This window comes from Aeromonas salmonicida, from assembly GCF_028355655.1.
GTDB lineage: Bacteria > Pseudomonadota > Gammaproteobacteria > Enterobacterales > Aeromonadaceae > Aeromonas > Aeromonas salmonicida.
On record NZ_CP110645.1, the window covers coordinates 4,654,778 to 4,710,819 of the forward strand.

Sequence of the window (56,042 nt, forward strand, 5' to 3'; positions counted from 1 at the left end):
GCCCCCTGGCAGCCGGCGCCGCAAGGCTGGCAACTTGGCACAGGAGCCTGACCACAGATGCAGATCGCTCATCAATCCATAGGCCCAGCGCAGGCGCCCTATGTGATCGCCGAACTCTCGGCCAACCACAACGGCAACCTGGAACGCGCGCTGGCCATCATGACCGCCGCCAAGGCAGCCGGAGCCAGTGCGGTCAAACTGCAGACCTACAGACCCGACACTATTACCCTCAGAAGCGATCGGTCCGAGTTCCAGATCCACGGCGGCCTGTGGGATGGTCACAGCCTGTATGACCTCTATGAGTGGGCGCACACGCCGTGGGAATGGCATCAGGCCCTGTTTGCCAAGGGGCGCGAGCTGGGGCTGACGGTGTTCAGTAGTCCGTTCGATTTCAGCGCGGTGGATCTGCTGGAATCCCTCGACTGCCCGGCCTACAAGATTGCCTCCTTCGAGCTGGTGGACCTGCCCCTGATCCGCTACGCCGCCCAGACCGGCAAGCCGCTCATCATGTCCACCGGCATGGCCAACGAGGCCGAGATCGCCGCAGCCGTCGAGATGGCGCTCAAGCATGGCAGCGGCCAGCTGGCGCTGCTGCACTGCGTCAGCGGCTATCCGGCGCCCGCGGCCGAATACAACCTGCGCACCATCCCCATGCTGCGCCAGCGCTTTGGCGTCGAGGTCGGGCTCTCGGATCACACTCTGGGATCGGCGACCGCCATCGCCGCCACCGCGCTCGGGGCGACCCTCATCGAGAAACACTTCACCCTGGCCCGCGCCGACGGCGGTCCGGATTGCGCCTTCTCCATGGAGCCTTCCGAACTCACCGAGCTCATTGCCTCGGTCAACACCGCCCATGCGGCACTCGGGGTGGCCGACTACCAGCTCACCCAGAGCGAGCAAGGCAACCGCGCCTTTCGCCGCTCCCTCTATCTGGTCAAAGATATTGCGGCCGGAGAGGCGCTCACCGCAGATCACATCAAATCGGTGCGCCCTGCCCTCGGCCTGCCTCCCGCCGATTACGATCGACTCATCGGCAAGCGGGTCAGTCGCGACATGGCAGCCAATCAGCCGCTGAGCTGGGAGTGGATAGACAAAGATGAGTGATGAACTGTTCACCCAGCACGGCAGGCTTATCCGCCAGCGCTGGCCCGCCCTCTGGCCCCGTCTGCTGGCGCAGGACGTGGAGAGCATCCAGGCCGAGCTGACCGAAGGGCTGGGCTCGACCCTCAGCATCGACGGCATACAGCTCACCAGTCGTCATGACAGGGTGAAAGAGGCCGAGCTGCAGGCGGCCAGCCTGCCCGAGGTGGCCGTACTGCACCTCTACGGCACAGGGCTCGGCGATCTGCCGCGCGCCCTGCTGGGCCGCACCGGCCTAAAGCGGCTGGAAGTGAAGATCATGAATGGCGCCCTGTTTGCCCTGGTGCTGCGGCTGCTGGATCAGCAGGATTGGCTGGCTGACCCCAGGGTAGAACTGATGATGGCGGGGGACGAGAGCGAGATCCGTCTGCCCTTCTTCGCCCTGCCGCCCGAGTTGCAACTGGTGGAAGACGCCGCCGCCCGTATCCGGGACCGGCTGGTGAGCGAGATAGACCTGCCGTTTGCCAGCGCCAGGTTCGATGCCGAACACCCAGATGTCACCCGCCGGCTTGCCGAAAACCGCGAGCTGCTGACAAGCGATGGCAACGTGACCAGCCTGTTTGGGCTGGCACGAGGCAAACATGCCCTGATCGTCGCCAGCGGCCCGACCCTGCAAACCAATCTGGCCATCTTGCAGGCCCAGCTGCAGACCCGGCGTCAGGACTATCTGCTGATCAGCGTCGACACAGCGCTCGCTTTTTTGCTGCGCCACGGCATCCGGCCAGACATAGTGGTCACCATAGATGATGCCATCCACGGCAGCCGGTTGCCCGCCGACCAATCGGCCCAGATTACCCTGGTTTACTACCCCACTGTGCCGACGGCCGCGCTGCTGGCCTGGCAGGGGCCGCGCAAGGCAGCCTACTCCCGCAGTCCCATGTACCAGGCGCTGAGGCAGGAGATCCCCAAGGGAACCCTGCACTCGGGCGGCAGCGTGATCCATCCCGCCGTCGACCTCGCCGTGCAGATGGGCTGCCAGCAGGTCATTCTGCTGGGAACGGATTTTGCCTTCCCCGGCGAGCTAACCCACTCCGGATGGGCGGATGGCGCACTCGGCCCCACTGCCAGCCAGGCACTCAGCTGGACCCTCGACGGGCACGGTCGCCGGGTCAAGACCAACCCGAACTTCTCCGCCTATCGCACCGAACTTGAGCGATACATAGCGCGCCATCCCGAGGTGCATTTCTGGAACAGCAGCCGGGAAGGGGCCGAGATAGCGGGCTGCAGCTACCACCCGGAGTACCTGTCATGAGTGATAGCCTGACAACCCGCATCAGGGCGCTGGCACACCAGTTCCGGCTGGGGCAGTCGGTCGCGGCGAGCCAGACTCTGCCAGTTTTGCTACAAGAGGCTCTCACAGAACGAGGCTCCTTGCCTCCCGAGCTGATAGCCGCCCTGCTCCGCAGCCAGGAGCGGCAAGACTGGCTCGGGCTGGCCGATTACCTCGAATATGAGCTGGTGCATACCCTGACAACCCCTTCCGCCCCCACCACAGCAGGAGATGTTTCATGATCAAGGCTATTTCCAATGCCTCCGACGAGGAGCTGTCTCGTCGCCAGACGTTCAGCGAGCTATTGCGCGCCAGCCCGCTGCCCCCGGCCGAGCTGCAGAACAATCTGGGCCTCTACCTCAAGCGCCAGTCGCTCTCCCGCATTCTGTTCATGCATGAGCTCTACCAGAAGATCATTCCGGTACACGGCGTCATCATGGATTTCGGTACCCGCTGGGGTCAGAACCTGGCGCTCTTCTCCTCGTTTCGCGGCATGTATGAGCCCTACAACTACAATCGCAAGCTGGTGGGATTTGATACCTTCAGCGGCTTCCCCTCCCACGCACCGCAGGATGGATCGGATGCGGCCATCCAGCCGGGCGCCTACGGCGTCACACCCGACTATGAGCAACATCTGGCACAACTGCTCGCCGCCCATGAAGCAGAAAGCCCGCTGGGCCATATCGTCAAGCACGAACTGGTGAAGGGGGATGTGACCGAGACGCTGCCCGCCTATCTGGCCCGTCAGCCGGAGACCATGATAGCGCTGGCCTATTTTGACTTTGATCTCTACGAACCGACCCGTCGCTGCCTCGAGCTCATCAAGCCGCACCTCACCAGGGGAGCCGTGCTGGCATTCGATGAGCTGAACTGGCCCGCCTTTCCGGGGGAAACCCTGGCCCTCAAGGAGGTGCTGGGGCTGGATCGCTACGCCATCCGCCGCACCCCGCACAACCCGGGGCCGGCCTATCTGGTGATCGAGTAATCCGGTACAGGGCTGAGACGACGCAACAGCCCTGCCTCCAGCAGCATGCTGGCCAGTGGCGCCACCCGCCAGAAAGGCACCTTGATGGTCTCGGCGATCTCGAACAGGGTCAGCTGGCCATCGCTGTAGGCCAGCAGATTCATCATCTCCCTCACCTGCCAACCGGAATAGCGAGTCGACAGATCCGGATAGAGACCCCGCTTGCCGAGCTGGGGCTCTCCCAGCACTGTCACCTCGCAACGCTCATCCAGTTCCAGACACTCGATGGCCCGACGCAGCGCCAGGAAACCGCCCGCCAGACCGGCAGGGGTTACCAGCGAGAGATCATCCAGCGAAGTGTGGTATTCGGCATAGCAGCCATATTTGCTGCGCATCAGAGTAGTGACCGGCAGATCGATGCCGGGGGCGCACAGCTGGCGCTCGTTGGAGCCTCGCTCCAGGAAGCTGTAAGCCTTGTAACCCGGCGCCAGGTGGCCCAGCACATGACGGCCGATGCGATCGGCCAGCGTGTTGCCCTGGCGTGAGGGCAGGAAGGAGTAGCTGCGCTCATCTCCCAGGCAGGTCAGGTTGAAACCGGCCAGGGTGTGCCGCTTGAGGTGGTCCAGATGGCGGGAGAGATAGACGATGGCCCCCAGGGTTTCGGGCACCAGCATCAATCGATAGCTGTAACGGCGCTTTGGCAAGGAGGCGAGCCAGGCCATCAGGAAGACACCAACACAGGGGCCTGACAGCTCGTTGTTGGCCATGGAGGGGTGACAGGTGTAGCTGGACAGCAGTACCTCCTGCTCGCTCTCTCCCGGCAGCACCCACTCGCCATAGGTGAGCGAGCCTGGCGCCAAGCTGGCGTCGATCACCACCTCATAATCCCCCTCCGGCAGCGCCTCGCGCACCTTGTGCGGCAGGCAGAAGCCCCAGCGACGCTTGTAGTAGGAGGTGACATAAGGGATGGCATCCGGCATGTCGGGCAAGGAGTGCAGATGAGGCTGCAGTTCGGCCAGGGAAAGGGTGCAGCGCACCGGCTCCGAGTAGCCCACCAGATGCAGGTTGTGATCCTTGAAATCCACCACCTTGCGACCGTCCGGCCCCACTATGTAGGCCTGCTGTACGTTCCACTCATCGGGCACTGTCCAGTCGAAACATTCGGTGCCGCTGGCCACCTCCCGGATCTGCAGATCAGGCAGGCAGTGCTGGCGGATCAGGGCCAGAGTCTGGCGCACGCCATCACCGGTCAGACTGCGGTTGAGGGGGAACAGCAGGGTCAGCAAGCGATGCAACTGCTCGCCGATCTGCCCCTGATCGTCCCAGTCCACAGGGAGGTAGCCAGTATTGTGCGGAGAGGTCATGCGGGCTCCTCGATCAATTCGACTATATGGCCAAGGGGGCTCAGGAAAAACTGGACGAGGGCACCGCCAAAGGCGATGGCCGGCTGGCTGGGACCAAGGGGAAGGTGACGCTGATCCCGCAGTCTGGCGGCACTCTCAGCGAGGCAGGGCACCCGATAGGCCAGATGATTGATGACGTTGCGCCGGGTCTTGAGCACCTGGGTCACAGGACTATCTTCTGTCGCCGGCGCCACCAGCTCATAGCAAAGTCCGCCCTCATCGTGCACGAACTGCACCCATACCTTCTGCAACGGATCTTCCACCGCCACCGAGAAGCGAGTCAGCCCCAACACCTCCCGGCAATAGGCCTCACCGCTGGCGAGATCCGGCACTACCAGACCTACATGGTCAAACTGCATGGGATTCCCCTCCTGCACGGATCAGGGCAAATGGCGCCGTCACCACCAGTTCACTGGCGGCCAGGATGAAATCGCGACAGGACACGGCCCAGACCGGTACCCGCTGGCACAGGGTCTGATGCCAGGCGCACCTCTCCTGCAACAGGGCCACCAGCCGAGAGAGGTCGATTTCGCTGGCCAGCGCCAGATCCCGCACATAGTAGTCGGCTTGCCAGTCGCGCAAGGCGCCGGCGACACACACCTGCCCCTCGAATAATTTGTGATAGCGATAGGGCACGGCCAGCCGTTGTTCCACATAGTGGGTAAAGGTGATCCGGTCCGGGTGACAGCCCAATCCCAGCAACCAGCCATCCTGCTCCGCCAGCCAGCCAAACGGGCTCTCCTGACCGAAGCAGTCGTGACACTCACGGGCCACCAGCTCGGCCCCGTGGGGGCCGCTGATGGCCACGCTGAAGATGGGATCCAGAGTACGCACAACGCCTTCACGCTGCCGGAACACCTCCGTCATCAGCCCCACCTTGCTCGGAGTGAGGGCCGGATCGAAGCACTCGCCCGCCATTGGGCTGTAGGTGAAGGTCGGCACCAGCAGATCCCCCGCCAGCCACTGCTCCAGGTGCATCCAGAAGGTGGCTATCCCCTGGGCATTGCCCATACCGGAAAACTGGGCCACGACCATGGCATCCGAGTGCACCATGAGGGCGCTCCCCTTGGGGATCCCCAGTTCGCTCAGCGCCTGTTCGATGGCCTGTTTCACTCGGCAACCCCTTTGCGCAGCAGAGCCTGTCTGATATCGGCCAGGCTCTTCAGCTCGGCCAGCTCCTGCGGTTCGAACCGCACGGCAAAGTGCTGCTCGATGAGCAGCAGCAGATTGAAGTGTCCCAGAGAGTCCCACTCGGGAAAGCTGCCGAGACCGAGGGCGGCCTGCTCGTTGATGCTGGCCTGGGGAAATTGCTGGCGAACCAGCGCGATGAGGTCATTCATTGGCATAAAACTCCAGAAACGGGAGAGAAAGAGAGGGGAGATCCAGGCAGAGGAACATCTCGTCCGCCAGCGGCGTCAATCCCGCTGGAGTGGTTATCGGCCGGGTCGGCAGGGTCGCCAGAAAATCCCGCGCCGGCTGGTTGCGATCCGTGGGCACCAGACTTATCACCAGTTGGTCAACGCCTTTTGCCATCAGCCGGGCAGCCACTTGTGCCAGCAGCCAGTGTTCGAAGCCTCGCCCCAGCACCCGACAGCTGATGGCCAGGGTATCGAGCAGCACGGCTTCCTCATTGAGGGTGCGTAGCACCAACAGGGCCGTCATGCCGTGATCGGCAAACTTGTCCTGCAACGAGGCCAGCCAGACCTCGCCCTGCGTACTGGCAAGCTGTGCCAGTTCACCCGCCTGATAACGCCGGGCGGAGAGATTGAACTGGTTGGTCTTCTGGCTCAGCTGCTCGGCCCGCAGCTGGTTGCTTTGGGAGAGCGGCTGCCAGCTCGCCCGCAGCCCCAACTGTTGCAAGAAGGCCTGTTCGTCGCCCAGTTGCTGGCGCACTGCATTCGCCTCTGCCTGTGCCTGATAGGAGCCTTGGCGCAAGCCGTCATCCCGGCTCTGGTGGCGGCTTTGCAGCTCGGCGAGCGTCATCAGCGCATCGGGCCAACCCCAGATCTCGGCGGGGGGCGTGATGACGGTGACCTCGGGGCAATTGGCACGCACCTCGGCACGCTCCAGCTCGCTGTCATCCCAGAACACCAGGCTGTCCAGCCCCACATTGAGCCGCGCAGCCAAACGCCGCAGGCCGGCGGACTTGGACTCCCAGCCAATCTCGGCCGCGGCTATGTGCCGGCGCTCAAGCACCATGCCCTGGTGCTGATCGAACAGCCGCCACACATCGTCGGCCAGATTCTTGGAGCAGAGCGCCAATATGACGCCCTGCCCATGCCAGTAAATGGCCGCCTGCTGGAAGGCCTGATAGAGGCGACCCACCCCATCCTGCCCCAGCAGGACGCCACCCACGCCATCTTCGCCGACCACGCCACCCCAGAGGGTATTGTCGCAATCGAGCACCAGCACCTTGTGAGCCGGCCTGTGCAGCCGCTGCAGCAAGGGGGCAATCCACTGCGCCAGACTGGCCAACCCGGCCATGGAGAAGGGGCAGGACATCAGATAGTGATTGCGGCTGTCGAAACAGTGGTGGTGACCCTGCTGTTGCAACCAGAGTGGCAAATGCAGATCATCCAGGCCGGGATGCTGCTGCCGCAAATGGACAAGCTGACGCTCACATTCATGGGCCAGACAGGCAAGCGCTGAGGGCGCCGCGCCAAATACGGAGACAGGGGAACGACTGCAGACCCCGACCAGCAGATGATCCTGCGGCCGACGCTGCAAACGCTGTTGCAGGGGCTGACAGAGTGATGCGACGAAGGCGGCCACAGCCAGCTGTTGCGCCTCTTGTGCCAAACCGCTCCACGCTACCAGCGTCTGTGCCGGCACCAGATCTTCCCACAGCCAGATGATGATGTGAGTCTGGGGGGCAACCGCTTCAGATGGATTCATCAGGGTTTGCAGCCACTGCCCATGGGGCGCGACCTGCACCTTGCCGTGGGCAGCCAGCGACCGCCAGGCCAGATTGCCCGGCATCAAGAATGAACTGCCACTGAGATGAATCGTCGTCATGACTTCCCCCGCTCCGCTATCGGCGCCATCCAGATTGCAATGGCATGGCTGGATCGTCTTTGATCTTCCCAAAAAATAAAAGCCTTTTCAGCCACTTGGTCAGTAATTGATGCTGACGTAGGGCACTTCTTCCACCTGCCACAACTGCTTGAGGAAGACGGTCAGCACGAAGAAGAAGTTGGCCAGCAGGTTGGCGAAGCGATAGAGGATGGGATCGAAGCGGACGCCGCTCTCTTCGAGGCGCACCAGCAGGCGAACCACCTTCTTGCTGCCGCAGCGGCATAGGTGCAGGGTGGGGATGGGCTGCGGGCCACGAGGCAAGACAAAACCAGTGACCCGACCGCGGCTCGCCTCGTTGTAGTGGTCATACCGCGTTTTCAACCACGCCAGATCCTCTTCAAAAATACCGAGCTTGCCCCGTACCGAACCGTTGAGGTTGTAGATGAGTCGCTGCAGGGCCCCCAGGTCGGCCCCCACCTCCCAGGTTCCCTCTGCCAGTGGCAACTGGGCGAGTACGGCCCCCACCTGACAGCAGAGCTCGTCGGTGGCTATCTCGTAATCACACTGGAGCTGGGTTTCGAAGATGAAGGGGTAGCAGAGCTCGCGCTTGTCTCTGGGCTTCTTGGGATTCGGGTTCATGGGCTGACCGGATTGGGAAAAGAGCCAGTTTGCCAGCCCCCGGAGGAGCTGGCAAACGGCAGCTTATGGCTTGAACCGGGCGATGGCGGCTCAGACGCTCTTGCTGGCGGGCTCGGTCGCAGGCTGGAACTGGCCTATCATTCGCAGCGCCTCCAGCATCCGCTGGTTGAAGCTGGTAAAGCTGTTCACCTGAGCCGGTTCGGTCTGGCCACGGGCCGCCAGCACCGCAGGGGTCAGTGCCTGTTGTTGCGATTCCGGCAGCAGGGTATCCGCCTGTTGCTGTACCTGATTCAGCTTGGGCAGGTAATCCGCCAGCGGCTTGAGGAGATCCTGCAGGGAGCTGGCCCCCTGGTAGGTCTGGCTCAGCTTGACGCTCTGCTTGAGCTTGAGGGAGTAGGAGGCCAGCTGGCTGTCATCCAGCTTCAGCTCGCCCGCCTTCTTCAACAGGTCCTCGAAATTGCCGGAGAAGAAGTTTCCCGCCAGATCGTCGATTCCCTTGATCAGCTTGCCGATGGAATCCATCTCGTCGCTGCTGAGATCCCCCTCCAGCGAGAAACTGAAACTCTGGCTCGACTTGAGGCTGAACTGACTGCCGCTCTCGCTGTTCTCGGATTTGACCTGCCAGCTGTCGTTGAAGCGCAGTACCACCTTGTCCCCATCCTTGGTCTGGATCTCCAGGTATCCCTGCTGACGGCTGGCCATCTCGGCCGCTCCCATCTCGGTGGTGGAGACCTTGCCAAAGAACTCTTTCTCGAACTCCTCAAGCCCGTCCTGGATCAGCTTGTAGCTCTGATCGATGCCGGTCTTGATGTCTTCGTTCTCGGTGGCCCAGTCACCCAGCTGCTCCCTGGCGGCACCAAATCCCATGTCCACGCCCTTGCGGGCCTGCTCCATCATTTCGGTCAGGTCATCATCGGACTTGCCGTCCGCACGGGCGGCGCCAAGCCGTCCTGTGATGAACTGCAACACATTGTCGGCCACCGACTGGAAGTCGAACAGGGTCTCGGGGGTGACCACCTCCGGCTCTTTTGCCTTGGGCGCCTGATAGCGCTGACCATTGATCTCCAGCGCAAACTGCAACGCCTGCTGTACCAGTACCTGCGCCCACTTGGGCGGTTGGTGCAAGGAGACTTCTTCCCCGCTGCTGGCCTGCTTCTCTTGTGCCTGTTGGGGTGCCTTGGGCGAAACGCCCACTCCCTTGGGTTGGGCTGAGCCCACGCCGTCGATTTGCATAATGTGTCCTCCCACCATGCCTGTAGATCAGGTATCGGCCTGACTGAACACTTCTTGACCACAAAATACTGGACAATCTGCGGCTGGCTTTTAAAATCGGGCCCCTTTGGGTGGCCTGCTGCCTTCCCCCCGATTTCGACCCGGCCCTGCCGGTGTGCATGTGAGGTATATCATGACCCAAATCCAGCAAGCTGGCGCCGACTCCCAGGCCCTGCGGACCCCCGCCGACTATCAGGCCCAGCTCGACGAAAAGCGCGAGCGACTCACCCAGCTGTTTGCCGGCTTCAATCCTCCCGCGCTGGAGGTGCATGCCTCACCCGCCGAGCATTACCGGATGCGCGCCGAATTTCGCATCTGGCACGAAGGGGATGACCTCTTCCATTGCATGTATGCCCAGGCCACCAAGGAGATCATCCGGGTCGATCACTTCCCCACCGCCAGTCTTCTGATCAACCAGCTGATGCCGGTGCTGCTGGCAGGGCTGCGCCCGCACTTTGTGCTGCGTCGTAAGCTGTTCCAGATCGATTACCTCTCGACCCAATCCGGCCAGATCATCGTGAGCCTGCTCTACCATCGCAAACTCGAAGCCGAATGGCAGCAGGCCGCCGAGACGCTGCAAGCCGATCTGCGGGCTCAGGGGTTCGACCTGCGGCTGATTGGCCGTGCCCACAAGCAGAAGATCTGTCTGGGCGATGACTTCGTCATCGAGCAACTCAACGTGGCCGGCCGCCAGCTCACCTACAAGCAGGTGGAGAACAGCTTCACCCAGCCCAACGCGGCCATCAATGAGCAGATGCTGGGCTGGGCGCTGGATGTGACCAGGGGGAGCGAAGGGGACTTGCTGGAGCTTTACTGCGGCAACGGCAACTTCTCCATTGCGCTGGCCCAGAACTTCCGCAAGGTGCTGGCCACCGAGATTGCCAAGCCGAGCGTCGACTCCGCCCAGTTCAACATCGCCGCCAACGGCGTCGACAATCTGATCATACTGCGCATGTCGGCCGAAGAGTTCACCATGGCGATGCGCGGCGAGCGGGAGTTCAACCGCCTCAAGGGAGTCGATCTCAAGAGTTACCAGTGCAACACCATCTTCGTCGATCCGCCCCGCGCCGGTCTCGACGATGCCACTGTCAAACTGGTGCAGGAGTACGACAACATCCTCTACATCTCCTGCAACCCTGAGACACTGCAGGCCAACATGGCGGTGCTGGGCGAGACCCACGAAGTCGCCCGCTTCGCCCTGTTTGACCAGTTCCCCTGGACCCATCACATGGAAGCCGGGGTCTACCTGAAGCGCAAGACAGGCTGATTCGACGGGTCTCCACGACCAGCCTGACAACAGGGCCCAAGGGCCCTGTTTGATTAGTTATCCCGGTGCATGCCACGCGGGGAGCCGGTATGCTGGCAGGCGCGCATCCGCGCCACTGCCAGGGTGTCACGCCACAATGCAACGCATTCTTTTTGTTGAAGATGATCCCGAAATAGGCCAGCTCATCAGCAGCTGGCTTGCCCGCCACGACATCGACGTGCTGCTGGAGCCCAGAGGTGACATGGCACTTGCCAGAGTCGAAGCCGAGCAACCAGACCTGGTGCTGCTCGACATCATGCTGCCTGGGCAGGATGGTCTCTCCCTGTGCCGGGATCTGCGGCCACGCTTCAAGGGCCCCATCGTCATGCTCACCTCCCTCGACAGCGACATGAACCAGATCCTGAGTCTGGAGCTGGGAGCCAACGACTACATCCTCAAGACAACGCCGCCCCCTGTGCTGCTGGCCCGGCTGCGGGTCCAGTTCCGCCAGCAGGGACAGGCAACGCAAGCAGCCGTGGCCAATACGCCGCCCCAGCGCCTGCAGTTCGGCCGCTTGAGGATCGACGGGCCGGGCCGGGACGTTCGGCTCGATGGCGACAGCATCCCCCTCTCCACCGCCGACTTCGACCTCTTGTGGGAGCTGGCCTGCCATGCGGGCCAGATCCTGGGACGGGAGGCGCTGTTTCGCAGCCTGCGTGGCCGCGACTACGACGGCCAGGATCGCAGCATGGATGTGGCCATCTCCCGCCTGCGCCGCAAGCTGGGGGATGACAGCAACAATCCGACCCGCATCAAGACGGTGCGCCAGAAGGGTTATCTGCTGGTACCCCACGCCTGGGAATAATAGGGTCATCCGCCACTGACCACGGGAGAGCACACCCAATGCGCCGTCTGTTTATCCAGTTCTACCTGCTGCTGATCGGCTGTTTCACCCTGGCCATACTGCTGGTCGGCCTTGTCTATCAGGTCAGCGCCGAGCGGGCGGGCGACCGCTATCTGGAGCGGATGATGCAAGGCTCCCTCGGCCTGCTCACCGGCGAACTGGCGCGATTGCCGCCAGAGCGCTGGCCCGTGCGCATGGCGGAGCAGAGTCGCCAGCTCACCCTGCCGCTGCAGATCGGCACCCTCGCCAACCAGCCGCTGGCCAAGGAGGATCAGGCCTTTCTCGAGGCGGGCAACATAGTCATCGTCGAGGGGGATGACACCTTCCTGCAGCGCATCCCGGGCACCGATCAGGTGCTGATCGTCGGCCCAGTGCCCTATCTCTCCTATCTGCACGAGCTGCACTGGGTCGATGTGGGGCTGCTGCTGGCCATAGGTCTCTCCCTCGGTCTGCCGATCCTGCTCTGGCTGCGCCCGCACTGGCGTGGTCTGCAACGGCTCGAACAAACCGCCCGCCGGGTTGGTGACGGGGATCTCTCCAGCCGCACCGGCCTGCCGCCCGGCAGCAGCCTGGGCCGGGTGGGACGCACCTTCGATCAGATGACGGAGCAGCTGCAAGCCATGCTGGCCAGTCGCAAACAGCTGACCGATGCCATCGCCCACGAGCTGCGCACCCCGCTGGTCAGGCTGCGCTACCGGCTCGCCATGCTGGACCCGCAACCATCGGCAGCAGAACAACAGGGGCTGGAGCGCGATCTGGGGGCACTGGACGCCCTCATCGAGGAGATGCTCACCTACGCCAGGCTGGATCGTCCCGAGCTGCCGTTGCAATGCGGCGAGCTGGAGCTGGCCAGCTGGGCCGGCAGCCGCCTACCGGACTGGCAGGCGCTGCGGCCAGAAAAACGACTCGACTTGGTGTGTCCCACCCATCCCCTGCCCTGGCGCGGCGATCCCCGCCTGCTGGATCGGGCGCTGGAGAACCTCATCGGCAACGCCCTGCGCCACGCCACCAGCCGGGTGACCCTCGCCATGAGCCAGCAGCAGGATCACTATCTGCTGGAGGTGACCGATGACGGCCCCGGCATAGATCCGGCGCTGGCGCCCCAGATCTTCGAGCCCTTCGTGCGGCTGGATCAGAGCCGGGATCGCCGTACCGGCGGCGCCGGTCTCGGCCTCGCCATAGTGCGCAGCATAGCCCGCCACCACGGCGGTGAGGTGCAGTTGCTGCCCAGTGCAGTCGGCGCCCGCTTCTGCCTCAGGCTGCCTGTACATTTGGATACAAACCGTCACCAGTCGCTCACTGAACCGCCAGCGGAACAGCCCTAGGATGAAGTCATGGAGAAAAGCTCCATGTCATCAACCCGAATGAGGAACTGGAATATGAACAAGCTGATCCCCCTGAGCCTGGCCGCTGTCTTCGCCCTGACCTCCGGCTTCACCATGGCAGCCACCCCCACCAAGGCAGCCGCCCCTCAGGCGACCCAGACCAAGGTGGTGAAAAAGCATCACAAGGCCACTCATGCCAAGGCACCGGCCGCCAAGGTCGCTCCCAAGACCAAATAGCGACGCATCAAGCTTCCCGTAACAAAAAGGGGCCCCATGATGGGGCCCCTTCTGTCGTGGTCGGCATGGTGCCGCAGACTTATTCCAGCATGTAGTCTGCCGACAGAGCGACGCGCGCCACGCCTGAGGTTACCGCCGCCAGTGCCACGGCACGGGCCACCCGTGGCAGCAGACGGGCATCCATCGGCTTGGGAATGACGTAATCCTTGCCGAAGGCCAGCGCGCTCACCCCTGCGGCGGTCAGCACCTCGGCCGGTACGGGCTCCTTCACCAGACCGCGGATCGCCTCGACCGCGGCTATCTTCATGACATCGTTGATGCGGCTGGCGCGGGCGTCCAGCGCGCCGCGGAAGATGAAGGGGAAGCAGAGCACATTGTTGATCTGGTTCGGATAATCGGAGCGGCCCGTACCCATGATGAGGTCATCACGCACCGAGTGGGCCAGGGACGGCTTGATCTCGGGATCCGGGTTGGAGCAGGCAAAGATGACCGGATTGGGGGCCATCAGGGCCACCGCTTCGGCGGGCAGTACATCCGGACCGGACACACCGACAAACACATCCGCCCCTTCAATCACATCCATCAGGGTGCGTAGCGGCGTATCGTTGGCAAAACGCTGCTTGTAGCGGTTCAGGTCGGTACGATCCGTGTGGATCACTCCCTGGCGGTCGAGCATGAAGATGTTGTGTGGCGCGGCGCCGCACTTGATCAGCAGATCCATGCAGGCAGTGGCCGCAGCCCCCGCCCCCATGCAGACGATGCGACTCTGTTCGATGCGCTTGCCCTGCACTTCCAGCGCATTGAGCAGACCGGCGGCGGTAACGATGGCGGTGCCGTGCTGGTCATCATGGAACACGGGAATATCGCAGCGCGCGATCAGCGCCTCTTCGATCTCGAAGCACTCCGGCGCCTTGATGTCTTCCAGATTGATGCCACCGAAGGTGTCGGCGATGGCCGCCACAGTGTCGATGAACTGCTGGCTGGTCTCGTGCTTCACCTCTATGTCGATGGCATCTATGCCGGCAAAGCGCTGGAACAAAAGGGCCTTGCCCTCCATCACCGGCTTGGAAGCCAGCGGGCCCAGGTTGCCCAGCCCCAGTATGGCGGTACCGTTGGAGATGACGGCCACCAGGTTGCCCTTGCCGGTGTAGCGGTAGGCATCATCGGGATTGGCGGCGATCTCGCGCACCGGCTCGGCCACACCCGGGCTGTAGGCCAGCGCCAGATCGTGGGCTGTCTCGGCGGGCTTGGTGAGGGCGATGGCAATTTTGCCCGGCACGGGCTGAGCGTGGTAATCGAGTGCTTCTTGACGCAGATCGGACATGGGGGACCCCGATACGGAAGTGAATGATGTGGTGCATTGGCTCGCGACAGGCGAGGGCTGGGGATCATAAAGAAAACCGCCGGCCTTTCACAGAGGAAAGTATCGCCGGCGGCCAATGACAATTCAGTAATTAGCATGTCATGCTAACCATGAATACCTATTTAGTTATAGATGTGGTTTCATCCCATCACAGGGATGCCTGCTTTGGCTTCTGCCTGTCTGGCGATGGCCTCCGTCATCCCCTGAAAGATGAAGAGATGAAACGGCAGCATGGCAAGCCAGTAGGCCAGCCCCCAGGCCCCTTGGGGATGCCAGTGGGCGGTAACCCTGATCCGGATCAGACCGGACTCCTCCGGCAGGATATTGAACGCCAGTCGCCCCACCCCGGGCGCCTTCATGTTGAACAGCAGATCCAGCCTGCGCCCTTCGTCCACCCCCAGGATCTGCCAGGAGTCCAGCATGTCCCCCTTCACGAAGCGATCCGGGTTGGTGCGACCACGAGTACGGGCCGGGCCGCCGATCAGGTGATCCATCCACTCGCGCACCACCCACAGTTCGTTCATGTAGAAGTAGCGCTGCTCCCCCCCCAACTGCTGCAACACCTGCCACACCACCTCAGGCGAGGCGAGACAGATGGCCTCCCCGCTGGCGGTGCGGTCATAGAAGCCGTACTCGGGATGGCGCCAGCGCAAGCCCAGCGGCGTCTCCTCCCCCTGCTGCTCGGCCCCGAGCTTCTGCTCCAGCGCCAGACTCTCCGCCAGCGCCTCGTCAAAACTGAGCAGCGTCTGGGGCAGCAAGGCCCGCAGCGGGCCATCATCGGCAGGGATATCGTGCTTGAGGCCACCCACCAGCGCCTTGGCCACCGGCTGCGGCACAGACGTGACGAATTGCAGCCACCAGGCAGAAAGCTTGGGGCTCAGGAAGGGGATGGGAATAATGGGGCAGCGCTTGCCGATATGGGCGGCAAACTTCTGCAACTGCTGCTGGTAGCTGAGCAGCTCGGGGCCAACGGCATTGAGCACCTGGCCATCCACTCCCTCAACTTCCACCAGCCCCCCCAGATAGTGCAACAGATTGGAGAGGGCGATTGGGGGCGTGCGAGAGCGCACCCACTTGGGGGTCACCATCATGGGCAGGTTGAACACCAGATCCCGCATCACCTCGAAGGCAGCCGAGCCCGGCCCTATGATGATGCCGGAGCGCAGCTCCACCGTCGGCACACCCGAGTCACGAAACAGTTCACCACAATAGCGGCGGGAGTTGAGATGGCGACTGTTGCACTGCTCGGGCTGAATGGCACCCAGATAGATGATGCGGCGCACCCCGGCGGCGCGGGCGGCAGCGGCAAAGTTCTTCACTCCCTGCTGCTCCAGCCGGTGAAAATCGGCGCCAGCCCCCATGGCGTGGACCAGATAGAAGACGGTGTCTATGTTCGCCAGCGCAGGCAGCAGTGTGATGGGCTTGAGGCTGTCGGCAAAGCGAAACTCCACGCCCTGCGGCAGGCGGCAGGGGCGACGAGCGCCAGCGATCACCCGATAACCCAGCCCTTGCAGGTGAGGGACCAGATAGGAACCGATATAACCCGCGGCTCCCATCACCAGACAATTTCGCATTGGCACTCCTCCCGTATTGTTCATGCTCACCATGAAGGTGCTGTCATCGACAGACATGCATCTCCTTTGATTGAGCCAACACCATAGGGCAAACCGGTTCAATACAAAACGTCGACCAATGAAAAAGGCGCCCGATGGGCGCCTTTTTCAGAATTCTTCAGAAGTAAGATTACTTCTTGGCAGTCAAGCCACCGAAACGCTTGTTGAACTTGTCTACACGGCCGCCGCTAGAAACTTCTTTCTGCTTGCCGGTATAGAACGGGTGGCATGCGGAGCACACGTCCAGGTTCAGATCTTTACCCATGGTAGAGAAAGTGTTGATGACGTTACCGCAAGAGCACTTGGCGGTGATGGCTACGTACTCGGGATGGATACCAGCTTTCATGGACAACCTCAATTATCAGGCCGTGTCGCTATCCGATCTTCTGTCGGACACCACACGATTGTTGAACACAGTTTCAAAGGCTGCGAATAATATAGGAAATGCCTGAGATCAGGCAAGTGGCTTCGCAGAAAAAATAGGCAATCCCTGGTGAATTCTTCCCAAACGCTGGATCTGGTTCGTGTCGCTGTCCCGGTACCGTTACGCCGTCACTTCGACTATCTCTCTCCCTTGCCCCTGCCTGAGCCCGGCTGTCGGGTCGAGATCCCCTTCGGCTCCCAGACGCTGGTCGGGCTGGTGGTCGACCATCCGGCCGAGAGCCAGGTGCCTCGAGCCAAGTTGAAACCCTTGAAAAGGGTGCTCGACAGCACGCCAGTGCTGGGGCCGGACATACTGGCGCTGATGAACTGGAGCGCAAACTACTACCAGCATCCGCTGGGAGAGGTACTGCCCCACGCTCTGCCAGTGCTGGTACGCAAGGGGGAGCCAGCCGCCTATCGTGAGCTGGAGTTCTGGTTTGCCACGCAAGCCGGGATGGATATGGACCTCAATGAGCTAAAGCGGGCTGCCAAGCAGCAACAGGCCCTCGCTTTACTGCGCAAGGGGCCGCAAACCCCGTCCGCCCTCAAGCAGGAGGAGATCCAGAGTGCGGCGCTCACGGCGCTGGAGAAGAAGGGCCTGCTGGAGAAACGCAGCCTGGAGCCGAGTCATGATGGTGACTGGGCGACGCACTTTGACGCGGGGGAGGGGCTGCGCCTCAACGGCGAGCAGGCGCTGGCGGTATCCGCCGTCACCAGCCAGAGCGACCAGTTCGGCGCCTTCCTGCTGGACGGCATCACAGGGTCAGGCAAGACAGAGGTTTACCTCAGCATTCTCGAACCCCTGCTCAAAGCGGGCAAGCAGGCGCTGGTGATGGTGCCGGAGATTGGCTTGACCCCCCAGACCATCAACCGCTTCCGCCGCCGCTTCAAGGTGCCTGTGGTGGCGATGAACTCCGCCATGAATGACAGGGAGCGGCTCGATGCCTGGCTCGCCTGCCGCGATGGCGGCGCCGCCATCCTGATAGGGACCCGTTCCGCCGTCTTCACCCCGTTCAAGAACCTCGGCATCATCATCATCGACGAGGAACACGACGGCTCCTTCAAGCAGCAGGACGGCTTTCGCTACCACGCCCGGGATCTCGCCGTGATGCGGGCCCATCGCGCCGGCATTCCCATCCTGCTCGGCTCGGCCACCCCGTCGCTGGAAACGCTGCACAACGCCAGAACCGGCAAGTATCACCACCTCAGCCTGACGCGCCGCGCCGGCAACGCCCAGACCGCCCGTCAGGTGATCCTGGACATCAAGAGCGTTCGGCTGCAGGCCGGGCTCTCCCCCCAACTGGAGCAGCTGATGGCGGAGCACCTGGCGGCGGGCAATCAGGTGATGCTGTTTCTCAACCGGCGCGGTTATGCCCCGTCGCTGATCTGCCACCAATGTGGCTGGAGCGCCGCCTGCGAGCGCTGTGACGCCTGGTACACCTGGCATCAGGCAGGGCGTCGCCTGCACTGCCACCACTGCGACAGCGTGCGCCCCCTGCCCCACAGCTGCCCCGAGTGCGGCAGCAAGGAGCTGATAGGCTCAGGGGTGGGCACAGAGCAGCTGGAGCAGCTGCTCACCACGGTTTTCCCCCAATACCCCGTAGTGCGCATCGACAGAGACAACACCCGCCGTAAAGGGGAGCTGGAGACCCATCTCGGCGACATCAAGGCGGGCAAGTACAAGATCCTGATCGGCACCCAGATGCTGGCCAAGGGCCACCACTTCCCGGATGTGACGCTAGTGGGCCTGCTGGATGTGGATGGCGCCCTGTTTTCCGCCGATTTTCGCGCCGCCGAGAAGCTGGCCCAGCTCTACACCCAGGTGGCGGGTCGCGCAGGTCGTGCCAGCAAGCCCGGTCTGGTGGTGTTGCAGAGCCACCACCCGGAACATGCCCTGTTGCAGGATCTGACCCAGAACGGCTACGGCCACTTCGCCGACACGGCGCTGAAAGAGCGTCACCTGCTGGGGTTGCCACCGTTCAGCTATCAGGGGCTGTTTCGGGCCGAGGCCAATGGCCGTGACGAGGTACAGCTGTTTCTCGCTCGCCTCGCAGATACGCTGCGCAGCGCCCGTTACCCCCACGTGCAGGTGCTGGGGCCCATCAGCGGCTTCATGGAACGCAAGGCGGGCAAGTTCCGGATGCAGTTGCTGGTGCAGGGGCCGAACCGGGCCCCGCTGGCACAACTGATGGATTGGGCGGTCAAGGAGCTGGACGGCTGGCCCGAGACCAAGAAGGTACGCTGGAGTCTGGATATAGACCCCACCGAGCTGAACTGAACCAGTTCGTATATTGCTCAAGCGCTGGCGGCGACTCGCCAGAAGTGGTGACTCGCGATCCCGCGATTCGCCAGCCTGGGTCCAGGTTCAGACCCGCAGATCGATCTGCTGCACCCAGCCCCCCTTGCCCTGCTCGGTGAGGTAGAAGCCGGATTGGCGCAGGACCCCCTGATTGCCGCTCTCCCCCAAGTGGTTGAAGGGCGTATCGAGGGGGCGCAGCAGTATGGCACCTATTCCCAGCTCCACCAGGGCGATGGGGGCATGGTCCGGGTGCCAGAACTGCAGGGCAGAGAAGTGGCTGTCTCGTTCATCCAGTACGCCGTTGCCATCTTCATCCAGCGCGGCCAGCTCACCAAAACCGTTGCCGGAACGAGCACCGAACAGCTCGCCACCATCGTCTATGGCGCCGTTGCCATTGCGATCCAGCGCCACGAAACCGCTGCCTTCGCTCAAACCCGGCAGGCTGTCATCCTTGCCATCCTGATCGATATCGAAGTTGACCCTTGCCTCGGTCAGATCGGCTATCTTGCCATCCAGACTGAGCACCAGCGGGTCTTTCAGGGCATTGAGGGTGGTGCGGCGCTGACTCACTTCAAGCTGCCGCCAGTCGAGTACAAAGCCGAGATCGAGCTGCAGGGTCTGGCCGTCACTGGTCTGCACGCTGGCCGATGCCACTACATTGAGCTGCTCCTGTTCCAGCAGAGTGTCGGTCACCTCCACAGCCTGATCCGGCTCCGCTGCCTGAGGGGCGGCCTCTCCCTGGGCCACGCCCTCCATCTCCCCTTCAGATGACTTGATGGGTTTGGGCAGCTCTATCTCGTGGCCGAGCATGGCCTCTATCATCAGCTTGATCAGCCGCAGCCGGTTATCCAGGCCGTCATTTGGATTGGTCTCCTCGGCTTCCGGCTTGACCAGAGAGGGTACCCCCTCAGTCCCCATGGCACCTTGCTGACCCGCCCCCCCTTGCGTCGAGATCGTTCTGGCTGAGCGCATCAGCTCCGCCACCACGCGTTCTACAACAGGATCCGCAGCCGGACCTGCCGCAGGGGTGGCCTCAGCGGCTGTCATATTCCCGGGCACAACCGGGGCGACAGGCCCGAGGTTGCGTACCTTGCGAGCCTGCAGCTGCTGATACTGGTGTTGCACCTCCCCCTGGAGGTCATAGTGATCGATGCGCATCTGATCGCCCTCGGCGCTATACATCTGGTCAGTTATCGACCAGCTGCAACTCGGGGCTTAACACCGATTGGCTATATCAGGTCACGGTTGCATCATCATCGGCACATAACAAGGCCAGGGCCAGCGATCTGGCCTGCACCAGTGCCAGCGGCTGCTGATAGCTGTGGGCCATCACAACGGCGCCCTCCAGCAAGAGACAAAGTCCGGTGGCTTGCGGGATGCTGCACCCGAGCTGCACCCTGACCCAGTTCAACAGCGCCTGTTTGTGCGCCACCACCAGCTTGCGTACCGGATGACGCGGATCGGCAAATTCGGCGCTGGCATTGATGAAGTTGCAACCGTAGAAATCACTGCGACCAAACCACTCCCCGAATCCGTCGAGCAGAGCCTGCAATCGACTCACCCTCCCCTCCAGACCTGCCAGCTTCCCCTCGAGCAGGGCGAAGAACTCCTGCTCGCGGGAGAGCAGTACAGCCTCGATCAAGGCATCCTTGGTCGGAAAATGGCGGTAGAGGGTTCGCTTGGTACTACCCGCCTCCGCCCAGATGCGATCTATGCCGGTTGCATGAAAACCATGGCGATTGAACAGGCGATAGGCGGTTGCCATCAGCTGTTGGCGCTTTTCACTCACGATTTATCCCTTGAAGTACACCGATCTGTCTACCTAATGTGCCTAATCACGTCAGACAAACCAAGAGAGAAACGTGATGAAAAAATGGTATGGCCCGTTCTGGGCAGGGCTGGGGGCCGCCTTGGCAATCGGGATACTGGGCTGGTTGAACGTCAGCTGGCACACGGCCCTGATCATGGCGCCTTTCGGGGCAAGCTGCGTGCTGCTGTTTTCACTGCCGGCGAGCCCGCTGGCTCGGCCGTCCAAGGTGCTCGGAGGCCACCTGCTGACCGCCAGCGTCGGACTGCTGGTGCAGTGGTTCCCCTTGCCACTGGAGTTGCAGCTGGCATTGGGAGTGGGTCTGGCCATCGCCTTGATGCAGGGCCTGGATCTCATCCATCCCCCCGCTGGCGCCAACCCCTTGCTGGTGTTGATGACGGGGCAGGAGTGGCCCTTCCTGTGGCAGACAGTGCTGCCGGGCGCCTTGCTGCTAATCCTGCTGGGCCAAGGTTTTCAACGGCTGAAGCTGTGGCCGCTCAGAACCACATAAAGCAAGGAGGGAGGCAGTGCCTCCCTCCTTGTTATCTCGCTATCCCGTCCATGCCCTTACTGGACTGGCTGAGAGACCCCTTCCAGGTGGATCTCGACCCGGCGATCCGGGGCCAGACAGGCGATCAGCGCAGGCCGGGAGCCAGTGGTGCAGTTGTTGCCGGTCACAGGGGAGGATTTGCCACGTCCCTCGACCCGCACCTTGTCAGCAAACAGTCCCTTGGCGATCAGATAGTCGGCCACTGTGCGGGCACGTTGCTCCGACAATGCCTGGTTGTAAGCATCGGAGCCGATACGGTCGGTATGCCCCACCACAGTCGCGGCACCGTCCTTGGGATTGGCGGCCACTATCTGGCTGAACAGGGTATCGAGCGCCTGACTGGCAGCGGGCTTGAGGGTGGCCTTGTTGAACTCGAACAGCACATCCGAACTCAGGCTGAACGTCTTGGGGGCCACCACAACGGCAGGCGCGGGTTCCACGGCGGGGGCCGGAGCCGGGGCCACCACCTCGTTCCCGTGCTGGCCGAAGCGATAGAGCATGCCCACCGAGAGCAGGCCGTTATCCATCTCTATGCCGGAACGATCGAGGGAGGCATCTCCCAGCGGAGTTGTGTACTGATATTCGAGACGGGCGGCCCAGTCACGGTCGATAGCGTATTCGGCGCCCAGGGCCCCGACAAAAACTGCACCATGCTTGTCGCCGGTTTCCTTGATGAAATCGGTCGCCGTCCGGGCTGACAGCTCGCTGTCTGTCCAGGCGTAGCCACCACCAATCCGGCCATAGAGATCCAGCGCATCATTGACCGGAAACCCTATTTTCATGGTGGCCTGGATCATCTGGCTCTTGGCTTCTCCCTCCACCCTGACCCCGCTCAGCTCACCGGACGAGGTGTACTTGCCGAGCCAGTCATAGCCGAACTCGAAACCCAGGTTGGGGTTGAGCTGATAACCGGCAAACGCACCCAGTCCGAGAGCATCCTTGCTGGTGCCGGTATTTTGCAGCGCCCCCAGGGTATCCGAAACCACTTGCTTCTGGTCGACGTCGAAGTACTTGGACCAACCGGCCTTGCCCCCGGCATACCAGGTATTGTCCTGGGCGGCAGCCTGCACGGCCCCCGTCGCAAGCAGGCCGCTGACCAGAGCGGCAAGTATCGATTTATTCATGGTGAAAGCCTCTGCAATAAGTCGTTGTGGGCGCGCAATGCGCTCTCTTCCCTGATGGGGCCAAGCTGGCCCCGTCACTCAGGTTATCCCATCTCTTGTCAGCCTCAAATGACCAGGGACTCAAGAGTGTGAAGCTGGCGACATTCCAGACGGGAAAACGACCCTGTGCATGAGGATTTTCATAGTGCGTTGAAAGCGCTGCATAAACTCGGATCTTCCGGTGGCCAATATGTCTCTGTCGCCACCATAGACCCAAGAAACAGGCCCAAAAAGAAGAGGGAGGCATAACGCCTCCCTCCTGCTTTTCGCTCTGTATCAGCTGGCCAGAAACAGCCGGTAGGCGGGGTCGTCACTGACCTCTTTCCAGCCGTAGCCAATCTCGCGCAGGTAGTCGTGGAAGGCGGCCACGTCCTCATCCGGCAGCTCGAAGGCGCAGAGCACACGGCCGTAGTCGGCGCCGTGGTTGCGGTAGTGGAACAGGCTGATGTTCCAGCGACAGCCCAGGGTCTCCAGAAAGCGCATCAGGGCGCCCGGTTGCTCCGGAAACTTGAAGCTGTAGAGACGTTCACCGAGGGGCCGGGCCGGGCGGCCGCCAATCATGTAGCGCACGTGGTTCTTGGCCAGCTCGCTCTCTGTCATGTTGACCACTGGATAGCCGTTGCCGCCGAGTTGATCGATGATCTGGCCCAGCTCCTCGTCGCCACCGGTCAGGCGCACCGAGACAAACAGCGACGCCTGGGCCGCATCCGAATAGCGGTAGTTGAACTCGGTCACCATGCGCGGACCAAGCTGGCGACAAAAGTCGAGGAAGGCCCCCTTGCGCTCGGGTATGGTCACCGCCAGCATGCCCTCGCGCTTCTCGCCGATCTCGCAACGCTCCGACACGTAACGCAGGCTGTGGAAGTTGACGTTGGCCCCCGACAGAATGGCCGCCATCCGTCCGCCCTTGACCTGCTCGCGCTCGCTGTAGGCCTTGAGCCCCGCCAGCGACAGAGCGCCGGAAGGTTCGGCAATGGCACGACAGTCATCGAAGATGTCTTTCAGCGCGGCGCAGATCTGGTCGTTGGAGACAGTCACCACCTCGTCCAGATACTGGTTGCAGAGGCGAAACGTCTCTGTGCCGATGCGCTTGACCGCCACACCGTCGGCAAACAGCGAGACCCGATCCAGATTGACAGGTTCGCCTGCCTCCATGGCAGCCTTGAGGCAGGCGGAGCCTTCCGCCTCCACCCCGATCACCTTGACGTCCGGCAGCAGCTGCTTGATATAAACCGCCACCCCGGCGGCCAGGCCGCCACCGCCCACAGGCACGAAGACGTGGGTGAGATGGGTATCCTGCTCCAGCAGCTCCTTGCCTATGGTGCCCTGGCCCGCGATCACCTCGACGTCGTCAAACGGCGGTATCAGGGTGTAGCCCTCCAGTTCGGAGAGGCGGCGGCTTTCGGCATAGGCCTCATCGAAACTGTTGCCAAACAGCATGACATTGCCGCCCTGGCGGCGTACCGCATCGATCTTGATGTCCGGCGTGGTCTTGGGCATCACTATGATGGCCTTGATGCCGAGCTTGGCCGCCGACAGGGCGACCCCCTGGGCATGGTTGCCGGCAGAGGCGGCGATGACGCCGTGATCCTTCTGCTCCTGGGTCAGGGTGGCAATCTTGTGGTAGGCACCGCGCAGCTTGAAGGAGTGCACGGGTTGCAAGTCTTCACGCTTGAGCGCCACATGGTTGCCAAGCCGTTCGGACAATTTTTTAAGGGTCTGCAAGGGTGTCACCCGCGCCGCCTCATAGACGGGGGAGAGCAACACCTTGCGTAGATAATCAGCCGCAGAGACCATGAGTTATTCCTCCGTCTCGCATTGATGGGCACATACTGCGCCCGGCTCATCACGGAGCAAACGATAAAGGCTCATCATCACTCCTCCAGCTTGCTGCGATCACGCACAGCACCCTTGTCTGCGCTGGTGGCGAGCATGGCGTAGGCGCGCAGGGCAAAGGAGACCTGACGCTGACGATCCAGCGGCTTCCAGCCACGGGCTTCCACGGCAACACGGCGGGCAGCCAGCACGCTGTCGGCCACCTCCAGCACCATGCTACGAGCCGGAATATTGATGTTGATGATGTCGCCATCTTCCACCAAACCGATAGTGCCGCCAGAGGCCGCCTCAGGCGAGACGTGACCGATGGAGAGACCCGAAGTACCGCCGGAGAAGCGGCCATCGGTGATCAGGGCGCACTGCTTGCCCAATCCCATGGACTTGAGATAGGTGGTGGGATAGAGCATCTCCTGCATGCCCGGACCTCCTTTTGGCCCTTCGTAGCGGATCACTACCACTTCACCGGCCTTGACTGTGCCATCCAGAATGCCGGCAACCGCCGTGTCCTGGCTCTCGAATACCCGTGCCGGGCCACGGAAGCAGAGGTTCTCGTCATCCACACCGGCCGTTTTTACGATGGCGCCATCAAGAGCCAGGTTGCCGGAGAGCACGGCCAGGCCCCCCTCCAGGCTGTAGGCATGCTCCAGCGAGCGGATGCACCCCTCGGCACGATCCACATCCAGTTCGGGCCAGCGGCAATCCTGACTGAACGCCTTGGTAGTGCGGATCCCGGCTGGCCCGGCGCGGTAGAAGTCCACTACCTCCTGGCTCGGCTGGCGGCTGACGTCGTATTCGTTGAGCAGCTCGGCCAGGGAGCCGCCCAGTACGGTACGGGTGTCACCGTGCACCAGACCCGCCTTCTCCAGCTGACCCAAAATGGCGACCACGCCACCGGCACGGTGCACATCTTCCATATGGTACTTCTGGGTAGAGGGGGCCACCTTGCACAGCTGGGGCACCTTGCGAGACATGCGGTCGATATCGGCCATGGTGAAGTCCACCCCGGCCTCCTGGGCCGCCGCCAGCAGGTGCAGCACTGTATTGGTGGAACCGCCCATGGCGATATCCAGCGCCATGGCATTCTCGAACGCCGCCTTGGTGGCGATGTTGCGTGGCAGGGCGCTCTCGTCATCCTGCTGGTAGTAACGCTTGGCAAGGGTGACGATGCGCTGGCCTGCCAGCTTGAACAGCTGCTCGCGATCTGCATGGGTCGCCAGCATGGAGCCGTTGCCCGGCTGGGAAAGCCCCAGCGCCTCGGTCAGGCAGTTCATTGAGTTGGCAGTAAACATGCCGGAACAGGAGCCGCAGGTAGGGCAGGCGCTGCGCTCCACCTGCTCGCTCTGGGCATCGGAGACCTTGGGGTCGGCGCCCTGGATCATGGCATCCACCAGATCCAGTTTGATGATCTGATCGGACAGCTTGGTCTTGCCCGCTTCCATGGGGCCGCCGGAGACGAAGATCACGGGTATGTTGATGCGCAGGGCGGCCATCAGCATCCCCGGAGTGATCTTGTCACAGTTGGAGATGCAGACCATGGCATCGGCGCAGTGGGCGTTGACCATGTACTCCACAGAGTCGGCGATAAGCTCGCGAGACGGCAGCGAATAGAGCATGCCGCCGTGGCCCATGGCGATGCCGTCATCCACGGCTATGGTATTGAACTCTTTGGCCACACCGCCGGCGGCTTCGATCTCGCGAGCCACCAGCTGGCCCAGATCCTTGAGGTGGACGTGACCCGGCACGAACTGGGTGAAGGAGTTGACCACGGCTATGATGGGCTTGCCGAAATCCTCGTCTGTCATGCCAGTGGCGCGCCAGAGGGCGCGGGCCCCGGCCATGTTACGTCCGTGGGTGGTGGTGGCGGATCTCAACTTCGGCATTGTCTCTACTCCCTGAATGCCCATGGGGCGCATTATTTCTTGAATGTGTGACTCGCGGATCGGGAATCGATCCTGGTCAGGGCACAACACGGATGCCCTGACCGGAAGCGACTCGGGGAGGCATGGCACCTCCCCGTTCTCGGTCAGCCGTTACTTGTCATCGACCGGGGTCAGCCAGTTCCATTTGTCCTTTGTCTGGCCGTTGAACAACCCGAAGAAGGCGTTCTGCAACTGCTCAGTCACTGGGCCACGGCAACCGGCACCTACCTTCATCCGGTCCACCGAACGCACAGGCGTCACTTCGGCGGCAGTGCCCGTCATAAAGATCTCGTCCGCAACGTATAGCGCCTCACGGGGCAGCGCCTGCTCGCGCACCTCATAACCCAGATCCCGGGCCAGGGTCATGATGGTGTCGCGGGTAATGCCGGGCAGGATGGCGGCGGTGGCAGGCGGGGTGAAGAGCACGCCGTTTTTCACCAGAAACAGGTTCTCACCCGCGCCTTCGCTCAGGTAGCCGTTCACATCCAGCGCCAGTCCTTCAGCGTAGCCGTTGCGCTTGGCTTCCCGGCTGATGAGTTGAGAGGAGAGGTAGTTGCCACCGGCTTTGGCGCCGGTCGGAATCGTGTTGGGGGCCAGCCGGTTCCAGGAGGTGACGCACACATCCACCCCGTTTTTCAGACCCTCTTCCCCCAGGTAGGCACCCCACGGCAGGGCAGCCACCATGAGCTCGGCCTTGGCATCCAGCGGTGGATGCAGTCCCAGCCCCACATTGCCGATAAAGGCCAGCGGACGCAGATAACCGCTCTTGAGGCCGTTCTCGCGCACCACGGCGCGGCAGGCTTCATTCACCTCGGCCTCGCTGTAGGACACCTCCATCCAGTAGATTTTGGCGGAGTCGAACAGACGGCGGGTGTGCTCCTGCAGACGGAAGATGCAGGTCCCCTTGGGGGTGTCGTAGGCGCGCACACCCTCGAACACAGAGGAGCCATAGTGCAGGGCGTGGCTCATGACGTGCACCTGGGCATCTTGCCAGGGAACCATGTGGCCGTTGAACCAGATATATTGCGGCTGGGGTTGGGAAGGCTGTGACATTGCTGTTGCTCCTTAAGCTCTGATCCGGGGTTGCTGTTCCAGTGCATCGACCCGGGAGACGTCCACCAGCTTGACCAGCTGGCTCCATAAATGCTGGATGGGACGCACCGACTCGACAGTAACCGTGATCCGCAGCTGTTGGCAATCCTGCTCCGCCCCCATCTCCATGCTGAGGGCACAGAGAGCGAAGCCGCGGTGGCGCACCACCCTCAATACCCGCTCCATCACTTCGGGTCTGGGCTGGGCGTGAATGTGCAAAGTGTGTTGTGCAAATGCTGGCTGCGCAAAGGTGTGCGGGTTCATGGGCGTTGCTCCATCATCTTGTGGTTGGCGACTCCCGGCGGAACCAGGGGCCAGACGTTTTCTTCCTCTGAAATGGCCACATGCAGCAGATAGGCGCCTTCGCTCCCCAGCAGGCGGTCGAGGGCTGCTGCGATCTGATCCTTGCATGTGATGGTCTCACCCGGGATGCCAAAGGCGGCGGCCAGAGCGACGAAATCGGGGTTGTCGGAGAGGATGGTCTCGCTGTAACGACCATCGAAGAACAGCTCCTGCCACTGGCGCACCATGCCGAGACGCTGGTTGTCTAGCAGCACCATCTTCACCTTGAGCTGGGCGCGGCGTATGGTGCCCAGCTCCTGCACGTTCATCATGAAGGAGCCATCACCACTCACCAGCACCACCTCGTCATCGGGGCGCGACATCTTGGCGCCGATGGCGGCGGGCAAGCCAAACCCCATGGTACCGAGACCGGCACTGGAAAGATGATTGCGCGGACTGGTGAAACGCATGTGCTGGGCCACCCACATCTGGTGCTGACCCACGTCGCAGGCCACCACACTGTTTTCCGGCAGACGGGCCGAGAGTTGTTTGAGCAGGGCCGGTGCATAGATGGGCTGGCCGGGGTGGTCGTAGCGAAACGCATACTCGCGGGCCATGGCAGCGCAGTGCTCACGCCAGGGATCGATCGCCAGTGCCATGCCCAGGGCGGGCAACACCCGCTTGAGATCCGTGGTGATGCCCACTTCGGCGGCGCGGCGCTTGCCGAACTCGGCGGCATCCACATCCAGATGGATCACCTTGGCTTCGGGGGCAAACTCTTCCAGCTTGCCGGTCACCCTGTCATCGAACCGGGCACCCACTACCACCAGCAGATCGCACTGCTGCACCGCATAGTTGGCAGCCTTGGTGCCGTGCATGCCGAGCATGCCGAGGTAGACGGGGCTGTCAGGATCCAGCGCGCCAATCCCCTTGAGGGTAGTGACCGCCGGCATGCCGGTGACGGCAACAAACTCGCGCAGCTGGGTTTCGGCATTGGCCATGCCCACTCCGCCACCGACGTAGAGCACCGGGCGCTCGGCAGCCGCGATCAGGGTGCGGGCCAGCGTCAGCTCGGCCGGATTGAGGACCTCAGGCTCCTCCACCGCAAACAGCAGATTCTGCGCTGGCACGGCGGCCAGCTGCACATCCTTGGGAAAATCGATGAGCACAGGACCGGGACGACCTTCGGTGGCGATGGCGAAGGCCTCTTCCAGCACGCGCCCCAGATCCGCCACATCGGTCACCATGAAGGAGTGCTTGGTACAGGAGAGGGACATGCCGAGCACATCGACCTCCTGAAACGCATCTGTACCTATGGCGGAACAGGGCACCTGACCGCTGATGGCCACCAGAGGCACGGAGTCGAGCAGCGCCTCCGCCAGCCCGGTCACCAGGTTGGTGGCGCCGGGGCCCGAGGTGGCGATGCAGACCCCCACCTGGCCGGAGGCTCGTGCGTAACCCACCGCAGCCATGGCGGCCCCCTGCTCGTGGCGGCAGAGCTGATGGGCAAGGCCACCGTCATACAGGGCGTCGTAGACCGGCATGATGGCTCCGCCCGGGTAACCAAACACCTGGGTCACACCCTGTTTCTTGAGAGCCTGTACCAAAAACTGCGCGCCGTTCATGTGGAAAATCCTGTCCTGTAGTCGAAAAAAAACCCCCGAGCTGTGAGGCTCGGGGGTCGCTTGTTTCGTTCTGTCCGGTGGTGGGTCTATCCCTTGTTCCGTGCAGCTAAACGAGCCCCGAGCGGTGAGATAATAATCACCACTAGGACCACAATAATGCTGACGAAACGGGAGGCCATGTTCATAGTTACAACCGGAAATCCTGTGAAATTGGGGCGGTTTGCACCGCGAATGGCTATTAGAACTAGCACGGTGATTTTTATTGGGCAAGCCTTTTTTACCTGACAAGACTCTGATTTTGACTAAGCAGCAGCCTGACGGCTGGAACAAAAAACTAATAAAAAACGGTTAACCAGCACATACATCAAACCAAGGACGGGATTTATGTCATTAGCTGTGGTTTATAGCCGTGCCAGCCTGGGGATAGCGGCGCCGCAAGTCACGGTGGAAGTTCACCTCTCCAACGGTCTGCCCGCCTTCAACATGGTGGGATTGCCGGAAACCTCGGTGAAGGAATCCCGGGATCGGGTGCGCAGTGCCCTGCTAAACGGCAATTTCGAGTTCCCGAGCAAACACATCACGGTCAATCTGGCCCCCGCCGACCTGCCAAAGGAGGGAGGCCGTTTCGATCTGGCCATCGCCATCGGCATTCTCGCCGCTTCCAAGCAGATACCTGCAAAATACCTGCTCGATCACGAATTTTTAGGGGAGTTGGCCCTGACCGGCGAGATCCGTCCCGTGCTCGGGGTGCTGCCCGCCGTGCTCGCCTGCCGCGATGCGGGGCGCACCCTGCTGGTACCGAGAGAAAATGGCCCGGAAGCCTCCCTCATTCAGGACGCCGAGGTGCGTACCGCCCACCAACTGCTGGCCGTCACCGCCTGGCTGGCAGGCCAATATGAGCTGCCTCTGCCGGAGCCCCAGACCACGGACTCCCTGCCCGATGTGCCGGATCTGCAGGATGTGATCGGCCAGTCACAGGCCAAGCGGGCATTGGAGATCGCTGCCGCCGGCAGCCACAACCTGCTGTTCATAGGACCGCCCGGTACCGGCAAGAGCATGCTGGCTAGCCGTTTGCCCGGCATCTTGCCACCCCTGAGCGAGCAGGAGGCGCAGCAGACCGCCGCCATCCACTCCATCGGCGGCCTGACCCCGCGCGCCGGTCACTGGCACCACAGGCCCTATCGCACGCCCCATCACAGTGCCTCCGCCGTGGCCCTGGTGGGCGGTGGCAGCCATCCCAGACCCGGCGAAATATCCTTGGCCCACAACGGGGTACTCTTTCTCGACGAGCTGCCGGAGTTCGAGCGCAAGGTGCTCGACTCTCTGCGCGAACCGCTGGAGACGGGCCACATCACCATCAGCCGCGCCGCCCGTCAGGTGGATTTTCCCGCCCGCTTCCAGCTGGTGGGCGCCATGAACCCCAGCCCCTGCGGCCACTATGGTGACGGCCAGACCCGCTCCAGCCCGGATCAGATACTTCGCTATCTTGGCAAGCTCTCCGGCCCCTTCCTCGATCGCTTCGACCTGACGGTGGAGGTGCCGCTGCTGCCCAAGGGGAGTCTCACCGGCAAGGCGGAGCGGGGGGAATCGAGCCAGCAGATCCGCGATCGGGTACTGGCGGCGCGGGAGCGAATGCTGAGCCGCAATGGCAAGCTCAACAATCTGCTGGATAGTCGTGAAATCGAAGATATTTGCCGATTATCGCCGCAAGATGCCGAGTTTTTGGAGAATGCCATCCAGAAGCTGGGCCTCAGCATCCGGGCCTGGCACCGCATACTGCGGGTGTCACGCACCATAGCCGATCTGGCGGGGCGACCTGCGATAGAGAAGGATCATCTGATCGAGGCTCTCGGCTACAGGGCCATGGACAGGCTGCTGTCGCGGCTGCGCAGCGGCTGAATGGCTGGGATAGAGAGATAGTGAGTCCCACATGCGTGATGGTCCCGTGCATGGTCTAGCGGCTCATCGGCTGATATTATGGCCACAGATCTGACCACTTGGTTGCCACCCACAGACAACGAGACGGACCCGACTCATGCAAAACAAGCTGATAGAGCGGCTGCGCGGCAGCCTCTCGACCTCGCTCTATTTTTTCAACACCCTCTTCTGGTGTATCCCCATCTTCTTGCTGGGCATGCTCAAGCTGCTGTTGCCGCTTAAAGGCTGGCGTACCCTCTGCAACGCTCTGCTGGATGGCTGCGCAAGCTGCTGGATCGGTGTCAACAACCTGATCCAGAAAACCATCATAGGGACCTCTTTCGAGGTGGTCGGCGCGGACAAAGGAAGCCGTGATGAGTGGTACATGGTAATTGCCAACCATCAATCCTGGGTCGACATACTGGTATTGCAGCGGGTTTTTAATCAAAAAATCCCCTTCCTGAAGTTTTTCCTCAAGAAAGAGCTGATTTGGGTACCTTTTCTCGGTCTGGCCTGGTGGGCACTGGACTTCCCCTTCATGCGGCGCTATTCCCGTAAATTTCTGGAAAAAAGGCCACATCTGAAGGGAAAAGACATAGAAACAACCCGAAAGGCCTGTGCCAAGTTTCGCCACATTCCGGTGAGTGTGATGAACTTCGTGGAGGGCACCCGCTTCACCGCCCACAAGCACGACAAACAGGCAGCGCCTTATCGCCATCTGTTGCACCCGAGGGCTGGTGGCATCGCCTTCACCCTGGCGGCCATGGGCGACCAGCTGCATCAACTGGTGGATGTGACCATCGCCTATCCGGGTGGTATCCCCAGTTACTGGGACTTCATGTGCGGTCGGGTGAAGGAGATCAAGGTTCAGGTTCGCTTTCTGCCGATTGAACGCAAACTGGTAGGGGATTACTTCAATGACCCCGAGTTCCAACAGGCGTTTCAACAGTGGTTGAACGGGATCTGGCACGAGAAGGACCAGACTCTTAGCCAACTGCTGGCAGACAAGGCGCAGTAAAAGACCCCTCGCCAATCCAGCTCTACCCGGCAGCAGGGCTGGCCTTCAGGTTGGTGACCATGGCAACAGTTTGAGAGTGGTTTTCAGGAATGGCGGAATGCACGCTGGCAGTAAACTGACGTCGTGCGGGCACAAGTGATACAGGCCGATGCTATGGGTCAGTTTGGCGTTGAGTCCGCCTCCTTGGCGGTTGCCGAAGCAAGCGCCAAGGCCAGTTCTGGCAACTGTTCCTCGCTGAACACTGCAATGCCGTTGCGACGCAGCAGGGCCGTGGTCTTGCCCTCACCCGCCACTGACACACCTTCGAAGCGGCCATTGTAGATGCGGCGACTACCGCAAGAAGGACTCCCCTCCTTTAGCAGGGCAAAGCGAATGCCTTGTGCCTGACAGAGCGCAAGAGCCAGCTCGGCACCGCGATCGAACTCGGCCGTCACATCCAGTCCGCTCGCGGTCAGCACCAGATCACCCTGCCGCTCGGCAGGGGGGCGCGGAGTCGGCAGTCCGCCTGCCACTTCGGGGCAGAAAGACTGCGTTCGCCCCTCGGCGCCAAGCTCATTCAGCCAGTCGCTGACAATCCCCTTGCTCTGGCCATCGTAACGTACTGGCTGACCCAGCAAGCAGGCACTCACCAGCACCCGGGGCGGCGCTTTGCTCATGCTTCTGCCCCGTGCATCACCTGATCGAACATGACGCAGCAAGGGCTCTCCAACCGGTAGAGGATGGCAGGGCGCTGCTTGCCGGTCCGCTTGCGGCCGGTATCCACCAGAATGTCGGCGCGATGGATGCGCTTGCGAAACGCCGCCGTGTTCATCGGAGTTTGCAGGATGATTTCAAAGGCGCGCTGCACTTCGGAGAGAGTGAACTCGGGCCCCAGCAGTTGCAGCGGCAAGGTGCTGTAGCGACTCTTGATCCGCAGTCTCTCCAGCCCTCTGGCTATAAGCTGGGTATGATCGAAGGCGAGGCTGAGGCCGGGCAGGGCCGAGAGTGGATGCCAGCAACCTTGCACGGCTTCGACTTCCGGATCGACCAGACAGAGGTAGACCAGCGCGGTGGACCAGCCACGGGGATCCCGCTCCAGATTGCCGAGAGTGCAGACCTGTTCGCTGTAGCAGTGGCCGAGCCCCCACTCCGCCAGCAGGCGATGGCGGGCCGTGTCCAGGTCCCGATCCCGAGTCTCGTCGATGCGCAGTGCCGGCAGTTGCCAGCAGTTGGCAAAGGGGGGGTGATCGCGGGTTTCGAGCAACAGCTCGAGCCGCTCCTCGTACAACCGCAGCACCACCATATCCAGACTCATTCTCAGCATGTCGATCGCCCTGCTCGCCTTCCATTAATGTTTGGTAGATAATATCACACGAATAGTATGTGAAGGAGCCAATCATGGGAACCGTCGCCAGCCTGGATATTGATGCGCAGAAGGGATTTACTCCCCTCTGCCCGAACGAACTGCCCGTCGTGGGCGGGGATGATATTGTGGCTGCGCTCAACGCTCAGGCCACCCTCGCCACCCTGCGTATTGGCAGCAAAGACTCCCATCCCGCCAACGCAGCCTGGGCCGTCAGTGACCCCGCCGGCATGCTGTTGCCGCTGGACTTGCCCAATGCCGACCTCACCTGGCCGGTACACTGCGTGCCCGGCACCCAAGGCTTCGAGCTGCTGGATGGCCTGCCCGCCCCCATCGATTACGACTTCTTCGTCTGGAAGGGGGTCGAGCCGGACCTGCATCCCTACGGCACCTGCTTTCACGATCTGGCCGAACGACGCAGCACAGGACTCATCGAATTCCTGCAAGCCCGCCATGTCGACACTGTGCTGGTCGGCGGCCTCGCCACCGACTACTGCGTCAAGACCAGCGTGCTGCAATTGCGCCACGCCGGTTTTCGGGTGATCGTCCATCTCGATGCCTGCCGTGGCATAGCCCCGGATACGGTTGCCAGCGCCCACTCCCAGATGATCGAAGCCGGGGCCGAGCTGGCCCAGACCCTGATCGATGTACAACGCCTGCTGGATGCCTGATATGCCGCCGATTCCCACCAGCCTGCCCGATACCGGTGCCTGCAATCTACACATGTGGCCGGCATTCGCCCGCCTGCGGGGAGCCTGATATGCCGCCGATCCTCACCAGTCTGCTCGATACCGATGCCTACAAGCTGCATATGCAGCAGGCGGTGTTCCACCGCTATCCGGATGCCGAGGTGGTGGCCGAATTCCACAGCCGCAACGAAGAAGATCTGCTGCCCATGATGGGCCAGATCGAGGAGCAACTGCGTCTCGCCGGCTCCCTGCGGCTGACCAGGCCGGAACTGAATTTTCTGGCCGAGCGCCCCTTCTTCACCGCCGACTACCTGGATCACCTGCGCCGCAAGCCCCTTGATGCCTCCCTGCTGCAGGTATTCGAGCAGGATGGCCGCATCAATGTGCGGGTCGAGGGCCCCTGGCAGGATGTGATCCTGTGGGAAATCCCGGTGCTCGCCATCATCAGCGAGATGCGCAACCGCTTCCGCTATCCCCAGTTTGGCGTCAGCCAGGCGCTGGATCGGCTCGATCAGAAGATCGACAAGCTGGAACAGGACCTCAGCCCGGAAGAGATGAGCGAGTTCAACCTCATCGACTTCGGTACCCGTCGCCGCTTCTCCCATGCGGTACAGGATGCGGTCGTGGGCCGTCTCAAGGAGCGGCTGCCGGCATTTCGCGGCACCAGCAACTACCTGCTGGCCCAAAAGTACCAGCTACCTGCCGTGGGCACCCAGGCCCACGAGTGGTTCCAGGCTCACCAGCAGCTCGGCTTCCCGCTCGAGCACAGCCAACGCGCCGCCCTCACCAGCTGGCTGGACGAATTCACCAACCACCTGGGGATCGCCCTGACCGACTGCATCACCATGGACGCCTTCCTGCGTGACTTCGATTTCGAGCTGGCCAGCCGTTATCAGGGTCTGCGCCACGACTCCGGCGACCCTGTTGTGTGGGGCGAGAAGGCCATAAGCCACTACCAGCGCCTCGGCATAGACCCCACTGACAAGACGCTGGTCTTCTCCGATGGACTCAACCTCGACAAGGCGGTGCAGCTGTTCCGCCACTTCCGTGGCCGCATCAACACCAGCTTCGGCATCGGTACCAAGCTCACCTGCGATCTGCCCGGTGTCAGCCCCATGAACATCGTCTTCAAGCTGATGGAGTGCAACGGCGGCCCGGTCGCCAAGATCTCCGACAGCCCGGGCAAGACCCTGTGCCGGGATGCGGACTTCATCCGCAACCTCAAGCAGGCCTTCCACGTCGGGGTGTAACGTGCCTTTTTGAGGAGCCCATCTTGCGCAGAGCGCCGGTGGCCCCCTACCATGACCCTCTTGCAAGGTCCGACTGGTGTCGGGCCTTTCTCTTGCCCGAACGACAGACCACAAGGAACCGCCCATGACCTCTAAATGGATATTTGCCCTCACCACCCTGCTGGCCAGCTTAGGCGCCACTGCCGCCGAGCCGCTGCGGGTATCCGCCATCCCGGACGAAGCCCCCACCGAGTTGCAGCGCAAGTTCGCCCCGCTGGGAGACTATCTGGCCGAGAAGACGGGGCGCGAGGTGGTGTTCGTACCGGTCAACGATTACGCCGCCGTGGTCGAGGCGCTGGCCGCCGGCAAGCTCGACATGGCCTGGCTCGGGGGTTTCACTTATGTGCAGGCCCATCGTCGGGCCGACAAGGTAGTGCCGTTGGTCCAGCGCCAGGAGGATGCCCAGTTCACCTCCAAATTCATCGCCAATGCCGACAGCGGCATCAAGACCCTGGCCGACACCAGGGGCAAGGACTTCGCCTTCGGCTCCCCCTCCTCCACCTCGGGTCACCTGATGCCGCGCCACTTCCTGGCCGAGCAGGGCATCAATCCGGAACGTGACTTCGCCCATGTCGCCTTCTCCGGCGCTCACGACGCCACCGTTGCCTGGGTCGCCTCCGGCAAGGTGCCGGCCGGTGCGCTCAACGCCTCCGTGTGGGACAAGCTGGTGGAAGAGGGCAAGGTCGATACCGCCAAGGTGAAGGTGATCTGGACCACGCCGACCTACTTTGATTACAACTGGACAGTGCGTGGCGACCTGGATCCGGCGCTGCAGGAGAAAATCAAGCTGGCCTTCCTCAGCCTGGATCCTGCCGTCCCGGCCCAGGCCGAGATCCTCAAGCTGCAACGGGCCAGCCGTTTCATCGAAACCAAGCCCGAGAACTACCTGGGCATAGAAGCGGCCGCGACCCAGGCCGGTCTGCTGAAGTGATCGCCGTTGCACTGGACGGGGCAGGGCTGCGGCTCGGCGAGAGTCGTATCCTGCATCCGCTTCGCCTGCAGATCGAGGCGGGGGAGTGTGTCGCCATCATAGGACCGAGCGGCGCGGGCAAGACCAGCCTGCTGCGGCTGATCGGCACCGAGCTGCGCGGTGAACTGGCACTCTCCCTGTGGGGGGCAGATCCCTGGGCCCTCTCCACCCGGGCCCGCCAGCGGCTGCGCAGCCGGATCGGCATGGTCTGGCAGCAGCCTCCGCTGCCCGCCGCCCAGCCTGTGGTGACTGCCGTGCTGGCTGGCAGACTCGGCCAGTGGTCCCTCGTTCGCGCCCTGCTCTCGCTGCTGCGCCCCTGCGATCCGGACGGTGCGCGGGCCGAACTGGCCCGCCTCGGCCTCGCCGACAAGTGGCAGCAGCGCTGCGGCGAGCTCTCCGGTGGCCAGTTGCAGCGGGTCGGCATAGCCCGGGTGCTCTATCAGCAGCCGGACCTGATGCTGGCCGATGAACCCGTCTCCGCCCTCGATCCCGTACTCGCCCAAAGCAGCCTGGATGCCCTGCTGGCGCAAGCCCGCACGCGCGGCAGCACCCTGATCGCCAGCCTGCACGCGGTCGAACTGGCCCTCGAGCGCTTCCCCCGCATCATAGGCCTGCGCGAGGGACGGGTGCAGTTCGACTGCCCCGCCGCCGCCGTCACCCCGGCCATGCTGGGCGCCCTCTACGCCGGTGACCAGGAGGCACTGCCGTGCGTCGGCTGATGAGCCGCTGGCACCATCCCCTGCCCTGGCTGCTGGCCCTGGTCGGCTACAGCCTGTGGCAGCAGGCCGACGGCTGGCTGGGCCTGCTCGATGGCCAGAGCTGGCGGCAGATGGGCAATTTTCTCGCCACCAGCTGGCCACCCCGCCTGGATCAGGACTTTCTGGCCCTGACCCTGACCGCTACCCTGGAGAGTCTGGCCGTGGCAACTCTGGGGCTGGCCGGTGCCCTGCTGCTCGGCATTCCGTTCGCCTTGCTCGGCTCCCGCGCCCTGTCGCTGGCTGAGCTGGGGCCTATCCCCAGCCCGCTGCGCGGCGCCTTGCGCTCTTTCAGCCGGCTCATCGCCATTCTGCTGCGCAGCCTGCCCGAGCTCATCTGGGCGCTGCTGTTCGTGCGCCTTTCCGGGCTCGGGCCCCTGGCTGCCATCCTGGCCATCGCCGTCAGCTACGGTGGCATGCTGGCCAAGGTCTACAACGAGATCATGGAGAGCGGCGCCCTGCAACCGGCCCGTGCTCTGCTGCTCGGCGGCAGCGGCCGCCTGCAGGCGCTCTGGTACGGCGTGCTGCCCGCGGTGCGCCAGGAGCTGCTCTCCTACACCGTCTATCGCTGGGAGTGTGCCCTGCGCGCCTCCGTCATCATGGGTTTCGTCGGTGCCGGCGGGCTCGGCCAGCAGCTCGAACTCTCGTTGCGCATGTTTGCTGGTGGTGAGGTAGTGACCCTGCTGCTGGCCTTCATCCTGCTGGTGACCCTGGCCGACGGCCTCAGCGCCTGGCTGCGCCACACCCGTTCCCCCGGTCTGCAACTGCTTGCCTGCCTGGGGCTGGCCAGCGCCATGGCACTCCACCAGCTCGACTGGCGCATGCTGAGTTTTTCCTTCGGCGGGCTGGGCCGGTTCATCGGCGAGTTTCTGCAACCGGACTGGTCGGGGCCTTTTCTGCGAACAGTCAGCTTTGGCCTGCTCGATACGGTGCAGATGGCATTGCTGAGTACCCTGTTGAGCGCCCTGCTGGCACTGCCGCTGGCCTGTCTCGCCCGCCACTGCTGGCCACTGAGGCTGCTGTTCAACCTGCTGCGATCCGTGCCGGAGCTCATCTTCGCCAGCCTACTGGTGATCGCGGTCGGGCTGGGGCCGGTGGCGGGCATACTGGCACTCACCCTGCACACCACAGGCGTGCTGGCCAGGCTGTTCGTGGAGACGCTGGAGAACGCGGATCAGGCCCCTCGCCTCGCCCTGCAATTGAGCGGCGCCGGCCCCGTTGCCAGCTTCTGGTACGGTCTGTTTCCACTGGTGTCACGCCAGTGGCTGGCCTACAGCCTCTATCGCGGCGAGATGAACCTGAGGGCCGCCACCATACTCGGGGTGGTGGGCGCAGGCGGGCTGGGGCAGCAGCTCTATGTGTCGCTCAGCCTGTTCCGTTACGATCAGGCGTCCACCCTGATCCTGGCCATCTTGCTGCTGGTCTGGCTGGCGGAGGGGATCAGCCGCCGCTCCCGTTTACCGCGCCCAGCCCCCTCCCAGCGGGACTGCCAGATCTGAATCGGGAGCAAGCAGCCAGCGTCGAGCTGGCCAGGCTCCAATCCCGATAAACAAAAAGCCCGCCGGTTTGCACCGGCGGGCTTTTTTCATGGGTTACTGCGGGATCAGTCTTTCTTGGCCAGCAGGAAATTCACCAACTGGCTGAACTGTTCCTGAGAAGTAATGGATTCGATCTTAACCATGTACTTGCCGTTGACCAGGAAGGCCGGCACACCGCGAATGTTGTAGCTCTCGGTGTTGCGATCAAACTGGGACACCATGCCGGATACGGCGAAGCTGTCGACGGCACCGTCGAACTCTTCAGCCGGCACGCCGTTATCCAGGAAGATCTGCTTCACATCCGCGCGGCTCTGCGGATACTGGCGTTGGGTATGGATCTTGTTGAAGATAGCCGGGGTCAGCTTGGCTTCAACATTCAGCAGGCTGGCCAGGGCATAGGCGCGCTGCATTTCCGGACCCATCTCGCGGCCCAGGAAGGCCACCGGGTTCTTCTTGAGGGGAACGCCTTCTGGCATCCCCGCTTTCAACTGTTCAACGATCGGCTCGAAGGTCGCGCAGTGCGGGCAGTAGTAGGAGAAAAACTCCACCACTTCCGGCTGGGCACTGCCTGTCTGTTTGACCACGTCATAGTTAACGCCTTCCTTGAATTCGGGGGCGGCGTGAACCATGGGGATCATCAGCATGGCAGCGAGGAAAAATAGTACTTTTTTCATGACGTTTCCTGTTAAGGGATCACTGTGAGGCACGCCCGGCGAACCGAAGCAGTGCCAAGCCTATTGCGTCACCACTCAGACGTCAATGGCAAAGGGCCACACCAGCAGGCGCTACGGCAGAGCGCGTCATCGACAGACAATCGCTGTGGGCTGATGCCGACGCGCCCTCGTTCACCACCCCGGCATCAGGGTCAAAGGTGGTGCCTTGAGCACGGCCAGTTGATCGTGCGGCAGGTATCGCGATCTGCGGGCCCCCATCAGCACTCCTGATATGTCACCACCCCGGCGTCAGGGTCAAAGGTGGTGCCTTGAGCGCGGCTAGTTGATCATGCGGCAGGTATCGCGATCTGCGGGCACCCATCAGCACTCCTGATATGTCACCACCCTGGCGTCAGGGTCAACGGCGGAGCCTTGAGCGCGGCCAGTTGATCATGCAGGGTCGCAATCTGCTGACGCCAGTAGTGGTCGGTATTGAACCAGGGGAAATGACGGGGAAACGCAGGGTCGTCCCAGCGCCGTGCCAGCCAGGCCATATAGTGAACGATGCGCATGGCCCGCAGCGGCTCAATCAAGGCCAGTTCGCGCGGGTCGAACTCCATGAACTCCTCATAGCCGGCCAGCAGGGTGTCGAGCTGGATTAACTGCTCGTGGCGCTCGCCGCTCAGCATCATCCAGAGATCCTGGATGGCGGGGCCGGTGCGGCAGTCGTCGAGATCGACAAACATGGGGCCATCACGCCATAGAATATTACCCGGATGACAGTCACCGTGCAGGGAGATCTGTGCCACATCCAGAGTCATGGCATCGCAGACGTGCTTGATCAGCTCGTCGAGTACACCGAAGAATTGCTTGGCCAGCCCGCTCGGCAGCCATTCACCGGATGCCAGCAGCTCACGCGGTTCGTGCAGCATGCTCTCCACATCCAGTCGGACGCGGTGATGGAAGGATCGGCTGGCACCGATCTGGTGAATCCGGCCAAGGTAACGTCCCACCCACTCCAGCTGATCCAGGTTGTCCACCTCGAACTGGCGGCCACCCACGCTCTGCCAGATGGCAAAGGGGTAGCCCTGATGCTCCAGCAAGGTTTCGCCCGCGAAGGAGAGCGGCGCAGCGACCGGGATCTCCGCCTCATTGAGTCGGGCGGCAAAGTCGTGCTCTTCCAGGATCTGGGCGCGACTCCAGCGACCGGGACGGTAGAACTTCACCACATAGCGGCGGCGCTCCTCGTCCTGAAACTGATAGACCCGGTTTTCGTAACTGTTGAGCTCGATGAGGCCGGAGTCGAGTCGCAGACCGCTGAGATCCAGCGCATCCATGATGAGGTCGGGAGTAAGGTCGGAATAGTTGAAACGCATGTCATCCACCATTAAAAAGGGGCGCCGTTGCGCCCCATTCTATCACCACTAAGCTCAATGGCGTTCCAAACCAATCAGTTGCACCAACTATTCCCATTACAGTCGGCTGATAAACTTGCTGGCCTGACGCAGTGTGCCCTTGCTGTCATCGGCTGCCGCCCCATCCCGTTTCAGCACGAACCGTATATCCAGGGTCGGCTTCTTCAGGTTGAAGGGATCGACCGCCACGCTCACCGGCAGGGTGTAGATCTCGCCCGCCTTCAGGGTCACTTCGCGGGGGCCGAACCACTCGTGCTCCGGCAGCCCTTCCACATCCAGCTGATAGGTCTGGGCATGCAGTGTCTTGTTGAGGATCTTGAGGGTATAGGTGTTCTCGATGAGCCCCTCGCTGTTCTCGCGGAACAGCTGGTTGCGATCCCGCAGTATGTCGAGCCCCATGGGCATGATGGACATGGCGTTGTAGACGAACACCCCCAGCATGATGACCATCACCAGGCCATAACCGAGCAGCTTGGGCCGCGCCACATGGGTGCTGTTATGGGCCAGCTTGTGCTCTGTGGTGTAGCTGATCAGCCCTCTCGGATAGCCCATCCGATCCATGGTCTGGTCGCAGGCGTCGACGCAGGCACCGCAGTTGATGCACTCGTACTGCAGGCCGTCGCGGATGTCGATGCCGGTCGGGCAGACCTGAACGCAGAGGTCGCAATCGATGCAATCCCCCAACCCCAGCGCCTTGGGATCCGCTTTGCGGCTACGGGCCCCCCGGGTCTCACCACGCTTGGTGTCGTAGCCGACGATGAAGGTGTCCTTGTCGAACATGGCTGACTGGAAGCGGGCATAGGGGCACATGTGGATACACATGATGGCACGCATCCAGCCGGCATTGCCGTAGGTACAGGCCGTGAAAAACAGTACCCAGAAGATGACCCAGCCACTAGCCTGCAGGGTAAAGAAGTCGGGCACCAGCTCGGTCACATCCTGGAAATAGGCGACGAAAGTGAGACCGGTACCGAGGGATAGCAGGATCCAGGCCAGATGCTTGGCCCCCTTGCGGGCCAGCTTCTCGCCACTCCAGGGGGCGGCATCCAGCTTGCGCCGCTTGTTGGCGGCCCCTTCCAGCTTCTCTTCAAACCAGATGAACATGAAGGTCCAGACTGTCTGCGGGCAGAGATAGCCGCACCAGACCCGGCCGAGGAAGGTGGTCACGAAGAAGAGGGCAAAGGCGGCGATCATGAAGATCCAGGCCAGCAGGGTCAGATCCTGCGGCCAGATGGTGGCACCAAAAATGTGGAACTGCTGATGGCCAACATCGAACAGCACGGCCTGACGACCGTCATAGCGCAACCAGGGCAAGGCAACGAAGAGCACCACGAAGAACCAGCCCATGACCTTGCGCATCCGCTGCCAATAGCCGGTCTGTGCCCTCACGTAAATGCGGTTGCCTGGATTGAACCTGTCATCGCTGGCTTTGAACGTGTTCGGGTTGAAAGTCCCGGTGACGCCCTTGTCAGTCACATCCTTGATATCGATTTTTTCATGATCGGCCATTGCAAGACACAGCTCCCTTATTTGTTATGGAGCGGATTATATCTTAAACAGCCTGCTAATTGTGTGGGTAAGATGTATCTAATGTTCGAGTCGTGTCGCAATTTTCAGCAACAAAAAAGGCATATCGCCGGTTGACGATACACCTCTCGTTGAGATTCTCTTGAAACTACTCAGCCCGGTTTGTACCGAGCCGGGATCACTTGATGCCGCGAGCCTTGAGCAGGGCTTCCTTGAAATCGGGAACATGATCCTTGGCCAGACCCGGGATCATCGCCTGCTTGTCGGATTCCCGCATCTTGAGGTGGTAGATCAGCATGTCGTCGGTCAGGTCGGACAAGGCGCCGTCATAGCCAGCTTCCGCCGCCAGTTTGGCAACAAACTGCACCAGGCTGAGATCCTGTTCCTTGATCCAGGCAGGCTGCAACAACTCCAGCAGCTCTTCGATACGATGACATTGCATAGACAACCTCTTTAATCTGTCATGTGAAACTCAGGCAACCTTACCCATCAAGGCTACTTCGATACGATCCCGCCCATTATGCTTGGCCTGATAGAGGGCCGCATCCGCTTTTTGGATAAGCTCCGCGATGGAGCCGCTCTGATCCGGCACCAGAGTGGCGACCCCGAAGCTGCAACTGACCCGGCCAGAGACCAGGGATTTCTGGTGGGGGATACCCAGATCCTTGAGGGCCATTCGCACGTTTTCGGCTATCTGCAGCGCACCTTGCATACTGGTACAGGGCAGCAACAGAGCAAACTCTTCCCCGCCGTAACGAGCGGCGAGATCATCCTCCCGCCGTTGTACCTCGGCCAGCAGCGCCGCCACCCGTTGCAGACACTCGTCACCCTGCTGATGACCGTAGAGATCATTGAATTGCTTGAAATAATCCACATCCACCAGCACCAGCGACAGGGGCGCCCGGGCGCGGTGACAGCGACGCCAGGCCCGCTCGAGGCAATAGTCCAGGTGGGCACGATTGGCGATGCCGGTCAAACCATCCAGCCGGGAAGTGAGTTTGAGGTGTTCGGAGACCAGCTTCAGCTCGGCCACCAGATCGGCGTTGGAGAAGCGGTGGTAGAGGGAGGCGACCTGATCCCGCCGCAGACGACGCAGCAGGGTCGGCAAGAAGACAAACAGATAGCCTGCCAGCATGCAGGAGACAATCCGTTCCTGCTCGTTGCCGGCCCCCAGCTCGAACAGCATGGCAAGCCCGAGTGGCAAGACGGCGCCATAGAGGGAGCGGCGGCTGCCAAACAGCATGATGGCACTGCCGGTGAGGATCAGGCTGGAGAGCATCATCATGGCGGCACGATAGGTGTCGGGCAGCTTGTCCATGTAGAGCAGCACACCGAGCGCCCAGATGATGGAGGTAATGGTGACCCCGATGAACAGCTCGCGTTCCAGCACTGGCAAGGGGGTCTGCGTCAGACTGGACTGACGCCAGCGCAGGTGCCAGCCACGACACAGCAGCAGCAGGCAGACCAGTGCCAACCAGCCGAGCGCCTCGCCGGCGGGCAGGTAATCGTGGAACAGCAGGCTCCAGCCGAGTGCCAGCAGGCCCAGGCAAGGCAGGCTGAATGAGGAGTGAGTATAAAGCTGGGCCATGATGGCCTGCTTCACCTGACGTGTCACACTCTGAGTCAACTGCATGCTCCCTGTACAAGAGCCGCACAGTCTACCACTCCCCCTTCCGGGCCAACAATAAAACGTCTGTTATTAAGCGGTTAGTCAACCGCGTTCCAGCTCGTCCAGGATAGGACACTCAGGATTTTCGTCCCCGTGGCAGCAACAGACCAGCCCTTCGAGGGAGGTCAGCATGGCCTGCAAGCCTGCGATGCGGCTGCGCAGATCGACTATTTTCTCCTGCGCCAGCTTCTTCACCTGAGCGCTGGTTCTGTGCTCGTTCCGATAGAGCGCCAACAGCTCCTGGCACTCCTCCAGATTGAAGCCTGTCTCCCGCGCACGCTTGACGAAGCGCAGCTCCCGCAACGCACCCTCCGTGTAGCTGCGATAACCGTTATCGCTGCGTACAGGGGCTGAAATGAGGCCGATACTCTCGTAGTAGCGAATCGTCTTGGCGGTCAGCCCCGTGGCCTTGGCAACCTTGCTGATATTCATTTATGTCTCCTTACCAATCTGGATGAGTGCTGGTGTGTGAGCAGCCTTGGGCTGCCAGCGTTTCAGTAACAGGGAATTGCTCAAAACGGTAATGCTGCTCAGGGCCATGGCCGCCCCCGCCAGCTCGGGGCTGAGATAACCCAGCGCCGCCAGCGGAATGCCGATGATATTGAATACGAAGGCCCAGAACAGGTTCTGCTGTATGGTGCGCCAGGTGGCCGCCGAGATGTCGATGGCATCGGCCACCAAGCGAGGGTCAGATCGCATGAGAGTGATGGAGGCAGTCTCCATTGCCACATCGGAGCCGGATCCCATGGCGATCCCCACATCTGCCGCCGCCAACGCAGGGGCGTCGTTCACCCCGTCCCCCACCATGGCCACCAGCCCCTGGGTGCGGGCGCGCAGCGCCTCCACTTTTTCCACCTTGCCCGCAGGCAGCACAGAGTCAAAGGCTCCGTCCAGCCCCAGCTTGGCGGCGATATGGGCCACGGGTGCCGGCGCATCGCCGCTCACCAGCCAACTGGCGATACCACGCTGACGCAAGATGGAAATGGCTTCCGGGCTCTCTGGCCTCAAGGTATCGGCCAGGGCGGCGATGCCGACGGCCACGCCGTCGATGGCAACCCAGACCCGGGTCGCACCGTCAGCAGGCTCTTCATCCTGCAGCGACGGATCAATCCCGAGCTGAGCCAGCAACGATGAATTGCCGATAGCGACCGAGTGGCCTGCCACTTTGCCGAGGATGCCGGCACCGACCCGTACCTCGACCTCGTCGGGCTGAGGCAGTACCACCTCCTTGCCGATTGCCTCGCGCATCGCCAACGCCAGCGGATGCTCGCTCGCCTGCTGCAAGGCGGCCGCGAGCCGCAACTGCTCGTCATTGCCGCTCCAGCTCGCCAGCACGGGCCGCCCCTGAGTGAGGGTACCTGTCTTGTCGAAGATCAGCGCCTTGATGGCGTGCGCCTTCTGCAGGGTATCCACGTCTTTGATCAGAATGCCGTGACGGGCCGCCACCCCGGTGCCTGTCACTATGGCTGCCGGCGTCGCCAGCCCCAGCGCACAGGGACAGGCGATCACCAGCACGGCCACGGCAGCCAGCAGTGCCTGACCGAAGTCGTGGCCGTAGGCGTACCACACCAGCAGGGTGAACAGGGCGATGGCCATCACCACAGGCACGAACACGGCGGACACCTTGTCCACCAGCTGTTGCAGCGGCGCCTTGCCCATCTGGGCGCTCTCCACCAGGGCGATGATCTTGCTGAGGCTGGAATCCTCCCCCACGGTCGTGGCTTCGATCTCCAGCACGCCGGAGCGGTTGATGGCGCCGCCCAGCACGCCCTCCCCGATACCCCGCGGCACCGGCAGGCTCTCGCCGGTGAGAATGGATTCATCGAGTTCACTCTCGCCGCTCACTATCTTGCCATCCACCGGCACCCGCTCGCCCACCAGCACCCGCAACCGATCGCCGCGCAGCACTTCATCTATGGCCAGGCTCTGCCAGCGCTCGCCACGCCAGACGGTGGCGGTTTCCGGCCGCAGCGCCATCAGCTCGCGAATGGCGGACTGGGTGCTGCGGCGGGCGCAGGCCTCCAGCAGTTTGCCCAACGAAATGAGCGTGATGATGATGGCGCTCGCTTCGAAATAGAGCTTGCCGCTGGCGGCCATCCCCAACGTCAGCAGCAGGTAGAGGCTGTAGAAGTAGGCGGCACTGGTGCCGGTCGCCACCAGCACATCCATATTGGCCGCGCGGTTCTTGAGGGCATGCCAGGCACCGCGATAGAAGCGGGCCCCGATCCAGAACTGCACCGGGGTGGCGAGCAGCAGCTCCAGCCAGGCGGGCAGATGCCAGGGCAGCAAGCCCGCCATGGCGATCATGCCCACCAGCAGCGGCAGGGTGAGCAGGGCCGACATAACAACCTGGATCAGCGCCTTGTGTGTGGCGGCGGCTTCCTGAGCCTCCCGCGCCTGCAACTGCTGGCGGCGACCGCTGGCAGAGCCCTGCGCCAACTGGGCTCCAAAGCCGAGCGCCTCTATACGTTCGCGCAACGAGGCCGGCGTCTGCATACCCGGCACCAGCTCGATGCGGGCCTGCTCGATGGAGAAATTGACCTCAGCCGAAATAACCCCAGGCAATGCCGCCAACATCTTGTTGAGACGTGCGGAGCAGCCGGCACAGGTCATGCCGCGGATCTGGAAGGAGAGGGTCTCGTGGCCGTAGCCATAACCCTGCCCGGTAATGCTGTCGAGTACTTCGGGCAAGCGGGCCGGGTCACCTAGCTCGATGGCCGCCTGCTCCAGCGCGAAGTTGACGGTGGCCGTTACTCCCTCAAGCTGATTAAGGGCAGTACTGATGCGGCTGGCGCAATTGGCGCAGCTCATGCCGCTGAGCGGCAGTTTCAGATGAATGGGGTCTTGAATCTGGGTGGTCATGGTGTTCCTCCTCGGAACCAATCGGCCAAACTGGCTGCCGACCGACAAACCCTAACCTTTACTGTAAGGGCAAGCTCAAGCCACGACACGCACTTTTTAAACATAAAAAAACGGCGCCCGCCCCCTGTCGGATTACCCGGGCAAGAGGCGAGCGCAGATGCATGGCTTGTTAGCGCTAGAACAGCGGGCGATTAGATGCCGTACTGGGCGCGATAAGCCTGCATGGCTGCCAGTTGTACCGCCAGCTCCGGCTGCTCTGCCTGTTTCTCTTCCAGATAGGCGATGAGATCCCCCATCTGGATGATGGCGATGATGTGGGCGCCGTAGTCACGCTCCACCTCCTGAATGGCGGAGAGCTCACCCTTGCCCTTCTCCTGACGATCCAGCGCGATCAGTACGCCAGCCAGGGAGGCACCGTTGGCCTGGATCAGATCCATGGATTCGCGGATGGCGGTCCCGGCGGTGATGACGTCATCCACCAGCATGATGCGCCCCTTGAGCGGGCTGCCCACCAGATTGCCGCCCTCGCCGTGATCCTTGGCCTCCTTGCGGTTGAAGCACCAGGGCACATCCACATCGTGTTGCTCCACCAGCTGCACGGCGGTGGCGGAGGCGATGGGGATCCCCTTGTAGGCCGGGCCAAACAGCACATCGAATTCGATGCCGGCATCCATCAGGGCGGCGGCATAGAAGCGGCCGAGGCGGGCCAGATCGCGGCCGCTGTTGAACAAACCGGCGTTGAAGAAGTAGGGGCTTTTACGACCGGATTTCAGGGTAAATTCACCGAATTTGAGGACCTGTTTCTCCAGGGCGAACTCGATAAATTGACGCTGGTAGGCTTTCATTCTGGCTCCTTGCTTGGCTTGTCGTTTACTTGTGTGGGGGGTATAAAAAAACGCGGCCAATGCCGCGTTTTTAAAATCAGGAGAGTGACTGCTTCTGCAGCGCAATGATCTCTTCAATGCCGCCCTTGGCGAGCCCCAGCATCGCCAGCAGCTCCTCATGGGTGAAGGGTTCGGCCTCCGCGGTGCCCTGCACCTCTATGATGCGACCATCTTCGGTCATCACCACGTTCATGTCGGTCTCGGCGGCGGAGTCTTCGATGTACTCCAGATCGCAGATGGCTTCACCCTGATACATGCCGACGGAGACGGCGGCGATCATCTGCTTGAGCGGGCTCTGCTTGAGCATGCCTTTCTCGACCATCCAGTTCAGCGCATCCACCAGCGCCACGCAGGCACCAGTAATGGAGGCGGTGCGGGTGCCGCCATCGGCTTGCAGCACATCACAGTCAACGGTGATGGAGTGCTCGCCCAGCGCAGTCAGGTCTACCGCCGCACGCAGGGAGCGGGCGATCAGACGGGAGATCTCCAGAGTACGGCCACTCTGCTTGCCGGCGGCCGCTTCGCGGTTCATCCGGGAGTGAGTGGAGCGCGGCAGCATGCCGTATTCGGCAGTGACCCAACCCTGACCCTTCCCTTTCAGGAAGCGCGGTACGCTGGTGTCGACGCTGGCGGTGCACAGCACGCGAGTGTTACCGAACTCCACCAGCACTGAGCCTTCTGCATGTTTGGTGAAATTGCGGGTAATGGTAACCGGGCGAAGTTGCGCGGCACTGCGATCGCTTGGACGTGACATGGAACGGACCTCTGGGCTGGCTCAAATTGGCGAAGGAGTATAAGTGATCCAGCCCCAAATATCAGCCGCTAAGAAGCCGTTCATGATCGGTCAAGATCAGTCATCTCAAAGGTGAGGAACCACGCAGAAACCGGCGCCTATCACCCTCGTTCATGAGCCAAGGCAGCACCGGGCCCGGCTCAACACTGTCCCACAAAAGCCGGAACGGGTTCTAAAGCCACGGCTATGGCTGACGGGACAAGTCTGGCTGAGTATACTGGCCGCACACTTCATCAAGCCCGGAACAATCAATGATTCACAGCATGACCGCCTACGCCCGCAAGGAATTCAAGGGCGACTGGGGCACAGCCGTTTGGGAAATTCGTTCGGTCAACCAGCGCTATCTGGAAACCTATATCCGTCTGCCGGAGCAACTGCGCAGCCTGGAGCCGGTGCTGCGTGAGCGTTTCCGTGCCAAGCTGCAACGCGGCAAGGTGGAGTGCAACCTGCGTTTCGAAGCCGCTCAGGCGGCCGCCAGCCAGCTGCACATCAATGAAGAGCTGGCTAAGCTGATCATCGACAGCGCCAACTGGGTAATGAAAGAGGCAGGCCAGGGCCAGCTCAACCCAGTCGACGTGCTGCGCTGGCCGGGTGTCATGGCCGCCGCCGAGCAGGACATGGACGCGGTTGCCACCGAGCTACTCGGCGGGTTTGACCAGACCATGGAAGACTTCATCGCCTCCCGCGCCAGTGAAGGGGCCAACCTCAAGAACTTGATCCAGCAGCGTCTGGATGGCATTCAGGTGGAAGTGAAGAAGGTGCGCATACACCTGCCGCAGATCATCGAGTGGCAGCGCCAGAAGCTCACCGATCGCCTGACCGAGGCCAAGGTGGAACTGGATCCGGCTCGTATCGAGCAGGAAATCGTGCTGCTGGCCCAGAAGATCGACGTGGCCGAAGAGCTGGATCGACTGGAGATGCACATCAGCGAAACCATCAAGATCATGAAGAAGGGTGGCGCCTGTGGTCGCCGTCTGGACTTCATGATGCAGGAGTTCAACCGCGAGTCGAACACGCTGGGCTCCAAGTCCATCAACGCCGAGGTGACCCAGTCCGCCGTCGAGTTGAAGGTGCTCATCGAGCAGATGCGTGAGCAGATCCAGAACATCGAGTAATGAATGCGAGAAGCCCGTCAACGACGGGCTTCTACTCCATGCCTGCACCACACCGCCATTGGCTTGAGCCAGATCGGATTTTCATTCCTGACCGACAGCATCTGACTCGCTTGTGCGGTATGCTGTCACGCTGATGCTCAACAACGACCTCTATTGAGGCCTGCCTTATGAAATACCTTGTAGTACAAACCAAACAGATAGGGGATGTGCTGATCTCCACCGCGCTGTGCAACAACCTCAAGCAGAACGATCCAACCGGGGAAGTTCACTATCTGGTCATGGATTATTGCGCGGGTATGGCGCAGGGCAATCCCAATATCGATCGACTCTTCATCATCGAGAAAGCCAGGCGCAACGACTGGCGCTACATGAAAGACCTGCTGCTGGACATCCGCCGCGAACACTATGACGTGGTAGTCAACAGCCAGGGCCAGATGATAGGCCTGCTGACCTGCCTCTTCTCCGGCGCCAGGTTGCGGATAGGATTTGACTCCTTCCCCTGGCGGCTCGGCCACAACCGCATAGTGCGCTTTCGCAAAGACACCGAATTCCAGGGCAACAGTACCCTGATCGACGACCGCTTCTCGCTGCTCAAACCGCTCAAACTGGCCAAAGAAGATCGCAATTACCATCTCTGGCTGAGTGAGGAAGAAAAACAGCAGGGACGGGAAACCTTGCAGGCGGCCGGCGTCGATCCCGCGCGACCCTTGATCGCCATGGGCGTCAACTCGTTGGGGCACTACAAGCGCTGGCCCATCGACTGCTTCGCCCAGGTTGCCCAGTGGCTCATCGAACAGCACAACGCCCAGATCCTGATCTACTGCGGGCCGGGAGAAGAGGAGTACAACCGCGGCCTCAAGCCACTGCTGCCTGCCGCTTTGCAGGGCAGCGTCTTCGACCACATCAAGACCCGCTCGGTACGAGAGCTGGTGGGGCTGTTTGCCCACTGCCGACTGTTTGTCGGCAACGACACGGGCCCCCGCCACATGGCCCAGGCCATAGACCTGCCCCTGCTGACCATAGTGGCCCCGGGCGGCGACAAGATCATCGCCAACCCGGTCAACCACCCCCGTTATCAAGCCATCGATATCTTCGATGCCAAGGGGGCAGAAACTGACCAGCTATCAGCACTGAATAAAAATGGCACGAATGAACAACTCTATCGCCTCATTACTCCCGAGATGGTGACGGAAAGACTGAGTACACTTATTGCTCAATTGAAAGCAACATAGAAAGCGCATCAGATATTGCATGACTTTCTACATTGTTCATATCCGCATTGATGCCGGGAGAGTGGCTAAATATCACCTTGGTTAAGGGTGAGGGACTTGGTAGCCATTGATTGAACTCATTCCCATGTAGTGGGTAAATAGCGATCAGTGGTTTTTTGAGGCCGGCTGCGATATGAACGATGGCAGTATCGACCGAAATGACCACGTTGGCTGCCCGAATGCAATAAATTGCATCCTCAATTGTATTCACCCCTTCCAGTAGCGCCACATTGTTTGCACCACAACCATTTATCATTTTCTGTGCATCCTCACGAGTGGCCGGTGAGGAAAGTAGAGCAAAATGACGAGTGGGGAAACACTGACCCAAAACAGTCAGCAATTCCGTTACCTTTCCTTGTGACATGGACTTGTAACGCGTGCTACCAAAAGGATTGATGACAATACTATTGTCGCAGCCAGATATAACCTTGTCTCTAGCAACATCGGGAATGATATATGTAGTATCTACATCCATTAACCCTAACATGTTCAATATATATGTATATTTCTCTTGAAATAGCATGCCCTTGGTAATATCAGAGAGCTTTATATTTACCCGTGCGACATTATCATCCAGCGATGCGATATTGGTTGGCGATAACTTATACAAAAAGTATAAGTCTTTCATCTTCATCCCTTCGGTGAGATGTATTGCCAGATCCACATGAGGAATTGACAAGGCTATATCGCAAAGAGTTTTGTAACTTGGCCTTTTAGTTACTTCTATCACATGGTCAACACCAAACTCCTCTCGATACAGAGGTGCCAAGGCAGGGGAGGTAATAACAGTAATGATTTTATTAGGCAGCTTTTTCAACTCTCGAAAGAAAAATGATGAGGCAAATGAATCGCCTATCTTGGCATCCCAACGAATAACTAAAATATGACTTATGTCTCCTTGCAGGCCAAGAGGGGTTTTCTTATCAAAAAAAATAATTCCCAAGGCTCGACGAACCCGGTCGCGTAATAGCTGCAGATATCCAATCACGATTCGACCTCTCGGTTAGCCAGATGAGGACCATAGTTGCGATCATCGATCGTTGTCTCAAACAATCCTACATCCATGCAGCTTGGCTCAACTCCGGATGCAGTCAGTCCATTCAATTGCAACCGCCCGGTCAGATAATCAGATGGCATTCTGATTGGATATGCCTTGCTTAATAATTTTTTAGCACCAGACAATGTCAATATATAACCAGCAGTAGAGATTATTCCACGTTTAGAGCTACGACTTGGGGTGCGATATCTTGCAAGACGATATCCCTCGGGCAAAGGCTTCATCCATGGCCAACATTTAGCTTTGCCATGATACAAGAAAATAATCTCAGAATGACTCTTTGCAATGGCGCTCTCCATAATCGCGTTGAAGTGCATATGGAGATATATATCATCCTCCAGCACCACACAACGCTCTATATTTCTTTCCACCATCATCTCATACAACCTGATATGACTCATGGCACAGCCTACTTCGCCCATGCTGAGATCGTGACCACACGTCTCACGGGCAAGGGGAAAGTCAACATGCTGCAACTCAGCATCACTCAACGCTTTACCATCGACTGCATCGAAAAATGTAAATTCAAGGCCAAGATGCTTCATCTGTTTAATAAGCATTGCTCGCCGATCTTGACTTCGAGAAAGACTAATGACAAATATCGGAATCATAATGCGCTCTCATTTACTTTTATTTCAGATGAATGCCAAACAAATATCATACTCAAGACATATAGATATAGTATGTCTTGATGTTCAAATGGTACGTCGCTGAATGCACTGATGGCAAAGGAAAGTGGAATCAGAACACATGCTGCATCTCCACCCATTTTTTTCATGGACAACCATAGAGGTATGAAAAGGAATGCTACCAGCACGACAAAGCCTATCCCACCTCGAATAACCAGGTTCTGCATATATTGGCTGTGAGCATGTGCCAAGGCAGCATTCAGAGCCAATGGAGGAACCAATCCTCGCGCGACCTGCTCTTGTTTCAATGCATCAAAACCATTAGTACCCACTCCGGTAACAGGTGCATCCAGAAACCCAAGCCAAGCACTCTGCCATGCAACGACCCTCAACCCCCACGAAGAGTTATACGATCCTTTTTCAGCCAAATTAAGATCAGAAACCGCATCTGCGACCCTGAGTTGTACCAATTGATTGGTATGGTAAGTAATACCCATGGATGCGATGCACAATATTGCTATGGCAATATATTTCCATGGTTTGAATAACGCCTTGTAGCAAATGACATAACCAACGATACCACCAAGGGCCAACCAGACCCCCCGACTCTGGGACAGATAGAGAGCAAACAGGGCCGCCACCAACGCGACCAAGGCACCATACCTTATCCAGCGCAACAGTTGCCTCTGCTGGAACACAAACCAGTTCAATATCGCCAGTGTCAATGCCGCCTGTGAAAAGAGAATGGCATTGGTAAATCCTTCAACTCTGACAATACCACTCTGATATTGCCAGAGGCTCATAATACCCAAGCCAATACCCCCAGTGACAATCGCAGCATAGCCCAATGTCAACAGAACTGGCTTGCGTGGTATCATCAACGCAAACACGACAACGTAGAATAAACCACGCATTACACCATATTGATCACCATGGATCAGCCGGTTTACAAAAATCATGACTGCATAGGCTGCCAATACCCAGAGAATACGCCGGTCCTCAAGCCCGACGTCTCGCTTTTTACCAACAAAGTAATTTAGCAGACCAAATACGGATGCCACGACGAGTAGATTGGAAAGAATTGTCTGGCCGGCTGGTACCAAAAAAAGGCCGCAAAAGGAAAACATAATCACCAGCGCAAACAAGGCTGTCGTAGCTTTGTCGAGCAGTTCGAGGCTTCTAATGGACATCAATTATTATTTCCTGAATACGTAGTTGCCCCGAATCTTCCGCCACAGGCCAAAAACATCGGTACGAGGGAAAATGGCGATGCGACGGATCCGATAGGGATCCTGATGCATGGCTCGGGGACCACTGTTAGTGGCTACGGCAAAGCGGTAACCAGCGGCCTGTGCCTGCTCCTTGGCGCTATCATCCATGTCCCCATAAGGGTAAGCAAACGACAGCAGCGAATAGCCAAGCAATGCCTCCAACTGTCGTTTATTTTCTCTTATTTCATGGGCTTGTTGCTCGGGGGGGAGCTTGCTCAGCCGTGGATGGGTCAGGGTATGGCCCCCAATCTCCACATGGCCGGAGGCCACCAGTGCTTTTATCTGCTCCCCATTCATCAGGGAAATCTGGGTATCCGGGTTGGTGGGGTGTTCCACGTCCCAGCGATTATGCTCCTCTCCCGTCACCACATATACCACGGCTTTGTAACCGTATTTTTCAAGCAATGGCAGCATGCGGGTCAGGTTGTCCTGGTAGCCGTCATCGGCGGTGATCATCAGGTACTTCTTGCCATATTCCAGGCGATGAATGAAGCCCCTGTCAGCCAGATCGCGGAAGGTCAGCGTCTCGTAGCCCAACCATTTCAGCAAGCGCAGATGCTTCTCAAACATGGCAATCGGCATCCAGGTACCATGCACCCCCTTCTCGCTGTCATGCTCGATAAAGCGGTGATACATGACGACAGGCATCTCCCGGCGCAGGGTCTCGACTACAGCATCCTGATAGACAGACTCCAGACCGGATACTACCCCTTGCAAGCCATACTCAGCCTGAATGCGCTGGCAAATAACGTCCGGCACACTCCGGCTGGCCAACGCAGGCAGAATTTGCGCCTTCAAGGCAGCGAAGTCGATAGCCAGATCCTTGGGGCCTATATCACCAAAGTTGCTGGCCAGCGCCTCCGCCAGATTCTGTTCAGTCACCAGACCAATCGCCTTGGCCTCGCCGATGGCAAACGCAGGGCGCCCGCACAGCAGTGCCTCCATTGCGACCCTACCAGCCCCGATCACCAGATCGCAACCCGCCAGCAAGGCAGGCACATCATCCACATAGCCGACAAAATCGACCTGGTTCTGAAAGCGACAGAAACGCTCGGGCACCTGACTGCCGCTCACCACACGAACCTGACAAGTGTCCAGATCAAGCACCTCATCCAGCAGGCGATAACAGAGCTCGCCCTTGGGACCGCTCAGGCGACCTATGATGGCGATCACAGGCCTGGCATTGTCAGGCACCGGCACAGGCTGGAACTTGTCGGTCTCGATACCGTTGCGCAGTACCTGCACTATGTCCGGATCCACCCCCAGGTTGTCGATGATCTGGTGGGCTATATCTTCACAGACAGCCACAGCCCTAAACCCAAGGGCATGGAAGGCCTTGCGAGAGGCGTGTACCGGCTGACGCCCATGTACCGTGGTGATCATAGGAGTACCGGTCAGTTTGCAGGCCACATAGCTGCTCCAGCCAGATGCACGGGAGTGGGCGTGTACCAACTGAATATGGTGCTTCTTGATGAGGTAGATGAGGTAAAACACATGCCAGAAACGGCGCAGTATGCTGCGCTTGTTGAAACGCAGCTTGAACACCGGCCCCAGGGTAGGCTTGGTCAGCGTATCCGATACGTAGCAAACCTGATGACCACGTCGGGTCAATTCGTTACCGACAGTGGTGGCATAGACCTCAGCTCCCGTCACTTCGAGCTGGGAGAGTGCCATCAATATGTTCATATTTTTCCCACCCACAACGTATTCTATACATCTCTCTACCATTGCATGAGAGAGCGGTAGACGAATTTCATCATGCCGATGAGGCGATGACTAGGTATTTAATAGTGTTTCAATATCTCGCATGCTGCGTTCGAAGCTGAAAAATTCAGATCGCTGCTTCGATAACTCAGCATAGCGTTCACGAATGGCATCATTCTCCAATAGCATTTTCAAACCATCAGCTAACGCTTGTGCATTCGCAATGGGTACCAAATGACCAAACTCCCCATTACTTAATGCCTCTTTGGGTCCGGTACAATCGGTTG

The 56,042-nt window shown here is 60.8% G+C and carries 54 protein-coding genes (2 of these 54 running past the window's edge); 20 read left to right on the top strand and 34 right to left on the bottom strand.

What is annotated here, in order from left to right; all coding sequences use genetic code 11:
- The 5 genes in view from pseG to ONZ54_RS21695 are tightly spaced (at most 6 nt apart) and all read left to right on the top strand, a layout consistent with a single transcriptional unit that may run on beyond the window.
- Window positions 1–51, top strand: the final stretch of a protein-coding gene (pseG, locus tag ONZ54_RS21675) for a UDP-2,4-diacetamido-2,4,6-trideoxy-beta-L-altropyranose hydrolase (RefSeq protein ID WP_271787130.1). Its footprint begins 1,206 nt before the window's first position; 51 of the gene's 1,257 nt are visible here — the last part of the coding sequence; its start codon lies beyond the left edge, outside the window; the stop codon is at window positions 49–51.
- Between the two features lie 6 nt (window positions 52–57).
- Window positions 58–1,104, top strand: coding sequence for a pseudaminic acid synthase (pseI, locus tag ONZ54_RS21680; protein WP_271787131.1), 1,047 nt, complete (start codon window positions 58–60; stop codon window positions 1,102–1,104).
- Window positions 1,097–2,392 (top strand): motility associated factor glycosyltransferase family protein, encoded by a 1,296-nt coding sequence (locus tag ONZ54_RS21685; RefSeq protein ID WP_271787132.1) that lies wholly within the window; start codon window positions 1,097–1,099, stop codon window positions 2,390–2,392. The genes pseI and ONZ54_RS21685 overlap by 8 nt, the downstream gene beginning before the upstream one ends.
- Entirely contained in the window at window positions 2,389–2,652 is a 264-nt protein-coding gene (locus ONZ54_RS21690) for a hypothetical protein (RefSeq protein ID WP_271787133.1), read from the top strand. The genes ONZ54_RS21685 and ONZ54_RS21690 overlap by 4 nt, the downstream gene beginning before the upstream one ends.
- Window positions 2,649–3,395, top strand: coding sequence for a class I SAM-dependent methyltransferase (locus ONZ54_RS21695; RefSeq protein ID WP_271787134.1), 747 nt, complete (start codon window positions 2,649–2,651; stop codon window positions 3,393–3,395). The genes ONZ54_RS21690 and ONZ54_RS21695 overlap by 4 nt, the downstream gene beginning before the upstream one ends.
- Here ONZ54_RS21695 and ONZ54_RS21700 read toward each other — a convergent pair.
- From ONZ54_RS21700 to ONZ54_RS21730, 7 genes are all read right to left on the bottom strand, one after another.
- Window positions 3,377–4,738, bottom strand: coding sequence for a DUF4910 domain-containing protein (locus tag ONZ54_RS21700; protein WP_271787135.1), 1,362 nt, complete (start codon window positions 4,736–4,738; stop codon window positions 3,377–3,379). The genes ONZ54_RS21695 and ONZ54_RS21700 overlap by 19 nt on opposite strands.
- Window positions 4,735–5,136: a VOC family protein gene (locus ONZ54_RS21705; protein WP_271787136.1), complete on the bottom strand. Its 402-nt coding sequence runs from the start codon at window positions 5,134–5,136 to the stop codon at window positions 4,735–4,737. The genes ONZ54_RS21700 and ONZ54_RS21705 overlap by 4 nt, the downstream gene beginning before the upstream one ends.
- Window positions 5,126–5,890, bottom strand: coding sequence for an AAC(3) family N-acetyltransferase (locus ONZ54_RS21710; RefSeq protein ID WP_271787137.1), 765 nt, complete (start codon window positions 5,888–5,890; stop codon window positions 5,126–5,128). Before ONZ54_RS21710 ends, ONZ54_RS21705 begins: the two co-directional genes overlap by 11 nt.
- Window positions 5,887–6,117, bottom strand: a complete 231-nt coding sequence (locus ONZ54_RS21715; protein WP_043142890.1) for an acyl carrier protein — start codon at window positions 6,115–6,117, stop codon at window positions 5,887–5,889. The genes ONZ54_RS21710 and ONZ54_RS21715 overlap by 4 nt, the downstream gene beginning before the upstream one ends.
- Window positions 6,110–7,792, bottom strand: coding sequence for an HAD-IIIC family phosphatase (locus ONZ54_RS21720; protein ID WP_271787138.1), 1,683 nt, complete (start codon window positions 7,790–7,792; stop codon window positions 6,110–6,112). Before ONZ54_RS21720 ends, ONZ54_RS21715 begins: the two co-directional genes overlap by 8 nt.
- 99 nt (window positions 7,793–7,891) lie before the next feature.
- Window positions 7,892–8,431: an ATP--cob(I)alamin adenosyltransferase gene (locus ONZ54_RS21725; RefSeq protein WP_271787139.1), complete on the bottom strand. Its 540-nt coding sequence runs from the start codon at window positions 8,429–8,431 to the stop codon at window positions 7,892–7,894.
- Between the two features lie 90 nt (window positions 8,432–8,521).
- Entirely contained in the window at window positions 8,522–9,664 is a 1,143-nt protein-coding gene (locus ONZ54_RS21730; protein ID WP_059111892.1) for a DUF5610 domain-containing protein, read from the bottom strand.
- Window positions 9,665–9,836: 172 nt separating this feature from the next.
- On the opposite strand from ONZ54_RS21730, the gene trmA reads away from it, so the two are divergent.
- From trmA to ONZ54_RS21750, 4 genes are all read left to right on the top strand, one after another.
- Window positions 9,837–10,970, top strand: a complete 1,134-nt coding sequence (gene trmA / locus ONZ54_RS21735; RefSeq protein WP_096118972.1) for a tRNA (uridine(54)-C5)-methyltransferase TrmA — start codon at window positions 9,837–9,839, stop codon at window positions 10,968–10,970.
- Between the two features lie 136 nt (window positions 10,971–11,106).
- On the top strand, window positions 11,107–11,814 hold the full coding sequence (gene rstA / locus ONZ54_RS21740; protein ID WP_271787140.1) for a two-component system response regulator RstA: 708 nt from the start codon (window positions 11,107–11,109) through the stop codon (window positions 11,812–11,814).
- A gap of 38 nt (window positions 11,815–11,852) precedes the next feature.
- Window positions 11,853–13,178 carry a two-component system sensor histidine kinase RstB gene (gene rstB / locus ONZ54_RS21745; protein WP_271787141.1) on the top strand — a complete coding sequence of 442 codons (1,326 nt, stop codon included), beginning with the start codon at window positions 11,853–11,855 and terminating at the stop codon, window positions 13,176–13,178.
- Between the two features lie 54 nt (window positions 13,179–13,232).
- Window positions 13,233–13,415, top strand: a complete 183-nt coding sequence (locus ONZ54_RS21750) for a hypothetical protein (RefSeq protein WP_166541505.1) — start codon at window positions 13,233–13,235, stop codon at window positions 13,413–13,415.
- 79 nt (window positions 13,416–13,494) lie between these two features.
- Here ONZ54_RS21750 and ONZ54_RS21755 read toward each other — a convergent pair whose 3' ends face one another.
- The 3 genes from ONZ54_RS21755 to rpmE form a co-directional block, all read right to left on the bottom strand.
- Window positions 13,495–14,739, bottom strand: coding sequence for a malic enzyme-like NAD(P)-binding protein (locus ONZ54_RS21755; RefSeq protein WP_271787142.1), 1,245 nt, complete (start codon window positions 14,737–14,739; stop codon window positions 13,495–13,497).
- A gap of 179 nt (window positions 14,740–14,918) precedes the next feature.
- Window positions 14,919–16,352 carry a DUF2867 domain-containing protein gene (locus ONZ54_RS21760; protein WP_271788317.1) on the bottom strand — a complete coding sequence of 478 codons (1,434 nt, stop codon included), beginning with the start codon at window positions 16,350–16,352 and terminating at the stop codon, window positions 14,919–14,921.
- A gap of 169 nt (window positions 16,353–16,521) precedes the next feature.
- Entirely contained in the window at window positions 16,522–16,737 is a 216-nt protein-coding gene (gene rpmE, locus ONZ54_RS21765) for a 50S ribosomal protein L31 (RefSeq protein WP_005318234.1), read from the bottom strand.
- A 147-nt stretch (window positions 16,738–16,884) separates the two neighbouring features.
- Between rpmE and priA the strand changes: the two genes are divergently transcribed.
- A complete protein-coding gene (gene priA / locus ONZ54_RS21770) occupies window positions 16,885–19,092 on the top strand; it encodes a primosomal protein N' (protein WP_271787143.1) in 2,208 nt (735 codons plus the stop codon).
- An 87-nt stretch (window positions 19,093–19,179) separates the two neighbouring features.
- Here priA and ONZ54_RS21775 read toward each other — a convergent pair whose 3' ends face one another.
- Window positions 19,180–20,295: a hypothetical protein gene (locus ONZ54_RS21775; protein ID WP_271787144.1), complete on the bottom strand. Its 1,116-nt coding sequence runs from the start codon at window positions 20,293–20,295 to the stop codon at window positions 19,180–19,182.
- Between the two features lie 52 nt (window positions 20,296–20,347).
- Window positions 20,348–20,902, bottom strand: coding sequence for a TetR/AcrR family transcriptional regulator (locus ONZ54_RS21780; protein ID WP_271787145.1), 555 nt, complete (start codon window positions 20,900–20,902; stop codon window positions 20,348–20,350).
- A 76-nt stretch (window positions 20,903–20,978) separates the two neighbouring features.
- On the opposite strand from ONZ54_RS21780, the gene ONZ54_RS21785 reads away from it, so the two are divergent.
- Window positions 20,979–21,431 carry an HPP family protein gene (locus ONZ54_RS21785; protein WP_059111900.1) on the top strand — a complete coding sequence of 151 codons (453 nt, stop codon included), beginning with the start codon at window positions 20,979–20,981 and terminating at the stop codon, window positions 21,429–21,431.
- Window positions 21,432–21,487: 56 nt separating this feature from the next.
- On the opposite strand, the gene ompA is transcribed toward ONZ54_RS21785, so the two are convergent.
- The 6 genes from ompA to ilvG form a co-directional block, all read right to left on the bottom strand.
- Window positions 21,488–22,594, bottom strand: a complete 1,107-nt coding sequence (ompA, locus tag ONZ54_RS21790) for a porin OmpA (protein ID WP_058395154.1) — start codon at window positions 22,592–22,594, stop codon at window positions 21,488–21,490.
- A gap of 315 nt (window positions 22,595–22,909) precedes the next feature.
- Window positions 22,910–24,430, bottom strand: a complete 1,521-nt coding sequence (gene ilvA, locus ONZ54_RS21795; protein ID WP_169047048.1) for a threonine ammonia-lyase, biosynthetic — start codon at window positions 24,428–24,430, stop codon at window positions 22,910–22,912.
- 77 nt (window positions 24,431–24,507) lie between these two features.
- Entirely contained in the window at window positions 24,508–26,349 is a 1,842-nt protein-coding gene (gene ilvD / locus ONZ54_RS21800) for a dihydroxy-acid dehydratase (protein ID WP_021138492.1), read from the bottom strand.
- Window positions 26,350–26,499: 150 nt separating this feature from the next.
- Window positions 26,500–27,441 carry a branched-chain amino acid transaminase gene (locus ONZ54_RS21805; RefSeq protein ID WP_271787146.1) on the bottom strand — a complete coding sequence of 314 codons (942 nt, stop codon included), beginning with the start codon at window positions 27,439–27,441 and terminating at the stop codon, window positions 26,500–26,502.
- A gap of 12 nt (window positions 27,442–27,453) precedes the next feature.
- Complete coding sequence (ilvM, locus tag ONZ54_RS21810) at window positions 27,454–27,744, bottom strand: acetolactate synthase 2 small subunit (protein ID WP_271787147.1); 291 nt, start codon at window positions 27,742–27,744, stop codon at window positions 27,454–27,456.
- Window positions 27,741–29,387: an acetolactate synthase 2 catalytic subunit gene (gene ilvG / locus ONZ54_RS21815; protein ID WP_271787148.1), complete on the bottom strand. Its 1,647-nt coding sequence runs from the start codon at window positions 29,385–29,387 to the stop codon at window positions 27,741–27,743. Before ilvG ends, ilvM begins: the two co-directional genes overlap by 4 nt.
- 384 nt (window positions 29,388–29,771) lie before the next feature.
- Between ilvG and ONZ54_RS21820 the strand changes: the two genes are divergently transcribed.
- Entirely contained in the window at window positions 29,772–31,286 is a 1,515-nt protein-coding gene (locus tag ONZ54_RS21820; RefSeq protein ID WP_011898225.1) for a YifB family Mg chelatase-like AAA ATPase, read from the top strand.
- Window positions 31,287–31,422: 136 nt separating this feature from the next.
- Window positions 31,423–32,322, top strand: a complete 900-nt coding sequence (locus ONZ54_RS21825) for an acyltransferase (RefSeq protein ID WP_271787149.1) — start codon at window positions 31,423–31,425, stop codon at window positions 32,320–32,322.
- 158 nt (window positions 32,323–32,480) lie between these two features.
- Here the strand turns inward: ONZ54_RS21825 and ONZ54_RS21830 are convergent, their stop codons facing one another.
- The gene (locus tag ONZ54_RS21830; RefSeq protein WP_087756887.1) at window positions 32,481–32,978 is read right to left on the bottom strand and encodes a 2-thiouracil desulfurase family protein; all 498 of its coding nucleotides are present in this window, start codon (window positions 32,976–32,978) and stop codon (window positions 32,481–32,483) included.
- Window positions 32,975–33,625 (bottom strand): NUDIX hydrolase, encoded by a 651-nt coding sequence (locus tag ONZ54_RS21835; RefSeq protein ID WP_087756886.1) that lies wholly within the window; start codon window positions 33,623–33,625, stop codon window positions 32,975–32,977. Before ONZ54_RS21835 ends, ONZ54_RS21830 begins: the two co-directional genes overlap by 4 nt.
- Before the next feature lie 74 nt (window positions 33,626–33,699).
- Between ONZ54_RS21835 and ONZ54_RS21840 the strand changes: the two genes are divergently transcribed.
- The 5 genes from ONZ54_RS21840 to phnE all read left to right on the top strand — a co-directional run bounded on the left by ONZ54_RS21840 (window position 33,700) and on the right by phnE (window position 38,866).
- Window positions 33,700–34,335 (top strand): nicotinamidase, encoded by a 636-nt coding sequence (locus ONZ54_RS21840; RefSeq protein WP_169047058.1) that lies wholly within the window; start codon window positions 33,700–33,702, stop codon window positions 34,333–34,335.
- An 89-nt stretch (window positions 34,336–34,424) separates the two neighbouring features.
- Entirely contained in the window at window positions 34,425–35,603 is a 1,179-nt protein-coding gene (gene pncB, locus ONZ54_RS21845; protein WP_021138499.1) for a nicotinate phosphoribosyltransferase, read from the top strand.
- Window positions 35,604–35,727: 124 nt separating this feature from the next.
- Complete coding sequence (locus ONZ54_RS21850) at window positions 35,728–36,573, top strand: putative selenate ABC transporter substrate-binding protein (protein ID WP_271787150.1); 846 nt, start codon at window positions 35,728–35,730, stop codon at window positions 36,571–36,573.
- Window positions 36,570–37,331, top strand: coding sequence for a phosphonate ABC transporter ATP-binding protein (locus tag ONZ54_RS21855; RefSeq protein ID WP_271787151.1), 762 nt, complete (start codon window positions 36,570–36,572; stop codon window positions 37,329–37,331). The genes ONZ54_RS21850 and ONZ54_RS21855 overlap by 4 nt, the downstream gene beginning before the upstream one ends.
- Window positions 37,331–38,866, top strand: a complete 1,536-nt coding sequence (gene phnE, locus ONZ54_RS21860; RefSeq protein WP_271788318.1) for a phosphonate ABC transporter, permease protein PhnE — start codon at window positions 37,331–37,333, stop codon at window positions 38,864–38,866. The genes ONZ54_RS21855 and phnE overlap by 1 nt, the downstream gene beginning before the upstream one ends.
- Window positions 38,867–38,970: 104 nt before the next feature.
- On the opposite strand, the gene ONZ54_RS21865 is transcribed toward phnE, so the two are convergent.
- The 9 genes from ONZ54_RS21865 to rph form a co-directional block, all read right to left on the bottom strand.
- Complete coding sequence (locus tag ONZ54_RS21865) at window positions 38,971–39,579, bottom strand: thiol:disulfide interchange protein DsbA/DsbL (RefSeq protein WP_005318191.1); 609 nt, start codon at window positions 39,577–39,579, stop codon at window positions 38,971–38,973.
- Between the two features lie 377 nt (window positions 39,580–39,956).
- A complete protein-coding gene (locus ONZ54_RS21870) occupies window positions 39,957–40,946 on the bottom strand; it encodes a serine/threonine protein kinase (RefSeq protein WP_059113820.1) in 990 nt (329 codons plus the stop codon).
- Window positions 40,947–41,030: 84 nt separating this feature from the next.
- A complete protein-coding gene (gene ccoG / locus ONZ54_RS21875) occupies window positions 41,031–42,482 on the bottom strand; it encodes a cytochrome c oxidase accessory protein CcoG (protein WP_271787152.1) in 1,452 nt (483 codons plus the stop codon).
- A 196-nt stretch (window positions 42,483–42,678) separates the two neighbouring features.
- Window positions 42,679–42,942: a YihD family protein gene (locus ONZ54_RS21880; protein ID WP_005318183.1), complete on the bottom strand. Its 264-nt coding sequence runs from the start codon at window positions 42,940–42,942 to the stop codon at window positions 42,679–42,681.
- 30 nt (window positions 42,943–42,972) lie between these two features.
- On the bottom strand, window positions 42,973–44,127 hold the full coding sequence (locus tag ONZ54_RS21885; RefSeq protein WP_170321051.1) for a GGDEF domain-containing protein: 1,155 nt from the start codon (window positions 44,125–44,127) through the stop codon (window positions 42,973–42,975).
- Between the two features lie 84 nt (window positions 44,128–44,211).
- The gene (gene cueR / locus ONZ54_RS21890) at window positions 44,212–44,601 is read right to left on the bottom strand and encodes a Cu(I)-responsive transcriptional regulator (RefSeq protein ID WP_005318178.1); all 390 of its coding nucleotides are present in this window, start codon (window positions 44,599–44,601) and stop codon (window positions 44,212–44,214) included.
- Window positions 44,602–47,031 (bottom strand): heavy metal translocating P-type ATPase, encoded by a 2,430-nt coding sequence (locus ONZ54_RS21895; protein ID WP_271787153.1) that lies wholly within the window; start codon window positions 47,029–47,031, stop codon window positions 44,602–44,604.
- Between the two features lie 191 nt (window positions 47,032–47,222).
- Entirely contained in the window at window positions 47,223–47,876 is a 654-nt protein-coding gene (pyrE, locus tag ONZ54_RS21900; RefSeq protein WP_058395167.1) for an orotate phosphoribosyltransferase, read from the bottom strand.
- Window positions 47,877–47,952: 76 nt separating this feature from the next.
- On the bottom strand, window positions 47,953–48,669 hold the full coding sequence (gene rph / locus ONZ54_RS21905; RefSeq protein ID WP_042870411.1) for a ribonuclease PH: 717 nt from the start codon (window positions 48,667–48,669) through the stop codon (window positions 47,953–47,955).
- 290 nt (window positions 48,670–48,959) lie between these two features.
- Between rph and ONZ54_RS21910 the strand changes: the two genes are divergently transcribed.
- Together ONZ54_RS21910 and ONZ54_RS21915 are read left to right on the top strand one after the other, a co-directional pair.
- Complete coding sequence (locus tag ONZ54_RS21910) at window positions 48,960–49,823, top strand: YicC/YloC family endoribonuclease (protein ID WP_042870412.1); 864 nt, start codon at window positions 48,960–48,962, stop codon at window positions 49,821–49,823.
- A gap of 167 nt (window positions 49,824–49,990) precedes the next feature.
- Window positions 49,991–51,055: a glycosyltransferase family 9 protein gene (locus tag ONZ54_RS21915; RefSeq protein WP_271787154.1), complete on the top strand. Its 1,065-nt coding sequence runs from the start codon at window positions 49,991–49,993 to the stop codon at window positions 51,053–51,055.
- Here ONZ54_RS21915 and ONZ54_RS21920 read toward each other — a convergent pair.
- The 5 genes from ONZ54_RS21920 to ONZ54_RS21940 all read right to left on the bottom strand — a co-directional run.
- Window positions 51,030–52,082: a glycosyltransferase family 9 protein gene (locus ONZ54_RS21920; protein WP_271787155.1), complete on the bottom strand. Its 1,053-nt coding sequence runs from the start codon at window positions 52,080–52,082 to the stop codon at window positions 51,030–51,032. The two genes, ONZ54_RS21915 and ONZ54_RS21920, sit on opposite strands and share 26 nt — an antisense overlap.
- Window positions 52,079–52,762, bottom strand: coding sequence for a glycosyltransferase family 25 protein (locus ONZ54_RS21925; RefSeq protein WP_271787156.1), 684 nt, complete (start codon window positions 52,760–52,762; stop codon window positions 52,079–52,081). The genes ONZ54_RS21920 and ONZ54_RS21925 overlap by 4 nt, the downstream gene beginning before the upstream one ends.
- Entirely contained in the window at window positions 52,759–53,970 is a 1,212-nt protein-coding gene (locus ONZ54_RS21930; RefSeq protein WP_271787157.1) for an O-antigen ligase family protein, read from the bottom strand. The genes ONZ54_RS21925 and ONZ54_RS21930 overlap by 4 nt, the downstream gene beginning before the upstream one ends.
- Before the next feature lie 6 nt (window positions 53,971–53,976).
- Window positions 53,977–55,737 (bottom strand): polysaccharide deacetylase family protein, encoded by a 1,761-nt coding sequence (locus tag ONZ54_RS21935; RefSeq protein WP_271787158.1) that lies wholly within the window; start codon window positions 55,735–55,737, stop codon window positions 53,977–53,979.
- Window positions 55,738–55,827: 90 nt separating this feature from the next.
- Window positions 55,828–56,042: the 3' portion of a glycosyltransferase gene (locus tag ONZ54_RS21940; RefSeq protein ID WP_271787159.1), read on the bottom strand. It continues 907 nt past the right edge of the window; the window shows 215 of its 1,122 coding nt (coding positions 908–1,122); its start codon lies beyond the right edge, outside the window; its stop codon occupies window positions 55,828–55,830.

What these genes read in the sequence shown, in the direction of transcription:
- pseI (WP_271787131.1), top strand. Translation starts at nt 58, where the DNA reads ATGCAGATCGCTCATCAATCCATAGGCCCAGCGCAGGCGCCCTATGTG.
- ONZ54_RS21685 (WP_271787132.1), top strand. Translation starts at nt 1,097, where the DNA reads ATGAGTGATGAACTGTTCACCCAGCACGGCAGGCTTATCCGCCAGCGC.
- ONZ54_RS21690 (WP_271787133.1), top strand. Translation starts at nt 2,389, where the DNA reads ATGAGTGATAGCCTGACAACCCGCATCAGGGCGCTGGCACACCAGTTC.
- ONZ54_RS21695 (WP_271787134.1), top strand. Translation starts at nt 2,649, where the DNA reads ATGATCAAGGCTATTTCCAATGCCTCCGACGAGGAGCTGTCTCGTCGC.
- ONZ54_RS21700 (WP_271787135.1), bottom strand. Translation starts at nt 4,738, where the DNA reads ATGACCTCTCCGCACAATACTGGCTACCTCCCTGTGGACTGGGACGAT.
- ONZ54_RS21705 (WP_271787136.1), bottom strand. Translation starts at nt 5,136, where the DNA reads ATGCAGTTTGACCATGTAGGTCTGGTAGTGCCGGATCTCGCCAGCGGT.
- ONZ54_RS21715 (WP_043142890.1), bottom strand. Translation starts at nt 6,117, where the DNA reads ATGAATGACCTCATCGCGCTGGTTCGCCAGCAATTTCCCCAGGCCAGC.
- ONZ54_RS21720 (WP_271787138.1), bottom strand. Translation starts at nt 7,792, where the DNA reads ATGACGACGATTCATCTCAGTGGCAGTTCATTCTTGATGCCGGGCAAT.
- ONZ54_RS21725 (WP_271787139.1), bottom strand. Translation starts at nt 8,431, where the DNA reads ATGAACCCGAATCCCAAGAAGCCCAGAGACAAGCGCGAGCTCTGCTAC.
- ONZ54_RS21730 (WP_059111892.1), bottom strand. Translation starts at nt 9,664, where the DNA reads ATGCAAATCGACGGCGTGGGCTCAGCCCAACCCAAGGGAGTGGGCGTT.
- trmA (WP_096118972.1), top strand. Translation starts at nt 9,837, where the DNA reads ATGACCCAAATCCAGCAAGCTGGCGCCGACTCCCAGGCCCTGCGGACC.
- rstA (WP_271787140.1), top strand. Translation starts at nt 11,107, where the DNA reads ATGCAACGCATTCTTTTTGTTGAAGATGATCCCGAAATAGGCCAGCTC.
- rstB (WP_271787141.1), top strand. Translation starts at nt 11,853, where the DNA reads ATGCGCCGTCTGTTTATCCAGTTCTACCTGCTGCTGATCGGCTGTTTC.
- ONZ54_RS21750 (WP_166541505.1), top strand. Translation starts at nt 13,233, where the DNA reads ATGAACAAGCTGATCCCCCTGAGCCTGGCCGCTGTCTTCGCCCTGACC.
- ONZ54_RS21755 (WP_271787142.1), bottom strand. Translation starts at nt 14,739, where the DNA reads ATGTCCGATCTGCGTCAAGAAGCACTCGATTACCACGCTCAGCCCGTG.
- ONZ54_RS21760 (WP_271788317.1), bottom strand. Translation starts at nt 16,352, where the DNA reads ATGCGAAATTGTCTGGTGATGGGAGCCGCGGGTTATATCGGTTCCTAT.
- rpmE (WP_005318234.1), bottom strand. Translation starts at nt 16,737, where the DNA reads ATGAAAGCTGGTATCCATCCCGAGTACGTAGCCATCACCGCCAAGTGC.
- ONZ54_RS21775 (WP_271787144.1), bottom strand. Translation starts at nt 20,295, where the DNA reads ATGTATAGCGCCGAGGGCGATCAGATGCGCATCGATCACTATGACCTC.
- ONZ54_RS21785 (WP_059111900.1), top strand. Translation starts at nt 20,979, where the DNA reads ATGAAAAAATGGTATGGCCCGTTCTGGGCAGGGCTGGGGGCCGCCTTG.
- ompA (WP_058395154.1), bottom strand. Translation starts at nt 22,594, where the DNA reads ATGAATAAATCGATACTTGCCGCTCTGGTCAGCGGCCTGCTTGCGACG.
- ilvA (WP_169047048.1), bottom strand. Translation starts at nt 24,430, where the DNA reads ATGGTCTCTGCGGCTGATTATCTACGCAAGGTGTTGCTCTCCCCCGTC.
- ilvD (WP_021138492.1), bottom strand. Translation starts at nt 26,349, where the DNA reads ATGCCGAAGTTGAGATCCGCCACCACCACCCACGGACGTAACATGGCC.
- ONZ54_RS21805 (WP_271787146.1), bottom strand. Translation starts at nt 27,441, where the DNA reads ATGTCACAGCCTTCCCAACCCCAGCCGCAATATATCTGGTTCAACGGC.
- ilvM (WP_271787147.1), bottom strand. Translation starts at nt 27,744, where the DNA reads ATGAACCCGCACACCTTTGCGCAGCCAGCATTTGCACAACACACTTTG.
- ilvG (WP_271787148.1), bottom strand. Translation starts at nt 29,387, where the DNA reads ATGAACGGCGCGCAGTTTTTGGTACAGGCTCTCAAGAAACAGGGTGTG.
- ONZ54_RS21820 (WP_011898225.1), top strand. Translation starts at nt 29,772, where the DNA reads ATGTCATTAGCTGTGGTTTATAGCCGTGCCAGCCTGGGGATAGCGGCG.
- ONZ54_RS21825 (WP_271787149.1), top strand. Translation starts at nt 31,423, where the DNA reads ATGCAAAACAAGCTGATAGAGCGGCTGCGCGGCAGCCTCTCGACCTCG.
- ONZ54_RS21830 (WP_087756887.1), bottom strand. Translation starts at nt 32,978, where the DNA reads ATGAGCAAAGCGCCGCCCCGGGTGCTGGTGAGTGCCTGCTTGCTGGGT.
- ONZ54_RS21835 (WP_087756886.1), bottom strand. Translation starts at nt 33,625, where the DNA reads ATGCTGAGAATGAGTCTGGATATGGTGGTGCTGCGGTTGTACGAGGAG.
- ONZ54_RS21840 (WP_169047058.1), top strand. Translation starts at nt 33,700, where the DNA reads ATGGGAACCGTCGCCAGCCTGGATATTGATGCGCAGAAGGGATTTACT.
- pncB (WP_021138499.1), top strand. Translation starts at nt 34,425, where the DNA reads ATGCCGCCGATCCTCACCAGTCTGCTCGATACCGATGCCTACAAGCTG.
- ONZ54_RS21850 (WP_271787150.1), top strand. Translation starts at nt 35,728, where the DNA reads ATGACCTCTAAATGGATATTTGCCCTCACCACCCTGCTGGCCAGCTTA.
- phnE (WP_271788318.1), top strand. Translation starts at nt 37,331, where the DNA reads ATGAGCCGCTGGCACCATCCCCTGCCCTGGCTGCTGGCCCTGGTCGGC.
- ONZ54_RS21865 (WP_005318191.1), bottom strand. Translation starts at nt 39,579, where the DNA reads ATGAAAAAAGTACTATTTTTCCTCGCTGCCATGCTGATGATCCCCATG.
- ONZ54_RS21870 (WP_059113820.1), bottom strand. Translation starts at nt 40,946, where the DNA reads ATGGTGGATGACATGCGTTTCAACTATTCCGACCTTACTCCCGACCTC.
- ccoG (WP_271787152.1), bottom strand. Translation starts at nt 42,482, where the DNA reads ATGGCCGATCATGAAAAAATCGATATCAAGGATGTGACTGACAAGGGC.
- ONZ54_RS21880 (WP_005318183.1), bottom strand. Translation starts at nt 42,942, where the DNA reads ATGCAATGTCATCGTATCGAAGAGCTGCTGGAGTTGTTGCAGCCTGCC.
- cueR (WP_005318178.1), bottom strand. Translation starts at nt 44,601, where the DNA reads ATGAATATCAGCAAGGTTGCCAAGGCCACGGGGCTGACCGCCAAGACG.
- ONZ54_RS21895 (WP_271787153.1), bottom strand. Translation starts at nt 47,031, where the DNA reads ATGACCACCCAGATTCAAGACCCCATTCATCTGAAACTGCCGCTCAGC.
- pyrE (WP_058395167.1), bottom strand. Translation starts at nt 47,876, where the DNA reads ATGAAAGCCTACCAGCGTCAATTTATCGAGTTCGCCCTGGAGAAACAG.
- rph (WP_042870411.1), bottom strand. Translation starts at nt 48,669, where the DNA reads ATGTCACGTCCAAGCGATCGCAGTGCCGCGCAACTTCGCCCGGTTACC.
- ONZ54_RS21910 (WP_042870412.1), top strand. Translation starts at nt 48,960, where the DNA reads ATGATTCACAGCATGACCGCCTACGCCCGCAAGGAATTCAAGGGCGAC.
- ONZ54_RS21915 (WP_271787154.1), top strand. Translation starts at nt 49,991, where the DNA reads ATGAAATACCTTGTAGTACAAACCAAACAGATAGGGGATGTGCTGATC.
- ONZ54_RS21925 (WP_271787156.1), bottom strand. Translation starts at nt 52,762, where the DNA reads ATGATTCCGATATTTGTCATTAGTCTTTCTCGAAGTCAAGATCGGCGA.
- ONZ54_RS21930 (WP_271787157.1), bottom strand. Translation starts at nt 53,970, where the DNA reads ATGTCCATTAGAAGCCTCGAACTGCTCGACAAAGCTACGACAGCCTTG.
- ONZ54_RS21935 (WP_271787158.1), bottom strand. Translation starts at nt 55,737, where the DNA reads ATGAACATATTGATGGCACTCTCCCAGCTCGAAGTGACGGGAGCTGAG.